The organism is Rheinheimera baltica, assembly GCF_030731985.1.
In the GTDB taxonomy this organism is placed as follows: Bacteria; Pseudomonadota; Gammaproteobacteria; order Enterobacterales; family Alteromonadaceae; genus Alishewanella; species Alishewanella baltica.
Map to the genome: position 1 here is coordinate 172,729 of NZ_JAPJDY010000010.1, position 42,688 is coordinate 215,416.

Below are 42,688 nucleotides of genomic sequence, written 5' to 3' on the forward strand. Positions count from 1 at the left end.
CATTGGCTTTTTTTCTTGGTATGTGTACTTTTATTGCCGTATCGAAAAAAATCACCACAGCGTTCGGTTTAGGTATTGCCGTTACTGTTGTATTGGGTATTTCTGTACCGGTAAATAATCTTGTCTATCAAAACTTATTAGCGCCAGGCGCTTTGGGTTGGGCAGGCTTTCCAGAGGCAGATTTGAGTTTCCTGGGGTTCTTGACCTATATCGGTGTTATTGCTGCACTGGTTCAGATCCTGGAAATGATTTTAGACAAGTTTTTCCCTGCGTTATACAACGCCTTGGGTATATTCTTGCCGTTAATTACCGTTAACTGTGCCATTTTTGGTGCGGTAGCCTTTATGGTTGAGCGTGATTACAACTTTGGTGAGAGTGTTGTGTTTGGCATAGGCAGTGGCATTGGCTGGATGTTGGCCATCACATTGCTGGCAGGTATTCGTGAGAAGTTAAAATATGCAGATATTCCACACGGTTTACGTGGTCTGGGTATAACGTTCTTAATGGTTGGCTTAATGGGGTTAGGCTTTATGTCTTTCTCTGGTGTTTCACTGTAAGGGGTAAAGGCACAGAAGATGGAAAATGTAGACATATTTCTTGGCGTTGGCATGTTTACCTTAATGGTTCTGGCGTTAGTTGTTATAATTTTGGCAGCTAAATCTAAGTTAGTAGCCTCAGGTGACATCACGATCAGTATCAATGGTGATCCAACTAAAGCAATTAAAACCAAAGCGGGTGGCAAGCTTTTGGGTGCATTGGCAGACAAAGGTATTTTCTTGTCGTCAGCCTGTGGTGGTGGTGGTTCTTGTGGCCAGTGCCGTGTGCATGTCAAAGCGGGTGGCGGTGAAATTCTGCCAACAGAGCTAGGACACATCACCAAAGGTGAGGCTCGCGAAGGTTGTCGTTTGTCTTGTCAGGTAAATGTAAAAACTGACATGGACATTGAAGTTGAAGATGAAATCTTCGGCATCAAGAAATGGGAATGTGACGTTATTTCTAACGATAACAAAGCGACTTTTATCAAGGAGCTTAAGTTGCAAATTCCTGACGGCGAGTCTGTGCCGTTCCGTGCCGGTGGATATATTCAAATTGAAGCACCAGCGCACCATGTGAAATACAAGGACTTTGACGTCCCAGAGCAATTCCGTGGTGATTGGGAACGCTTTAAGTTTTTCACTCTGGAGTCAAAAGTAGACGAAGAGACTATTCGTGCTTATTCAATGGCGAACTATCCGGAAGAAGAAGGCATTATTATGTTGAACGTGCGTATTGCTACGCCGCCACCTAATAATCTGACACTGCCATGCGGTAAGATGTCGTCATTTATCTGGAGCTTAAAGCAGGGTGATAAAGTAACGATTTCAGGTCCATTTGGTGAGTTCTTCGCTAAAGAAACTGAAGCGGAAATGGTATTTATCGGTGGCGGTGCGGGTATGGCCCCGATGCGTTCACATATTTTTGATCAGTTACGCCGGTTGAAGTCTACGCGTAAAATTTCATTCTGGTACGGTGCACGTTCTAAACGTGAAATGTTCTACGTCGAAGATTTTGATATGCTAGCAGCTGAGAATGAGAATTTTGAATGGCACGTTGCGCTATCAGACCCTCAACCAGAAGATAACTGGAGTGGTTATACCGGTTTTATTCATAATGTTATTTATGAAAATTACCTGAAAAATCACAAAGCACCGGAAGACTGCGAGTTTTATATGTGTGGTCCGCCGATGATGAACAAAGCTGTGATCAACATGCTTAAAGATCTAGGCGTTGAAGATGAAAACATATTGTTAGATGATTTTGGTGGCTAACAGTTAATGTAACACCGAAAGGGGCGTCCGCAAGGCTGCCCCTTCTGCTTTCTGGAAACTATATGCGCGCGTTTTCTTTGATAAAATTGAGTATGGTATTAATGGTTTTGGCCATTACTGCCGCTTGCAGTCCTACTACATCTACCAACGAGCAAGTTCAGCTTAACGGCAGTACTATGGGGACTTATTATGTTGTTAAGTTTTACCCCGAGACAAAAGTTGATGCCGTTGATTTGCAGCAACAGATAGATATCGAATTGGAGTTAGTGAATGATTTAATGTCGACATATCGACCTGAATCCGAATTAATGAGGTTTAACCGTCACGAAGCCAATACAGAATTTACGCTATCAACTCAAACGTATACTGTTATGTCTGAGGCGATAAGATTGGCCAAGCAAACAGGCGGTGTACTAGACGTTACGGTAGGGCCCTTGGTTGAGTTATGGGGCTTTGGTGCCCACGGTAGAATAGAACATGCCCCAGTACCAAGTGACATTGAGCAGGCAAGGACCGTTGTCGGGTTTGATAAGTTGACTTTAACCAATAACGGTTTGATTAAGTCTGTTGTCGGTTTGGCTGTCGATTTGTCTACCATAGCAAAAGGCTATGGCGTTGATCGTGTCGCCGAAATTCTTCAGCAAAATGGTATCAATAATTACCTTGTCGAAATTGGCGGTGAAATGCGCATCAAGGGCAGCAAGCCTGAGGCGCAGCCTTGGAAAATAGCCATCGAAAAGCCGGTTAGTGCAGAGCGTAATGTACAGCGTATTTTACAAACCGGAGATATGGGCGTTGCCACCTCAGGCGATTATCGCAACTATTTTGAAGAAGATGGTATTCGCTACTCGCATTTAATAGATCCCCGCAGTGGCAAGCCGATACAGCATCGGACCGTGTCTGCGACGGTACTTCATCCATCCTGTATGACGGCGGATGGTTATGCTACTGCAATAAATGTTATGTCATCTGAGGAAGCTATTGCCTTTGCAAACCAGTATAATATTGCAGCGTTGCTGGTAGTTAAAACGGATGACGGTTTTAAAGAGCTGGTGTCCGACGCTTTTAAACCTTTTTTAACCGAATAGCGGAGTAGCTATGACGATATTTTTACTCACTTTTGCTTTGTTTCTTCTGGTTGTCGTGGCAATGGCATTAGGCTATCTGGTGCAGCGAAAAACCATCGCCGGTAGCTGTGGTGGTTTGGGTGAAATTGGTATAGAAAAGGCCTGTGACTGTGATAAACCCTGCGAAAAGCGGCAAAAGCGCTTAGAAAAAGAAAAATTCTGGCAGCAAAATAAGATTATTTAATAGATGTATTGCTTGGTTGTGCATAAAGCTGGCATTTTGCCAGCTTTTTCTTTTTAAGCGATAGTCGTTTTTACAACACGCTGTGGCTGACTCATCAACACTAACTATTAGAATATTATGATGTTCACTCTCCAATCTAACGGCAACTGATATAGGCGGAAGTGATCCAGATTACGCTAGCTAGCGTTGTTAGCATGTTACTATCATTGGACATTCCGATTTCTGATGTAATGACATTGGCTGTGTTAGCAATGCTGTTATATACCTAATTGCACGCGGTGTGATATTTACTGCACTTAACATTTCGGTATTGGCATTGATAATGCGAAGCAAGATTATTTTGGGATAAATAACCATGAACTATTCGATTATAGCCGCTTGCGGATTGATATTAACGGTATTCTCGGCGCAGGCAGATCGATTTGCTGATGTACAAATTAAAGAAACTGCGTTAGGCAGCAATATATATATGCTGTCCGGTGCTGGCGGTAATATGGCGACATTCGTTGCTGGCGACGAAGTGCTGCTGATTGATTCGCAGTATGCAGAATTAGCAGAAAAAATTCGTTCCAAAGTGCTGCAACTAAGTGCAGGAAAACCGTTAAGCCGGCTGATCAATACTCATGTACATGGTGATCATGTTGGTAGCAATGCCGCCTTATCTGCCGGCGTTGACATTATTGCACATCAAAATGTACTGATCCGCTTACAGCAGGATGGCGCTTTTCCTACAGCTGGTCTGCCAACCACAACTTTTATCGAACAGCTTCGCCTGCGTATGAACGGCATGACTGTGCGGTTAGATGCGATGCCGGCAAGTCATACTGACGGTGACATTGTTGTTTGGTTTGAAGAAGCCAATATCGTGCATATGGGGGATTTATTGTTTGAAGGGCGCTTTCCTTTTATTGATACTAGTAAAGGTGGGTCAGTAAAAGGGTATATAAACAATACCCGGCAACTAATAAACATGTTGAATGACACGACAAAAGTGATACCCGGGCATGGCAACTTGACGGATAAAGCCGGGGTGCAACGTTCATTAGCAATGATGGAAGCCACGTTGGCCATAGTGAATGAGTTTAAAGCGCAAGGTATGACAGAGCAACAAGCTGTAGACAAAGGACTGGGCGAGCAGTGGAAAAAATGGCATTGGAATTTTATAACGGAAGAACGGTGGATAAAAACCTTATATCACGCTGATGTAAACTAGTACTTGTCGCGTCGACTCGGGCTGGTTATGCTGTGTTCCTATGCAAAATGCAGAGCCGGTATCGGCTGACACGTCAGGGCAAGGATGAAGTTACGTGAAACCCTAGTTGCTTATATGCTGCCATTGCTGGTTTTACCAGTGATGGCGTTCGGCTTTATGGCATATCAGTTTAGCAAACAGTACATGCAGCAAGAGGCTTTTTTCAATGCAGAAAGGGCCTTAACCCGTCAGCAAATGCGCCTTACCAGCTTTTTAGCGCACCAACAAACGCGTTTGGCAATGTTGGCAACCAATCCACAGGTATTGCAGCATATTCAATCGGCAACGGCTGAATCGAAGCAGGCGGTGGAACAGCAATTTAGTCAGCTAATAACAACAGACCGCCTCATCCAGTCGGTAAAGTTGCTAAACCTGAATGGTGATTATGAAGCACAGGTACCCATTAAAACAGAGTCCTCTATTGTCCCTAACCGGTTTCGCAATGAATATTTTTCTTCTTTACAGGCTCAGGTAGATAAAGCCGGTTATTTTCTAGCGGAAGATACTGACAGCAATAGCCTTAAATTGTTTTTTGCACATAAGCTTTATGTTCCTTCAGTAACAGAGTCAAGGAGGCTGTGGGGCTACTTAGTTATTGTACTAAACCTTGACGTATTTGCTGAGACAGTAAGTTATCAGCACACCCCCAACAGCGTCACGCTGTTAATTAATCGCGCTGCTACTATTACCTATGCCAGTAATCCAGCGCTTATAGGTAGCGCATTTGCCCCAACAAACTTTAGAGCGATTCAACACAGTATTGACGCCGATCAATTTGCTGATGTCATCCTGTTGGGGCAAAGCCGGTTACTATTGGGAAAAAGTCTGCCCGGTTCTTATCAGTTACTGTATGGCATAGACGAAGATGAACTGCTAAACACACAGCATACTTTGTCTTTGGTACTGGTACTGTTGATAATATTAGTCTGTTTAATCCTGCCACTATTGGCGTATTGGTTACTGATCCGCAATATTTTCGAGCCTATTAAGCAATTAACCGCCGCTAAAACTGCTGTAGGCCGAGGTGATTTATCAACGTTATTAGAGGTTAAAAAGCAAGATGAATTAGGCGATATGTTCGCAGCATTCAATGTTATGGTTAGGCAGCTACGCGTCTATCGAGAACGTGAGCGTGCTTATAAACAGCAATTAGAAGATAAAGTCCTCAGGCGTACACAAGATTTGGCGCGCGTGAACGATGACTTGGCTGCTGCTAACCAGGAACTGATTCTGGCTCGAGAAACGGCAGAGCAAGCCAATAGATTGAAAAGTGTATTTTTAGCCAATATGAGTCATGAAATTCGTACACCGTTAACCGCTATTATTGGTTTTTCTGAACAAGCACAGCATGAGAATGACAGCATTAAGTTACAAAACTATCTGCAACGCGTGCTAAAAAGCGGTGATCATTTACTAAACCTGATTAATGATATTTTGGATTTATCCAAGATTGAGGCTGAAAAACTAGAGCTGAATTATGAAACCTTTGATTGCCTGGCGGTGATTGATGATGTTTATCAGCTCACTCGCAGTCAAGCTGAAGCCAAAGGTTTAAACTGCATATTACAGTTAAACTATCCATTACCACGTTATTTGCACAATGATGTTTTAAGATTTCGGCAGGTGCTGTTAAATTTAACCAGTAATTCAGTAAAGTTTACCCAGAAGGGCAAGATTGTCATTAGTCTGTCGTTTGACGTCGTCAGCCAGCAATTATTTATTCAGGTTAAAGACAGTGGTATTGGCATGAGCGTTGAAGAACTCAGTCGGATTTTTAAACCGTTCGTGCAAGCTGATGCCACGGTAACCCGTCACTATGGTGGGACCGGATTAGGGCTGTGTATTTCGAAAAAACTCATGCTGCAAATGGGTGGCGATATTCATGTTGAAAGTGTCAAAGGTATAGGGAGCTGTTTCGAGTTACAGTTTGATTGTGTAGCACAGCAACCCGAGTTGGTGACAAGCTTTACTAAAACAACCGCTGAAACCGATGTGATTTTGGAGGCAGATGCAGGGCGAAAATTACACATATTGGTAGCTGAGGACAACGTTGATAATCAACTGTTGTTACAACTAATGTTAGCAAAATCTAATGCCAGTTGTGAGGTCGTTGCCAATGGACATAAAGCAGTAGAGCGTGCTTTGGCCGATGACTTTGATCTTATCTTCATGGATATGCAAATGCCGTTAATGGGCGGAGAAGAGGCGACGCGTTTGATTCGGCATGCAGGTATTGAAACACCCATAATAGCTGTTACGGCAAATGTGATGTCTGAAGATTTGGAACGATATCGTCGCTCTGGTTGCCAGGACCTAATGCCTAAACCCATAATGCAAGTCGATTTGATAGCTATACTGACTAAATATGGTAAAGCTTCATCGCCTACAATTGACATACTGGCGCAACAGTTGGCGTTAGACCCGCAAATGCAAGCATTGAAACAGCAGTTTGCTGAGCAATTGCCTGCACTGGTAAAAGAATTACAACAATATTGCGGTTCCTCTCAGTGGCCGCAATTATCTTATGCAGCGCATAGTTTGAAAGGCAGCGCCGGCAGTATGGGCTATCCTGATATTACAGCACTTGCGGGAGAGTTAGAGCTAAATGCCAATAATAAACAATGTGAAAGTTGCGAAGCGTTAATTAAACGCATGTGGCAGGTAATTGCCAGCTCATCGCAGCAAGAAGCCTAGTGTGGTTTAGCTAAGGAGATACTATGACAGCGCAACAACAATTGCTTCAGATTTTAAAGCATAAAATTCAACATGACGAATTGGTATTACCAACACTGCCAGATGTAGCGCTAAAAGTAAGACAACGCTCAGCAGAGCCTGATATCAGCCTCAACGAGATGGCGGATGTTATTGCGCAAGACCCCGCACTGGCTGCCAGAATGATCAAAGTCGCAAACAGCGCCTTTATGGGACGTTCAATTAAGGTTACAACACTAAACCAGGCAGTAACACGAATAGGCTTAAGCCAAATTAGAAATATTGCCATTGCAATGGCATTGGAACAAGTATTTGTATCTAAGCACAAACAAGTACAAAAACAATTAGACATGTTGTGGCAGAACAGCATTGAGGTAGCCAGCATCTCTGCAGCGTGCCTGGCATACTATAACAGCCAGGTTGGTCGCTCAGGACTAAATAAAGACGTTCTTACGCTAATGGCATTAGTCCATAACATCGGTGCACTGCCACTTATTACTGAAGCCGAACGCCAGCAAGACTTACTAGGAGATTCGCGGTTTTTGTTGTTTTTAACAACAAATTTAGCTACTCAGGTAAGTGTAAGAATTCTCAATGTGTGGGGGTTTGCTGATGAATTTCAACAGGTAGCGTTGAACTGGCAAACATTAGAACCTTGTAATCCGGGCCCAGATTATACTGACTTTATTCGTCTGGCAAATATTGCCCGGGATGGTTACAGTGATAAAGAACAAGAACAGCGCTTGTTAAAATACTACATGAACATGCATATGGCGCCGCAGGAAAACTTTATGCTACACCCTGATATACAAACGGTATATCAGGACGTACGAACAGTATTTAGTTAGTTAGGCTGGGGATTAGTCAGTAGCAGAAAGTTGCTGGCTAATACTTAGTAGCGCACTATTGAGTGCTGATGCCATCAGTAACAAATCGGCGTCTAACCTTACCGTTAAGTCATCCCACCCCAGTTCATCATTTTGTGCTGTAATCAAATCATGAAACTTAATCCGCTTGATAGCACCATCGTCGGTAATGGCCACTGATAGCCCTTCGTGTTGCTCCAGACTAATGCTAGTGACCAGCTTATCTTCCAGATGACTTTGTACTTCAGTGGTGGTGAGTAAATGATTACTGAACTTTACCTTGGCGCCTTCTTCGTCTGGCGCTTTTAGCTCAGCATCTGAACCCTGAACAAAACCTTGTGGAAGAGCTTTATTTTGTAACCACAACTGTAAATGAGCATTCAACTTGTGATTATCTAGCCAGGGCAATGCGGGTAGCGAACCTAATGCTTTGCGAAGCAACGCTAACACATCTTCAGCCTTACCTGCGCTGCCACTATTAATGACGAGCCATTGATTTTCAGCATCGTAATAGCCCTGAGTCAAGGTAGAACGGCTAAACGCACGGGGTAATAGACTTTGTTGCAGTTCTTCTTTTAGGCTTTGTTTTTCTTTACGGCTTAATGGACGCCCTTTCTCTTGTTCTAAAGCTTCTAGTTTTGGCTGCATTTCTTCGTTAATAACCGCCGCAGGCAAGATCTTTTCCTGACGTTTTACGGCAAAAAACAGCATGTGTTGGCAAGCATGGCAATACTGCTTAATACTGGCATGTAGTGGGAAGCTGAAACCTGATTTCACGGCGTCCTGTGCACTTAACGGTGTAAAGCGGAATTCAGTTAACGCTTGTTCCCACACAGCCATATCAGTGCTTAACGGTGCACTGAGCTTATAAACCCGAACGTTTTTAAACCACATAATCTACTCAATACAAAAAAACCGGTCCGCAGTATAACGTGTTACCGCGTTATATTTTCAGATTTTTCGGAAAACAAATGTGGTAGTGCAAGCCTTTACCCACTTCGCTGCTAACCTGAACACTACCACCTAGTGTCTGGCGAATTAAATTATAAGTAATGTGCGTGCCAAGCCCGCTGCCGCCTTGATCTCGTTTTGTGGTGAAAAACGGGTGAAACAGTTTCTCTAATTGCTCGGCAGGTAAGCCTTTGCCGTTATCACTGTATTTAATGTCTACATTCTCGCCTTCATCTAATACGGTGATACGCACTAACCCGTCTTGCATGTCTTCGAAACCATGGATCAGCGAGTTCATCAATAAATTGGTGAAAATCTGAGAAATTGCCCCTGCGGGGCAGCTCAGCATAATATTGTCCGGACAATTTACTTCAATGTTATGGCGGGTTTTTTTAAAGTTTGGCTGCAAAGATCGGATAACTTCATTCAGATAGTCAGCGAGGTTAATCGTTCGTACAGCTTCACTGGTTTGATCGACAGCAATTTGTTTAAAGCTGGCAATCAGTTCAGAAGCCCTGACCAAGTTCGACTGCAATAACTCAGTGCCTTGCGAAGCTTCTTCAATAAAGTGCTCCAGTGTTTTTGGTGTTAGTGTTTTATCTTTATAGGCTACATCAAGAGCTTGTAGTTTTTCTGCTAAAAAGCTGGTTGCGGTAACACCAATACCTACAGGTGTATTCACTTCATGTGTAATACCGGCAACGAGACCACCCAATGCCGCCATTTTTTCCGACTGTACAAGTCTATCTTGTGCCTGTTTAAGATCGTCAACAATTTTTTCTAACTCGGTTTGCTTGCCGCGCAAAGCATCTTCCGTATGACGACGGCGCTCTATTTCTTCGCGCAAGCTTTGCTGTTTTACTTCCAGTTCCTGCTTCTGCTGTTGTAAATCCATCATAGCCTGACTTAAACCCGAAGTTTTGCGTGCGACTTCCTGTTCTAACATCAAATTTTGCTGGTCAAGCTTTTCATTGGATAACATTAATTGCTTTTGCGTAGACTCTAGTTGGTTCTTATAATCTTCTACCCGACCAATTAAACGGTTAAAAGCGTCCGCCATCACGCTGAGTTCTGAGGTCTCTTCATGCTGTATCTCAACTTTTGCACCCTCAAGCTGGTCTAATTCCAAGTCTTCTATTTGTTGTGTCAGTTCAGTAAGCGGTAGCGTTAGTTGTTTTCGAAATGCCATTAAAAACAAAATGATAAGAAAAGTAGTTTTTAGCATCGCATTACCGACCAGAAAGTAAATGCCGACTTTAATACGATCAATAACCACAGCCCGGCTAGAAAACAACGTCACATCACCAACTTGGGTTGCACGGCCGGAAAATTCGAAAATAAGGGGAAAGGTATAGCCAAATATACCTGATTGTTGTTCAGTTAAGCGAATGCCTTCACGCACCAGCTGAGTGCTAAAGCGTTCTTGAATATTAATATAACGACCCAATTGAGTGATGACTGCACCACTGTCATCTCGAACTATGATGCCTTCGATTGCTGGGATTGCTAACAAGCCATCAGCAATAATCATTGCTTGTTGCGTGTTAAGTTCCCAAATGGCGCGGGTCAGACTTCCAGAAAAGGTTTGTTGTAAGGTTTCCAATTCACCATTGATATGATCTTTAGTGTTAAAGTACTCTGCGACAATCTGGCCCACCGTTACCACGAACGTCAGTATAAAATACACCGACAATACTTTGGTTAACAGCTTACGGGACAAGCTTTTATGCTGCATGGAGGTACCTTGTGTGGCGAGTAGATTGTTTTAATACTATCACTACCATAACGAATAACCGGCAGTTTGCAAATAGTCCATAGAGATCTGAGCTATTTATAGCTCAGATATTGCTTTATAGTGATGCAATGTATATATTTTTTAACCAGAATATGCCAATACCCACAATGATAATACAGGCTGCAGTTCATGGCTTTAACCGCGTTAATATGTGACGACTCTTTACTGGCACGTAATCAACTTAAAAAATCTTTGCCAGCCGACTTCGATGCAAGCATCACTACTGCTTCCAATGGCCTGGAAGCGTTGGCTGTTTTACGTTCGCAGGAAATTGGTATCGTGTTTCTTGATTTAACGATGCCAGAGCTTGACGGCGTTGGTGTTCTTGAAGCGATTAAAGCTGAAGCAATGGATTGTTTGGTGATTGTTGTTTCTGCCGATATTCAGCCCGAGATGCAAAAGCGGGTTATGGAGCTGGGAGCTCTAGCTTTTATTCAGAAACCAGCAAGTGCTGCTAAGCTTGCGGATGTTATGCATAAGTATGGTTTGATATGACTGAATTACGTTTCACGGAAGAGCAACGCGACTGCTTGCAAGAATTGATAAACGTAGCGATGGGGCTGGCGAGTGATAAACTGGCGCGTTACCTGAATACATTTGTCCATTTACAAGTGCCCGCGATACGGCTGGTCGACACTGAGCAACTACCAGAACACTTTGCCAGTCGCTATGAGCAGCAAAGCGTTACGATGATAAGCTTAGGTTTTTTTGGCGATCAAGGCTTGCGTGGTGAAACGATCATGTTGTATCAACTGGCAAACGTTGATGTTATTGCAAAATTGTTGGGCTACAGTAATGACGATAGCTCTGAAGCCGAAATGCTGACCGATATCAGCTCAGTGCTAACGACGACCTTTTTAAACGGCTTGGCGGAACAACTCGAAAACAGTTTTTCGTATGCTGCGCCACGTATTTTGTCGAGCAGAGATCAACATTTTGCCGATAAACTGGCATCTACGGCTGAGCAGTGGCAATTGGCATTGCAGGTTGATATTCGTTACCAGCTAACCGACTATAGTTTCAATTGCGATATGATTTTACTCATACCGGGCGAGGCGATGATGCGGCTTCGTCTTATATTGGATCAGTTCCTGGCCAGTTTTTGATGCAACTTGATTGGTTAGTTCAACCTCTACTTACACAGCTTAATACCGGAGTTCTGGTGTTAGATGCTGCGCATAACATAGTCTATTTCAATCAATTTATTGCAAGACGTGCAGATATCCAGCTCTCTGATGTCAGCGGGCGCTTGGTTTATGACATTTTTGCTGATGCCCCAAAAGCTTGGCTGCAGCGTAAGATTGACGGCGTACTGGCATTACAGTCACCAGCATTCAGTAGTTGGGAACAACGACAATATATTATTAAATTACCGCATTTGCGCCCGGTTAGCAGTGGTAGCCAACATATGGCTCAGAACTGCAGCATGTTGCCGTTTAAAGCTCCGAATAGTGCTGAGCAGTTTGTGTGTTTGCTGATTGAAGATGCGACTGATGCCTATGTCTACCAGCAGCAACTGCAACACAGCATGGCGCAGCTTGAACTTGCAAACCGAACTGATGGCTTAACCGGGGTGTTTAATCGAAGACACTGGCAACATGAGCTGGGGCAGGAAATACAGCGTGCCAAGCGTTACCAGCATCCTTTGTCATTACTGCTATTTGATCTTGATAAATTTAAACGGTTAAATGACCAATATGGCCATCAAGGCGGTGATGCAGTATTAATTGAGTTATCAGGCATTATAGCGGCGTTGTTACGCGATACTGATGTTCTCGGGCGTTATGGCGGAGAGGAGTTTGGTGTCATTTTGCCTGAAACCGATATGGCTGGTGCCTTACTGGTAGCTAATCGTATCTGTGCTGCTGCTGCTGGGCATCAAATGCTATTTAATGGCCATTATATCAACGCGACAGTAAGCATCGGTGTGTCAAGCTTCAGCGGACAAACGATTGATGAACTTATTCAACAATCTGATATTGCGTTGTATAACGCAAAACGGCAAGGGCGAAATCAGGCAGTAGCTTGGCAGCAACAACCTGAAACCTACCTTAAAAAGGTAAAATAACCTACGCGGTTAATTAGTCATTGACAGACGTCTATAAGTCTGTGCATAGTGAACACAATGAAAATAAAAACGACTGTACTCACCACCATTATTATTACCACCACCCGTTCGGGGTAGGGGGTCGGCGGTGTGTTGTCTAAAAAAGACCCGTGACCTCAACTGTCACGGGTCTTTTTTTTAGCTCTGCTTTCAGAGCTGTTACTGAATAAACAAGTGTCGCGATAACTGACAATAACAGTAATTAATGCGCAAGGAGTTTTACATGAGGGTGCTCAAATTTGGCGGGTCGTCGTTAGCGTCGGTACAGCGTTTTGCTGAGGTTGCACAAATAGTGCGGCAACTGACATCGATAGATCGTATTTGCCTGGTGCTATCTGCACCACAAGGCGTCACCAATACGCTGGTTGAGCTGACTGACATCGCTTACCTGGGCTCGGACTTTAGCCCGTTATTGCAACAGTTACACCAACGTTACCAACAGTTGACAGAGGATGCGGCACAATGCTTTCCTGCTGCCCAGCTGGATCAGGCGCGCTTGGTCATTGCTCATCAATTGACGCAATTGCAAGCACAGTTGACGGGCGTACAACTGCTGCGTCACTGTCCGGATCATATTAAGGCACAGATCCTTGGTTTAGGAGAGCAGTTTAGTGTCGCGTTGATGACGGCTTTGTTAAACGCTAACCAGGTACAGACTGTCGCGCTAGATGCCGTAACCTTGGTTAAAAGCAGTGGCGACTACTTAAATGCGACTGCAGATGTAGCCGCATCAGAGCAAACTCTATCCCAGGCTATTACCGGTCAAAGTGCTCAGGTATATGTTATTGCGGGTTTTGTCTCAAGTAATGCCCAGGGCGAAACCTGTTTGCTGGGACGAAATGGTTCTGATTATTCTGGCGCTATTGTTGCCGCTAGTATCCGCGCTTCGGCGTGTGAGATATGGACTGACGTGGATGGGGTTTACAGTGCTGATCCGCGCCAGGTTAAAAATGCCAAGCTAATCGATAAGTTGTCATACGATGAAGCCATGGAGTTGTCGTATTTTGGTGCCAAAGTACTGCATCCCAAAACTATTGGGCCTTTAGCCCGCTACAATATCCCCTGCTTTATCAAAAATACGCTTAACCCTGCAGCGCCAGGTACCTGTATTGATAACAATGGTGAAGGTGATGCATTAGTTAAAGGTATTTCGAGTCTGGAACATCTTAGTTTGATCACTGTCTCAGGTCCTGGCTTAAAAGGTGTGGTTGGCATGGCGAGCAGAGTGTTTGCTTCTATGGCTCGCTCGCAAATATCAGTAAGCTTAATCACGCAGTCGTCGTCAGAATTTAGTATTAGTTTTTGTGTACCGCAGTTGCATTTAACCGCCGCTAAAAAAGCACTACAACAAGAATTTGAACTGGAATTGCAAACTGGCTTACTGCGGCCTTTTAGCATATTGTCAGATATGGCGATTGTAAGCCTGGTAGGCGATGGCATGCGTCAGCATCGGGGCGTTGCAGCAAAGTTTTTTGCTTCATTAGCCCAAGCGCGGGTGAATGTGGTTGCTATTGCTCAAGATAGCAGTGAGCGGTCTATTTCCGCAGTTATTGAGCAAACCGCTTGCAAGAATGCAGTTAAGGTGTGCCATGAGAATTTCTTTAGCCACATTCCCAGTATTGATGTGTTTTTGGTTGGTTGCGGCGTGGTAGGTAGTGAGCTTTTAGCCCAAATCCAGCGCCAACAAGCGTTTTTACACAGCCGTCAGGTTAAAGTGACCGTATATGGTATTGCCAATAGTAAGGTCGTACTGCTCAATAATGATGGTATTGACTTACAACATTGGCAACAACAACTTAGCAGTAGCTCACAAGCGTTCTCGCTGGCAACGTTAAATCAATTTGCGCAGCAACAGCATCTTACTAATCCTGTGTTAGTGGATTGTACCAGCTCAGAGCAGGTAGCGTCGCAGTATGCTGATTTCCTGGCGGCAGGTTTCCACGTTGTTACGCCAAACAAAAAAGCCAATACCGCGTCATTTGCCTACTACCAAAAGTTACGTCTGTTAGCGCAGCAGCACCGCCGCCGTTTCTTGTACGAAACGACAGTGGGTGCTGGGTTGCCGGTCATTGATACCTTGCAAGGCTTATTAAATGCTGGCGATGAACTGCTGGCGTTTGAAGGGATTTTATCTGGCTCTTTGTCTTATATATTTGGTGAACTGGAAGCGGGCGTATCGTTATCCGATGTTACACAAAAAGCCAAAGCACTGGGTTTTACCGAGCCAGATCCTCGTGACGATTTATCTGGGATGGATGTTGCCCGCAAGTTGCTGATTTTGGCACGTGAAGCCGGCATGACGCTGGAACTTAGCGATGTAGAAGTGGAATCGGTGTTACCAGCCGGGTTTGCTGCTGACGTTAGTATCAGCGATTTTATGGCTAAATTACCGCAATTAGATGCCGCCTTTTCACAACGTATAAGTGCAACTAAAGCAGAAGGAAAGGTGCTGCGTTATATTGGCGAAATTGTCGATGGTAAGTGTAAAGTGGCGATTAAAGCGCTCGCCGCAGATCATCCACTGGCCAAAGTGAAAGACGGTGAAAATGCCCTGGCCATCCACACGCGCTATTATCAGCCAATCCCATTTGTATTGCGCGGTTATGGTGCAGGTGCTGCAGTAACATCGGCTGGGGTATTCAGTGACATTATGCGCACGCTTAGCTGGCAGCAACAGGTGTAATAACAATGCAAATATCTTTAGAAGTAAGTTCCGAACGGTTTTTAAAGCGTTATTACGCGCCGGCATCAACCGGTAATTTTTCGGTAGGCTTTGACCTGCTTGGCGCTGCGTTTGAACCGGTTGATGGTGCGTTGTTTGGTGACGTATTGGATATTTGCGCCGAGCAAGCTGACATGACGTTAGACATTGTCGGCCGTTATGTTCATCAGCTACCAGCCGATCATACAGATAATCTGGTGCTAAGTTGTTTCTATGCATTTGAACAAAAGGTTGGCCGCACATTGCCGCGCTTGTCGTTGCGTCTGCATAAAAATCTGCCTGTAGGCAGTGGTCTGGGCTCCAGTGCCTGTTCCATTGTAGTGGCCTGTTACGCTTTTAATGACTATTTTGGTAACCCTTTAACGCAATCTGAGTTGTTGCAACTTATGGCGGAAGCGGAAGGCGGTGTTAGCGGCAGCATACATTTTGATAATGTCGCGCCATCTTACTTTGGTGGTTTGCAGTTGATGTTGCCGCAAAGTGCACAAATCTGCCGCGGCTTACCCTGGTTTGACCATTGGCGTGTGGTGCTTAGTTATCCCGGGACTGTGCTGTCAACGAAAGCCGCACGTGCGGTGTTGCCGCAGCAATTAGCGCTGAGCCACAGTATTGCTTTTGCCGGAATGCTGGCTCGGTTTGTCAGCGCACTCTACGAAAAAGATGAAGCTGACGCCGTAGCGGCTTTGCAAGATCTTGTTGCTGAACCGGCCCGCGCACCTTTAATACCCGAATTACCGCAGTTGCGTGCTGCACTGACAGAGCTGGGCATTTTACATTTGGGAATTTCCGGTGCAGGTCCCACCTTGTTTGCCCTGTGTCGCGATGAGCAACAAGCGCAACTTGCGGCTGAATATTTATCACGGCATTATGAGAAAAATCAGGACGCGACGACACAAATTTGTCGTTTGTCATTAGCCGGCGCCAGGGCGCTGTAGGAATAAGACATGCAGTTAACCAATATCAAAGTACCTGCTGAGCAGGTAAGTTTTTTACAAGCAGTTCGTCAGGGGTTAGGTCAGCAGCAAGGACTGTTTTTCCCCACCAGCTGGCCTAAGCTAGACATCGACAGTCTGTTGTCAATGTCCTTAGTTGAACGCAGCAGTGTCATATTGCAAGCGCTAATTGGTGATGAGTTAAGCGCTAGTGATATTAGTAACATGGTTGCGAACGCCTTTACGTTTCCGGCACCGCTGGTTGAAGTTACCGCCGATGTAGGCTGCCTGGAGCTATTTCACGGTCCAACGTTAGCGTTTAAAGACTTTGGCGGTCGCTTTATGGCGCAGGCTCTAGCCAAAGCACAGGCGGGTAAAAAAACGACCATTGTCACTGCAACCTCTGGTGATACGGGCGCAGCTGTTGCCCATGCTTTTTACCAGCAAGCAGGCGTACAAGTGGTTATTTTGTTTCCTAAAGGCAAAATCAGCCCTTTGCAGGAAAAGCTATTTACCACCTTGGGTGAGAATATCAAAACATTGGCAGTGGCAGGCGATTTTGATCAGTGTCAGGCGTTGGTTAAGCAAGTATTTGATCACAAAGCTTTGGTAGACAAGCTGAGTATAAACTCCGCTAATTCAATCAATATTAGTCGGTTACTTGCACAGGTTTGTTACTATTTTGAAGCTATGGCGCAAGTGCCTGCTGCGCAACGTGATCAGGTTGTCTTCGCGGTACCTAGTGGTAACTTTGGTAATTTAACCGCAGGTTTAATTGCTAAAGCATTAGGCTTGCCGATAAAACGTATGGTCGCCGCAACAAATGCTAATGACACCGTGCCGCGCTATTGGCGCAGTGGCGAATGGCAACCCAAAACGACCGTTGCGACACTGTCTAATGCTATGGATGTAGCTGCACCGAATAATTGGCCTAGAGTGGAAGCCTTGTTGGCACAAGGCGTTATTTCGCGTGACGATATTGAAGCGGTGATGGTCGATGAAGATGATACCGTTATAGGTGTACGTCAGCTGTCGCAACAAGGTTATCTGAGTGAGCCTCATGCTGCTGTTGCGTATAAAGCCCTAAAACGTAGTCTATTGCCAGGGGAGTACGGTATTTTTCTTGGTACTGCGCATCCGGCTAAGTTTAAAGAGCAGGTAGAAAATATTCTTGGTACACCGATAGCGTTGCCAGATGTATTAGCACGCTGTGCGGCAGAGCAGGGACTGAGTATTGATATACCGGCCGACTTTAATGTGTTGCAACAGGAGCTGCTTAAACTGGAGCAAGTGTAATGACATGGCAACAGTTACTCGGTGAAGAAAAACAACAGCCTTACTTTACTGACACCCTGGCTAATATTGAGCAGTCCAGACTAGCCGGACAAGTAATTTATCCACCACAGAGTGATGTGTTTAACGCGTTTAAACTTACCGAGCTGGACAAGTTGAAAGTGGTGATTTTGGGACAAGACCCTTACCATGGGCCTAATCAGGCGCATGGTCTGGCGTTTTCTGTACGCCATGGTGTGCGGGTGCCTCCTTCACTGCAAAATATGTACAAAGAGTTGTTGTTAGAATATCCGGACTTTCAGATCCCCGCGCATGGTTGTCTGGATGACTGGGCTAAACAAGGTGTGTTGCTATTAAATACGGTGCTAACAGTAGAGGCAACTAAGCCAAACTCTCACCGGCATTTAGGTTGGGAGAAGTTTACCGATAAGGTTGTCGCGCAAATAAACGATCAATGCCAGGGCATTGTATTTTTGCTTTGGGGCGCACACGCGCAGAAAAAAGGCCGGTTTATCGACAGGCAACGGCATGTTGTGCTGGAAGCGCCGCATCCGTCACCTTTATCTGCGCATCGAGGCTTTCTGGGTTGTGGCCATTTTAAACTGGCCAATGAGCTACTGGTTAAGCAGGGGAAGCCCCCGATTAACTGGCAACTCTAGTTCGGCCAAAAAGCAAAACGCCCGCAGCTAACTGCGGGCGTTTTTACAATTCGATATCGGCCAACTCTGGTTCTATGGTCCAGTCGATGTCGTTTAGCTCCTTCTTCAGTCGCTGCCGCTCTTTCAACTGTTCTATTTCGCGCCATTTACGCTTTACCGCACGAGGTTTGGCGGCAGGGCGTTCCAACATATTCAGTAAGTCTTCGAAGCTTTCCATCGTGTGGCCTCTCTGATAGTTGTTGTTGTTATTTTCAACAAATTATTTATCACACTTTGTGTGAAAATAAAACAACTAAGTGACAATACGATTACAGCAACGCCAATATCCTGATCATTTTTGTGCGAGAAAAGCCGCTATTAATTGTTGGGTTGAGCTATCCAACGTATCTGTTGGTGCTCCCGCCAGGGCTTGATAAATTGGGCCTGACAGCTGCTTACCCAGTTCAACGCCCCATTGGTCAAAGGAGTTGAGATCCCATAATACGCCCTGACAAAACACCTTATGCTCATACATCGCAATTAATGCACCAAGATAGTAAGGCGATAACTCTGGCAACAGTAGGGTATTGCTGGGCTTATTGCCTGGCGAGACTTTATGTGGTGCCAGCGCAGCGGCTTCTTCAGCAGACATGCCTGCTGCCAGACATTCAGCAGTGGCCTCTTCCCGTGTTTTGCCTTGCATTAATGCCTGAGTTTGCGCAAAACAATGTGCTGCCAAACGTTGATGATGATCAGTAAGCACATGAGCCGGTTTAAGTGGCAATATAAAATCGGCTGGGACGGCTAAGCGGCTTTGATGCAATAATTGATGATAAGCATGCTGGCCATTAGTGCCAGCATCACCCCATATTACCGGTGCAGTCGCTGCGGTAAGTGCATGGCCATTTACATTAACGCTTTTGCCGTTTGACTCCATATCAAGCTGCTGCACATAGGATGGTAATAACCGCAGATAGTGACTGTAGGGTAATAGTGCTTGTGCCTGACAATCATGGCCATTGATATACCAAATGCCAAGCAGCGCTAAAATAACCGGTATGTTTTGGCTAAACGATGTTTCGATAAAATGTTGGTCCATGGCTTCAGCGCCACAGAGCAATTGGCTAAAATGCTCTGAACCAATCATCAGCGCAACCGGAAAACCAATAGCAGACCACAATGAATATCGTCCGCCAACCCAGTCCCACATAGGGAGAATGTTTTGCTCGACAATCCCAAATTCTGCGGCGGCAGCCACATTTGATGACGTCGCCCAAAAATGTTGGGCGATGGCAGCACTATCAGCACCACTGTCTTTAAACCATTGCCGTATTGCTAGCGCATTTTGCTTGGTTTCTTCGGTGCCAAAAGACTTTGATGCAACAAAAACCAGTGTAGTGGCAGGGTCTAGCTTTTTGACGATATCTGAGACGACAGCGCCGTCTATATTACCGGCAAAGTGCAGTTTAACCGGGCTGCAGTGATAAGGCGTTAGCGCTTCTAACGCCATTTGTGGCCCCAACAATGAACCGCCGATACCAACCCAAATTACATCGGTAATAGGGGTGCCGGTATAGCCAAGATATTCTTGCTGGTGCAGCTGTTTTACCAGCGCTGTCATTCTGCTGCGGCAATTGGAAATTGCAGCCCCGATGTCTTCACCATCTAGCTTAAGGCCGTCAACATCGGCTTTGCGCAGCATCATATGCCAGACGCTACGCTGTTCTGTGTTATTAATTTTGTCGCCTGCCAGCATTGCGTTCAGTACTGGCTTAATCTGGCTTTGTTCTGCCAACTGTTGCAGTGCTTGCCAATTGTCTGTGTTTATGAGGTTTTTAGAGTAGTCCAGCGTAATACCCATGGCACTAGCCTTGAAACGCTCTGCCCGTGAGGGATCATCAGCAAATGCCTGACGTAACGAGCCTTGTTGCGATGCCAGTGCTTTAAGCGCTGGCCATGGTAAAACAGACATACTCTACTCCCTTATAAAATAAAGATTAAAGTGCTTGCTGGATAACGTGTTCCAGTTTGCGCTGATCAATTGCAAATTTACGAATGCCTTCAGCCAATTTTTCTGTTGCCATGGCATCTTCATTTAATGCCCAGCGGAACTCTGCTTCTGTTAGTGGCACCGGTGCTGGTGTTGTTGCGCCATCATCTTTTAGATGCACGGCCAAGTTACCTTGCTGTTGGCTTAATTCAGCCAATAATGCCGGGCTAATGGTTAACCTGTCACAGCCGGCAAGCGCTAATACTTCACCGGTGTTTCGGAAGCTGGCGCCCATCACAACCGTGTTAAAGCCGTGTTGTTTGTAAAAACGATAAATGTCGCGCACCGATACTACGCCCGGATCTGTTTCTGCGGTGTAATCTTGTCCTGTACTGGCTTTATACCAATCTAAAATACGACCGACAAAAGGCGAGATAAGGTACACACCGGCCTCAGCGCATGCTCGAGCTTGTGCCATATGAAACAGTAGGGTGAGGTTACACTGGATGTTTTGCTGCTCCAGGATCCTTGCTGCCTGAATACCTTCCCAGGTGGAGGCCACTTTAATTAAAATGCGATCGGTATCTATGCCATTTTCTTTATACAAAGCAACTAGTTGTAAGGCTTTTGCCACTGTAGCATCCGTGTCAAATGATAAGCGGGCATCGACTTCTGTTGAGACGCGTCCCGGTACCAGTTTACTAATAGCAGTGCCAACATCGACCGCAAATTTGTCACAGGCCAGGCTTAACTGCTCTGCTGAATCCGTTGCGTTTCGTTTAGCGTAATCAACAGCACCGGTTAACATTGGCTTGGCAAACGCTAACTGGCTGGCATTTAGCAATAGGCTAGGGTTAGTTGTCGCATCCACCGGACGAAATTGTTCAATGGCAGTTAAATCGCCGCTATCTACCACAACAGTGGTAACGGCTTTAAGTTGGCTAAGTAAGTCGTTCATATAGTTTTATTACCGTATTTTTGATCACATTCTAGTGATTCAGCATTTAATAAGCAATTAATGTAGGAATATTACTACATTAATCGCGTGTCAAAGACGATTCAGCATAATAGCGTTGTAGGGTAAAAGTAAGTTACTATATTGCCAGATTTTACCGAACCTAGTTTCGTATTTTGTTGTTGGATTAACTTAGCACAGGAACTGAATGATCTCCCAAGCTAGCTTCTATAAAAGCAAGAGACTGTTGTTAGTCGAAGACTGCGAACCGGTGCGTGCTTCCATTAAAGGTATGTTGCAGCAAATAGGTTTCGAAGATATTACGGCGGTTGCTGATGCAACCCAGGCAATGCCATGGGTTAAAAAAGACAGTTTTGATTTTATTCTGGCTGATTTTGATCTTGGTAGTGGTAAGGACGCTTCACAGTTTTTTGCCGAACTCAGTCAACAGGGATTAATGCACGTTAACTGCTGTTTCCTGATGTTTAGCGCTGAGCCAAGACGAATGCCGGTGCTTGGAGTACTGCATGGCTCGCCAGATGGATTTATCTTAAAGCCTTTTTCCTATGTAGAATTGGAAAAACGTTTGACGAAAGCTTGGAGCAGCCGTGCCAAACTTCTCAAAGTGTATTCAGCGTTGCAGCGTAAAGATTACGAGGCGGCTAAATTAGCGCTGGATAAAATTATCAACGCAGTAAATTCATCTTCTTTGCAGGCACTTAGGTTAATGGCTGAAGTACTGCTGGCAGAAGGTAATTTTAGCGCTGCGGGTAAATTATATGAGCAAGTGACACAACAACGTGATTTCAGCTGGGCAAGGTTAGGACAGGCTGTAACGATGTTGCAGCTAGGGGAATACCAGGACGCCGAAACCTTACTCATCACATTGTCAGACTTAGATGATATTCGCCCAGAAGCTTTGGAATGGCTAGCATGCCTTTACCTGCGCCAAGGGCAGGCCGAGCAAACGGAAAAACAGCTGGCAGAGCTGCTGCGAATGCAAAACAGCCACATTTCAGCACACCTAGCCACAGCTTGCAGCTTGCAGATACATGACAAAATTGATGCGTGCAGCAAATATTGGCAAAAATTAATTCAGCAATATCGGTTTTCTGCTTTCGACAGGTCAGACTATTATTTTGCGTTTGCAAGGTTGCAATTGGAGCAAGCACTGCTCGCAAAGCCAGCCGACTTTAGCGCACTCTTGAAAAAATCAGCAGATGCTTTGGCTATGCTACCGCAAAAATTAACCACGGAGCATGCTGAACCCGTAATTGCTGTGCTGCGCGCCAGAATAAGCTTGTTGCAGGGGAATATTGCCGACGCGAGGCAACAGTTTTCTCTGCTTGAGTCTGAAGCTGCTGCAACAGAGCCCGCTGCAATACACGACCGAGCAAGGTTGGCTTTTGCACTGGGAGACATAAAGGCTGCCGACAACTACATGGCGCAGTTAAAGGAGTTTGTGCCAATAACCGCTAATTTGACTGGTGAATGTCAGCGTTTAACCGCGCAGTACCTATATCGGCAAGAACAGCAACGACGAGCACAGATCCGTCAGTGGAGTCAGGCTGGAATAGACCATGATGCTGAGCAGTCCTTGTCTATGCTGCGACAGGCCTTTGTTTTTATGCCTTGTAACGCAACCCTCGTGCTGAATTTGCTGCAAACATTGAGTCAGTTGCCCGTAAGCAAGCCTTTGCTATCCTTAGCCAAATTTGCCATGACTGCATTGGAGTTTAGTCATAAAACGGCTTCACATCAGGAACGTCTGGCTCAATTGTTAACGCAATTACCAGACGCCTATCTCGAATAATTACTTCGCTAACGTTGGATTTTTTATGTTACTGCTTGTATCGCCTGCCAAAGATCTCGATTTTGAACCATTGACTAAAACGCTGCCGTTAACCCAACCGCAAATGCTAGAGCCAATTCAACAATTGGCCGAAGTGTGCAAATTGTTAACACCAGCTGATTTATCATCACTGATGCATATTAGCGACAAGCTAGCAGGGTTAAACGCGGCTCGGTTTGCCCAGTGGCAATTACCCTTTACTGAACAGAACGCAAAAGCCGCGTTATTTGCTTTTAACGGGGATGTCTATCAGGGGTTGGATGCAGCTAGTTTAACCGATGATGATATTCACTTTTCCCAACAGCATCTGCGTATTTTAAGTGGTTTGTATGGCGTGCTTAGGCCGCTGGATTTAATGCAGCCATATCGACTGGAGATGGGCACTAAGCTGGCTAATCCGGCTGGCAAAGATTTGTATGCTTTTTGGCAGGGTCGTATCACCGCATGTTTAAATGAACAGCTTAGCAATATTGCCTCTGATGTGGTCGTTAATTTAGCCTCGCAAGAGTATTTTAAAGCAGTCAAAACAAAACAGCTTAATGCGCGCCTTATAACGCCAGTATTTAAAGATTATAAAAACGGTCAGTATAAAATCATTAGCTTTTTTGCTAAAAAAGCGCGGGGATTGATGGCGCGTTATATTATTCAACAGCGTTTAAGTAAGCCTGAGCAGTTAAAAGCCTTTGATTTAGCAGGTTATGCTTATAGTGCTGAGCAGTCGACCGCCAATGAGCTGGTGTTTTTACGCCAGAATACAGAATAGTTCCTGGCTAGGTGCCTGCAGAACCGACTCTGCTGATTGATTCAACATTACGTCCGTCCGAATTTTTGTTACAATGCCGCTCTTTGCCGGTAGCGGCTTAAACCTGGTATGACAGATGAAATTTCCCGGCCTGCGTAAAATTAAACATTATTTCCCGGTATCCCAGCCTAAACCTCAATTGCCAAGTTTTGAAGTAAGGCCCGAGCTGGATACTTATATCGTTGGTTTGGATCAAACTATTGTCGATGTTGTGGCCAGCGTAAGTGATGATTTTCTGCAAAAGTATAGTATCCGCAAAGGGCTATCCAACCTGGTTGAGCATGGCAAAGCCAATTTAATCTATCAGGAACTGGTGGCGCAGCTGGCCATTTCTGATCACTTTGCCGGTGGTACTATCGGCAATACTATTCATAATTATTCTGTGTTGGCGGATGATAAATCGGTGCTGTTAGGTGTGATGTCAGCCAATATCGCCTTAGGTTCCCCAGCGTATCACTACGTTTGCCACACTAGCTCCAAAGTTGACATGAACCATCTGCAAGGCGTTGCGGGTGATATTGGCCGTGGTATTACCATGATTACGCCAGATGGTGAGCGTACTTTTGTTATTGACCCCAGCGATATGGACGAACTAAGCCCGGAATATATTCCAACCGACATCATTGCTGGTGCCGCCGCCTTTGTTGTTAGTGCATACCCACTTCGTGCAGTGGATAAGCCTATTCAGCAGGCGATGTTAAAAGCACTTCAAGATGCCAAAGCACACAATGTGCCGGTGGTGATGAGTTTAGGTACCCGCCACTTGGTAGAAGAAAATCGAGAGCAAATTCTTAAAACCATTAATGACTACGTTAATGTGTTAGCGATGAATGAACTTGAAGCAGAAGCGTTAACCGGCTTTACGGATCCGCTTAAAGCGGCTGAAGCGATTTTAAACCATACCGACATGGTGCTTATCACCGCAGGCCCGGAAGGGTTATATCTGTGTGGCCACACGGATGAAAATGTAAAACGCGAAAGCAGCAATCCAATAAAGTCGGCCAGCCTGGCAGATTTTAATCAATATGAATTTAGTCGCCCTATGCTGCGAAACTGCTGCGATGAGCCATTAAAAGTGTATTCGCATATCGACCCTTATCTGGGTGGGCCAGAGCGCATTATGAACACCAACGGCGCCGGTGATGGCGCGCTGTCAGCAATATTGCATGATATGGCGGCAAACCATTTTCATAAGCAAGTACAGCCGTTATCAGGTAAACACGAACAGCCGTATTTAGCCTATTCCTCGTTCGCGCAAATTTGTAAGTATGCCAACCGGGTAAGTTATGAAATTCTGGTGCAAAACGCACCGCGTTTATCCAAGGGCTTACCCGAGCGGGAAGACAGCCTGGAAGAGGCTTACTGGGAGAGATAATCACTCAGGCATGATGAAGTGGTGGCGCTGCGCAACGCGCTAAGCTGGTGTCTCGATAGCGCAGCCACAGAGTGTCTGAGTAAGCCATGGATGGCTTACGACAAATTCTTAGGGAAAGAATTTGAACAGCGTTAGCTGGCCCGAAGGGTGATGGGCAGGATTGCCCATCATAGTTGCTGTGGCGAGCATAGCGGGATTTCCAGCTTAGACGTTCAGTAGTAAGAGGATCCGCATTACTCACACCGACACGCCGTAAATACTTCCCTGTAGGCTCGATTATAAACTTCATCCATGAAGTTTATCCTGCGGACCAGCACAGCTGTTCAAATTCGCTCCCGGCGAATTTGTCAGCATCCTGGCCTGCAACGGTCGGTTTAGAATAATCCGAATCCTCTACTGGTTAGCATTAACTCTGAAACACGCTTTCCAGCAACCGGAAAGTTCCGGCATCGGCATCCAGCTCTACGCGGCCACCTACCGGCACAATAAATTGCTGTTTAATATGACCAATCATAGCGCCCCGGTAAGCAGGAATATTTAGCGGCTTAATATGGTCGTCAAAAATTTGATCCATGGTAAGCCAGCCATAACCGCCGCCTGGACTACAATCGGTACATTCACCGAAGATAAAGCCCGCAATTTTATCCAATGCGCCCATCAGTTTTAATGTGCTTAACATGCGATCTACCCGATAGGGAGCTTCTTCAACATCTTCAATAAATAAAATTTTGCCGCTAAAATCGGGTAAATAGGGTGAGCCTGCCAGGGCGGTTAACACCGTTAAATTGCCGCCAATTAGCTCACCTTGCACCTTACCGCCGGTAATGGTTATGGTGCGGTTTTGTCTTGGCGCCAGTTCATCTTTGGCATCAATTACATTTTGGTACTGCATTAGTTCACGTTCGAAAAATACCCGCCGGAACTGGTCGGCATTAAAACTGTTCCAGCTACCGGTACCATTAGGCCCGTGAAACGTTACCAAGCCAGTTTGCGCATGAATCGCATTATGCAGCGCGGTAATGTCAGAATAACCGAGCAAAATTTTGGGATTGTTGCGGATCAGCTCGTAATCTAATAGCGGCAGTAAGCGCGCGGCGCCTGAGCCTCCGCGCAGACAAATAATGGCTTTGACATCTTTGTCGGCAAACATGGCATTAATATCGCCAGCGCGTTCTGCATCGGTACCTGCCAAATGGCCACGGCGGGCCGTTAAGTGCGGGGCCGTTTTCACGTTTAATCCCAGAGCGGCCATAACTTCTTCTGCAATTTGTACGTCAATTTTATGGTCAGTGGCTTTTGATGGGCTTACCAAAGCAACAGTGTCGCCCGGATTTAATGCTACTGGTAATAGCCGTGACGCAGTGCGTCCGGCAGGAGCTGCAATCACATTGGCGCAACTAACCAGCGGGACTAAGGTGGCTGCCAAAGCGCAGCTTTTTATAAATTGACGTTTATCCATAGCACTATCCATCGTTGATAAATAATTTATTCAACATATCAATAGCAGCTTTACTAATTAATTCCAACCGGTGTGGGTGAAAATGCGATAACCGCCCGATTTTTACCGGCGGCGGTTATCGTTGGACAAGGTTACTTTTTGGTTTTCTTTGCTGCTTTTTTAGCCGCAGCTTTGGTGGGCTTTTTCTTTTTCACCGGTACTTTAGCTTCTTTATTATTTGGCCGCAGACTATCGACAATACGGCGTTTTAGTTTTTGCTCGTGGTAGCGCTCAACCTTGGACAATATGGCCATGTCATGTGCTTCAACTAATGAGATAGCGGTGCCTTTTTTACCGGCCCGGCCGGTACGGCCAATGCGGTGTACGTAAACGTCGGCGGTACGCGGCATGTCAAAGTTAATTACATGGCTAATATCGTCGATGTCCAAACCACGAGCGGCAATATCAGTAGCGAGCAAAATATTTACCCGGCCAGAACTAAAACGCTCCACGGCTTGCATCCGTTTGTCTTGTGGCATTTCACCTTGCAGCCAGCCACAGCGTAAACCAGCGGTTTCCAGCTGACCGGTTAAGCTAGCCAGGCGCTCACGGGTTTTAATAAACACAATGGCTTTGGTTACATCAGGTTGTTTCAGTAAATGGATCAGCAATGCCAGCTTATGCTGCGCATCGTCGGCTAAATGCACCCATTGCAGTATTTTAGCTTTTTCTTTGCGAGAGGGGATGGCTTCCAATCGTTCCGGCTCTTTTAGCGCATTGCTGGCAAAGCGCTCAAGGTTATTGCCCTCAAGTGTGGCTGAAAATAAGAAGGTTTGGCGTCGACGCCGTGCTTCAAGCACAATGCGATTCATTTCACCAATAAAGCCCATATCCAACATGCGGTCGGCTTCATCGAGAATAAGCACTTCTACTTCATCGGCCTGAAAGCTTTCTTCATCTAAATATTCAGTTAACCGGCCCGGTGTTGCGACAAGGATATCGTTGTTTTTTTCTAAGGTATCTTTGTGGCTGCCATAGTTAATACCGCCGGTTATCACACCGACATTTAAGCTGGTGTACTGGGTAAAATGTTTAAATTCGTCATACACCTGATAGGCCAGTTCTCGGGTAGGGGTCATTACCAGCACCCTGGCAAACCCGGGATCTTTGCGGCCAAAATCGAGCAAATATTGAATAGCAGGCAAGACAAACGCCAGGGTTTTACCGGTGCCGGTAGGTGCACTGGCTAAAATATCTTTACCGTCCAGCGCTAATGGGATCGCCATTTCCTGGATCAGCGTTGGCTGGTCAAAACCACGGTCACTAATGGCTCGGGTAATGTCGTCGTCCAGTTGAAAATCTGCGAATGTTGTCATCTTGTCCTCAGCATTATTGCCTGCCCGGTGACAGTGCGCCTTCTTCGCCGTAAACTGGCGGTCGGAGGTGCTGATGTCAGCCGGTTTTCAATGTAAAAAATTCTATATAGCCCATGATCAGTGTGCGATGAAAGTCGGCACTGACGGTTTATTACTTGGTGCCTGGGCGCCATTACCAGCACCAGGGTACGATATACTTGATATCGGTGCCGGTTCTGGCTTGATAAGTCTGATGTTAGCGCAGCGTACCGCGGGCGCCAATCCTATTGATGCAATAGAGTTGGACGACGTCGCAGCCCAACAAGCGGCAGACAACGTGGCAAATAGCCCCTGGCCAGCGGCAGTGCGGCTAATAAAGGGCGACATTCTAACCTATCAGAGCAATAAACGTTACCGCTTAATTGTGTCTAACCCGCCGTTTTTTCATCAGTCACTACCATCAGCAGATACCAAGCGAAAACTAGCGCGCCATACTGATAGCTTGCCTTATTCAGCATTGCTAGACAAAGCCGCTATGCTACTGGAAACCGAAGGCTGTTTCGTCGTTATTTTGCCTGCAGACTACAGCGCATTTTTTGTAGCATTATCACAGCAACAAGGCTGGTCTGTCTCACAGCGTTGCGAGGTGTATTCTAAAGCGGGTAAGGTGGCAATTCGCACATTACTGGTATTGGTTAGGGCTGCGGTGGCAACACAAAACACAACGTTAACTATACATGCAGACAATGGGCAGTACAGTGCAGAGTACATTGCGCTATTAAAGGCGTTTTATCTGAAGTTTTAACCATCGGGTATTATAGCTTTGCAGCAATTTCCTGCAGGATTTGGCTTACCCAGTCATTTAACCGCGCGTCGGTTAAGTCATACTGGTTTTCATCGTCCAGGGCCAGGCCGTAAAACAATTCTCCATCCTCGGTTAAGGCTTTAGAGGCAATAAAGTCATAACCTGCGGCTGGCCAATAACCAATACGCACAGCAGGCTGTGGCGCAATAGCGTCGTGCAGCATACCAACGGCATCAATAAACCATTCGGCATAACCCAGTTGATCACCCATACCGTAAATGGCGATAATTTTTCCGCTGAGGTCAACACCGCTAATGTCATCCCAATGTGCTTCCCAGTCTTCTTGAATTTCACCAAAGTCCCAGGTTGATAAGCCCAGGATCAAAATGTCGTACTGGGCCATCTGGCTTAGGGGAACCTGCTTAATATTATTTAGCTCTACGGTATCAGCACCAATTAATGCCTGAATTTTTTCCGCAACCATTTCGGTATAACAGGTGGTTGAACCATAAAACAAACCAATTTTCATGCTGGTCTCGCAACAACGTGGGGCAACAAAGATGCGCTAGTGTAGCAGAATCGACTTGTTTACTAAATGCTGGCTTTGCCGCGTAAGCCGCGTGCGGTAATATAGCCTGAATTTATCAGGTAGGCCGCCATGACAGAAAACGCAGCGCAGCCACAGGCTGAAGATGTTGCTCTTATCAGCCAGTTTCTCGATCAGCTTTGGTTGGACAAAGGTGTAAGCGAGCATACACTTAGCGCCTATGGTACAGACTTAAAAAAGTTTGCCGGTTTTATTGCCTCAAAGCAGTACAATTTATTAAATGTAGACAGCGTGTTGGTTAACAGCTACCTGGCGCTGCGCGTAGACCAGCAATTTAGCCCCCGCAGCACATCCCGGGCGTTAAGTAGTTTACGCCAGTTTTATGCTTACGCGCATCAAAGCGGTAAAGTAGTAGCGAACCCGTTAAATCAACTACTTAACCCAAAGGTGGGGCGCAGTTTACCCAAAACCTTGTCCGAGCAGGATGTTGAGGCGCTGCTAATGGCCCCCGACATTACTGACCCCATACAGTTTCGTGATAAAGCTATGCTCGAACTGTTGTATGCCAGTGGTTTAAGGGTATCTGAATTAGTTGGCTTGTCGATGCAACAGATTAACCTGCAGCACGGTCTGGTAAGAGTAGTAGGTAAAGGTAGCAAAGAGCGTTTAGTGCCAATGGGCGAAGAAGCTGCGCATTGGTTAACGCGCTATTTACGTGAAGGGCGAGGCGATTTATTAGCGGGTCAATTACTGGATGTAGTGTTCCCCAGTAGTCGGGCGCAACAAATGACACGGCAAACGTTCTGGCACCGAATTAAATTTTATGCCAAAGTAGCGCACATTCAGGCAGAGCTGTCACCGCATACATTGCGCCATGCTTTTGCCACACATTTACTGAACCATGGCGCAGATTTGCGTGTCGTACAAATGCTACTGGGTCACAGCGATTTATCGACAACACAAATTTATACCCATGTCGCGCAGGCAAGATTACAAAGCCTGCATCAGCAACATCACCCGCGCCCATGAGCGTTGAACAGGAAACAGTATGAAGAAGTTTGTAATAGCCTTATGTAGTCTTGGATTAATCGCCTCAGCGCAGGCGCAGCAAAAACCAGACGGGGCACAGTATGAAAAAGTGCATCAGCTATTTAGCCAGCTGAACCTGTCTGTGAATGCCGTAGCCGACGCCCCTATTGATGGCATAGTGCAAGTATTTACCAACAGAGGGTTATTTTTTGCCTCGCAAGATGGCCAGTATTTTATTGAAGGCAAAATACTGGATATGAGTAAGCGTGAGTTGTTGAATGACTCACAAATGCGGCCTTATATTCAGCAACAGTTAGCGGATAGCAAAAATGACGTTATCGAATATAAAGCGAAAGACGAGAAATATGTCGTCAACGTATTTACCGATCCGTCTTGTGGCTATTGCCGCAAACTGCACAATGACATGCAGGGCTACAACGACAACGGTATCACCGTGCGCTATTTGGCATTTCCGCGTGGTGGCTTAGGTTCAGATACCTATCTGCAAATGCAAAATATTTGGTGTACCAAAGACAGCCGTGGTGCGCTGGATGCTGCTAAAGAGGGTAAAAAAGTGGCTGCAGCAATGTGTGAAAACCCGGTAAAAAGCCAGTATGAGATGGGGCAATCGTTTGGTATCAGCGGTACACCTGCAATTATATTGCCTAATGGCCGTTTAATTCCTGGCTACCAGCCGCCTAAACAATTGTTGTCGCAATTAGAATCAGGTTCTTAATGCGTTATGTCTGAAATCAGTCGTACCATTCAACGCCGGGCTTTGCCCGGCGTTTTTACTGCATTATCAGCACTTCATCCTGTATTGCAGCAACTTTACGCCAGTCGCGGCATCAGTTCGCTTGAGCAGCTCGATAGAGGCGCAGCCGCTTTGCTGCCTTTTACTGAGTTAAAAGGCATTGATACTGCGGTAGCGCTGCTTATTATGGCGTTAAAGCAGCAGCAACGCATTGTTATTGTGGGCGACTTTGATGCCGACGGTGCCACCAGTACGGCAGTATTGCTAAGCGGATTAACCGCGTTGGGCTTTAAATACATTGAATATCTGGTACCCAATCGGTTTGAATATGGCTATGGCTTAACGCCTGAAATGGCCGAGCTCGCCGTGGCACAAGGCGCTGAACTGATTATTACTGTCGATAACGGTATTTCTGCTATTGACGGTGTTGCCCTTGCCAAAAGCGCCGGGGTAAAAGTGTTGGTTACTGACCACCACTTAGCGGGGCACGAATTGCCAGACGCTGATGCGATAGTAAACCCTAACCAACCGGGCTGTAGCTTTCCCAGTAAGGCACTGGCAGGGGTTGGTGTAGCCTTTTACGTGTTATTAGCCCTGCGAGCGGCGTTACGTCAGCAACAGTATTTCTCTGAACAACAGATATCAGAGCCGAATTTAGCCGAGCTACTAGATCTGGTGGCGCTGGGCACAGTGGCCGATGTGGTGCCGCTGGACACTAACAATCGCATTTTAGTGCATCAGGGCCTAATGCGTATTCGCAGTGGCAAGTGTCGGCCAGGTATTCAGGCGCTAATGGATGTGGCTAATCGCAGCGCGGCAAAATTGACCGCCAGCGATTTTGGTTTTGCTTTAGCGCCACGCTTAAATGCAGCAGGCCGGTTGGACGATATGTCGTTGGGCATAAGCTGCCTGTTAGCAAAAGATTTAGGCTTAGCGCGCCAGTATGCGGCTGAGCTAGACAGCTTAAATGTAGAGCGCCGTGCCATAGAACAAAGTATGCAAGTTGAAGCGCAAGCGTTTTTAAGCCAGTTGTCGTTTGACGGTGCTGAATTGCCTGAGTGTCTCTGCCTGTACCGGCATGACTGGCATCAGGGCGTTATTGGTATTTTAGCCGGGCGTATTAAAGAGCAATTTCACCGGCCAACTATTGTATTTGCTCAAGGCGACGAGGGTGAACTAAAAGGCTCTGCCCGGTCTATTAGTGGCTTACATATTCGTGATCTACTGGAAGAAATTTCTACTCAGTACCCAGGATTAATTAAAAAATTTGGTGGCCATGCCATGGCGGCAGGATTAACCATAAGCGCAGAGCGGCTGGATACCTTTAAGGTAGCGCTGAGTTTAACGGCGAAAAAACATCTTACAGCGGAGCAGCTAACGGCGGTGATCTACACCGACGGTGAATTGCCTGCAGCTTGTTTTGATATTGGTTTTGCCCAGCTCCTGCAAAATGCCGGGCCTTGGGGGCAAGCGTTTCCCGAACCGGTATTTGATGGTGAATTTACATTAATAAGCCAAAAAATGCTGGCTGACCGGCATTTGAAAATGATGCTGCAAACGTCAGACGGTAAGCTGGTTGATGCCATTTGGTTTAATGCCGACAACAAAGCCTGGCCTAATGTAAACATACAAAAAGTGCAGTTGGCGTATCAACTGGATATTAACGAGTATCGCGATAAACAAAGCCTGCAGCTGATCGTGCGTTATATGTCTGCGAGTTGACATTCGAGCCAGCCAGCCCTAAAGGTCATAGTGTTCAGTCTGCGTTAGGCAGGCTGAACCAAAAGATACTGCCGCCATTGTCAGAAACGCGGTAACCGACGTTACCACCCAGGCGTTCAATAATCCGTTTAACAATAGACAAACCCAACCCATGGCCGTCAGCACTTTTTGGCGAGAAACGCTGGAAAGGGCTGAATAAAGCGGCTTGTTGTTCGGTATTTAGCGGTTGTCCATTATCCTCCACCAGGAACATAACCTTGCCGTTGTCTAGCGTTTGGGAACTGATAATAATGTGTGGTGGCCGGCCACCATATTTGATTGCATTTGACAGGTAATTAATCCAGACCTCTTCTATCCACATCGGATAACCGACGACTTTAGGCCAGTCGTTACTGCTGTTAATACTCACGTTATATTGTTGAATAACACCGGCTAACCGCTCTTTGGCATTGGAAATAATCTCCATCATATCAAGTGGCTGTAGCGGTATCTGTGTTTTTTCACGTGTACTGGCCAGCAGTAGTAAGGCGTTGATAATATCGTTCATTTTATTTGCGCTTTTATCAATACTGGTTAGCGCAGCGTGCTTTTGTTCTGATGACAACTCCAGGTATGTCGCATTAAGTAAACGGCTCATGCCCAACACGCTGGTTAATGGGTGTTTAAGGTCGTGGGCTACGGTATGTGCATAAGCATCAAGCTCTTCATTTTGGCTGGCAAGTTCAGAAGACTGTTGTTTTAACGTATTATTTTTGAGCTGTAAGTCAGCGGTTCGCAGCGTAACCTGTTGTTCCAATTGCATGGCATTGTTGTTAAGTTGTTGTTCTACCTCGTTGCGTCTTGCCAGTTCATGTTTAATGCGTTGCTGCAGGCGATTAATGGCATCGACAACCTGGTCCAGTTCATCGTGGCGAGTTTGGCGTTTAAGTTTTAGCGGTTGTGCTAATCGATTAAGGTCAAGCTTGCTGGCGAACTCTGCCATGGCATGCAGATGTCGGCTGACGGCAAAGCGGAAAATCAGTAGCATCAAAATGGCGCAAAACAGTAACGCACTTACTGTAACCAAAGCAATATTGCGACTTTGGCGCCACAGACGCTGTTCAATATCGTCTGCAATTAACCCTATGTGTAACTGTCCAACTGAATATTGTTCGTTATCAATCCGATACTGCAGCATATATTTTTTGCTGGCAAAAAATTTGTCAAACGTTGAATGTTGGCGGCTAAACTGTTGGTTCAACTCATCGGTAAGGCGGACACTGCCCACGTCTTCTAGCTGAGCAATGCCATCTAGTAAGGTATTAATACGCGCGGTATCTGCTTCCCATAAACCTGCCTCCAGGCTTGGTATGTAACTATGCTCTATATTAGCAAACTGGCGTTCGGCCTCGGTTAATTCATGGCGATAAAGGCTGTAGCTTAGGGCTGCGGTTAATAATATTGACCACAACAAAGCGGATACCATAATAATCACGACAACCCGAGTGGCTAAATTGCGATGAGGGGATTGAGAACTCGAGCGGAAAAGCATCAGTAGCCAACCTCCGGGTTAAACCACAAACGGCTATCTTGAAGCGGTGTTGCCTCCGGTAACAAAGGATTCTCAAGTCGGATGATATGTCGATTACTAAGCTTGGCAGCGCTTATCGCAGTGGCAAAATGCTGCATAAATAATTGCTGCATACTGCCGTCCGCAATCGCCCGCTGTAAACCTTGTTCTATGGCTTGTGCCAACGCAGGCTTATCCGGTCGGACAAAATAGTACAATGGTGCCGGATAATATAAAGCCAGGCTATCAGCTATCGCCAGTTGCTCTGTGGTATGGTTATTCAGTTCTGCGTAAACCTCAGACAACGCCCGCGGAAAGTAATCAACCCGACCCAGCTGTAGCATGACAAACATACCGTTATAAAAAGTGCTGGGTATCACATTAAATTGATTATGCTGCAATATAGTTAAATCTGGCCAGTCGTGCCCTTGCACTGCGCGTAACTTGCGCAGTGACTCTGCGCTGTTGATCTCCGCAAAACGCGCAGTATCTTGCTGCCTAATTAATAACAGCCGCCAGCCTAATAGCCCTCGGTCAATAGGAATGCGCACAGGTAGCTGCTTTTGTTCACGCTCAATTGACGTCATGGTCCATACCACATCCACACCTTGACCAATTTCAAGTTGACGTAAGTTGCGCCATTGAACTTGGTCACGGTTACTTGGAAGAAGCAGGTAATCGCTATCTGATTTTTCCAGAGCTAACTGCAATAGTGCGATAGGGTAATGACCACGTGGATCGCTTTTGTTAGAGGCCGGCCAATTATATACCACGGGTTCAGCTATGCTTGGCAAAGCAAAAAGCATTAGTAAATAAAACATAGGGTTGTGCGCGGTAAGAAACAAATTAGGCATACAAATCGCCGAGCTCACATTTGGTATCAATCATAGCGGTTGAATACTTAGGCAGGCAAGTTAACCGGACAAAAAATCGCCCATTGCCAAGAGTAGTTAAAAATCCACTACAGATGGCTGCACGTCCTGCGATAAATTTGCTACAATCGCCGCCTATTTTTCGTCTTATATTTCAAGGTTACAGACAACAGCATGTTTGAAGTCAATCCGGTGTACAACAGCATTAAAGATTTAACTGAACGCACTAACGTGCTTCGGGGGTATCTTTGACTATGATGGCAAAAAAGAACGCTTAGAAGAAGTTTCGCGCGAACTGGAAGATTCCGCTATTTGGAATACGCCAGACAAAGCGCAGGCTTTAGGTAAAGAACGTTCTGCACTGGAGCAAATTGTTGGCACTATCGACAAGCTGGACCGCGGTCTGGAAGACGTTGATGGCTTGCTGGAGCTGGCGGTTGAAGCTGAAGATGAAGACACCTTTGAAGAAGCCAAAGCGGAACTGGCCGACTTAGACAAACAGCTAAGCCTGTTAGAGTTTCGCCGCATGTTCTCCGGCAAAAATGACGAAAACCATTGCTACCTGGATATTCAGTCTGGCTCCGGCGGTACTGAAGCACAGGACTGGGCCAGCATTTTAATGCGCATGTACCTGCGTTGGGGTGAAGATAAAGGCTTCAAGCCAGAACTTTACGAAGTTACCGACGGCGACGTTGCCGGTATTAAAGGCTGTACCATTAAATTTAGCGGCGAATATGCTTATGGCTGGCTGCGCACTGAAACCGGCGTACACCGCTTAGTGCGTAAAAGCCCGTTTGATAGCGGCAACCGCCGCCATACCTCGTTTGCCTCGGTGTTTGTCTCGCCAGAAATTGACGACGATATTGAAATTGATATCAACCCGGCCGATTTACGTATCGACACTTACCGCGCCTCGGGTGCTGGTGGTCAGCACGTAAACCGTACCGATTCTGCCGTGCGTATTACTCACTTACCGACCAATATCGTCGTGCAGTGTCAGAACGACCGCTCGCAGCATAAAAACCGTGACAACGCCTACAAGCAATTGCGCGCCAAGCTGTATGAGTTTGAGCTGCAAAAGCAAAATGCCGAGAAACAAGCGCTGGAAGATACCAAGTCGGATATCGGCTGGGGCAGCCAAATTCGCTCTTATGTATTGGACGACTCGCGCATTAAAGATTTACGAACCGGTATCGAAACCCGCAACACCCAGGCGGTGTTAGACGGTGATTTGGATAAATTTATTGAAGCCAGCTTAAAAGCCGGGCTGTAATTGTTACTTAACTAAAACTTCGACCTCAATCAGGAAACGCACTATGTCTGACCAACAGCAACCACAAGAAGAAATTCAGGACGTAAACAAACTGATTGCGGAACGAAAACATAAGCTGGCGGCACTGCGTGAAGATGGCTTTATGTTTCCGAATGACTTTCGCCGTGACAGCATATCTTCAGATGTTATTGCTAAGTACGATCACTTAACTAAAGAAGAACTGGAAGCGCAAAAAATCACCGTAAGCCTGGGCGGCCGTATTATGACGCGCCGTATTATGGGCAAGGCCAGCTTTACCACTATTTCCGATATGGGCGGTAAAATTCAGCTGTATGTCGCGCGTGACAGCCTGGCTGAAGGCGTATACAACGACCAGTTTAAAAAGTGGGATTTAGGCGACATTATCGGCGCCACCGGCCATTTATTTAAAACGCAAACTGGCGAGTTAACGGTATGGTTAAGCGATATTCGCTTATTAACCAAAGCACTGCGCCCACTGCCAGATAAATTCCATGGCTTAACCGATAACGAAGCGCGTTACCGCCAGCGTTATCTGGACCTTATTTCTAACGAGCAATCGCGCCATACCTTTTTAGTGCGTAGCAAAACCGTGGCCTATATTCGCCGTTTCTTTAACGACGAAGGCTTCTTAGAAGTTGAAACGCCGATGCTGCAAGCCATTCCGGGAGGTGCTTCAGCACGGCCGTTTGAAACCCACCACAACGCACTGGATATGCAGATGTTTTTGCGTATCGCGCCAGAGCTGTATTTAAAGCGTTTGGTGGTTGGCGGCTTTGAAAAAGTGTTCGAGCTTAACCGTAACTTCCGTAACGAAGGCGTGTCTACCCGCCACAACCCGGAATTTACCATGCTGGAGTTTTACTGGGCCTATGCCGATTACAACGACCTGATGGACTTAACTGAAAAGTTATTCCGTGGTTTAGCCGAGCATGTACTGGGTAGCACCGAAGTGCCGTACCAGGGTGAAGTGTTCGACTTTGGCAAGCCTTTTGCGCGCATGTCGGTAACCGAGTCTATTTTGCACTACAACCCAACGGTAACTAAAGAACAACTGGCCACGCGTGAAGCAGTAGCAGAGCTGGCCAAATCACTGGGTATTCAGGTTAAAGATAACTATGGCCATGGCCGTATTTTAATGGAAGTGTTTGACGAGCTGGTAGAAACCAAGCTGCGCCACCCAACCTTTATTACCGAATACCCGGCAGAAGTATCGCCATTGGCACGCCGTAACGACCATAACCCGGAAATTACCGACCGCTTTGAATTCTTTATCGGCGGCCGCGAGCTGGGCAACGGCTTTAGCGAGTTAAACGATGCCGAAGATCAGGCCGAGCGTTTCCGTGAGCAGGTAGCACAAAAAGACGCCGGCGACGACGAAGCCATGTTCTACGACGACGACTTCGTTACCGCGTTAGAGCACGGCTTACCGCCAACCGCAGGGCAGGGTATCGGTATCGACCGTTTGGTTATGCTACTGGCCGACGCCGCCTCAATTCGCGACGTAATCCTGTTCCCGCATATGCGTGTACAGCACGATAAGTAAGTTCTTACTTACCTAAAAAGCCAGACTGTGTGTCTGGCTTTTTTGTTTCAGGCTATGGCTGCCAGCGTCTTCTGCATTGGCTTGCCAACACGGCAACGTTATAGCTAACAAAGGCCGGTATCCTGACCATTTTTATTAATGCGGCCAATATTACTTTCTATCAAAAATCATTTGGCGCTGCTGCGCCCTTTTTAGAGTAACTGCGATAGTGGGCTTTTTACGCCTGCCGCACCGCGGTTTAGTACATGGGTATATATTTGTGTAGTACGCACGTCAGTATGGCCTAATTGCTCTTGCACGGTACGGATATCGGCGCCGGCTTCCAGCAAGTGAGTAGCACAAATTCATCTGGAATGAATTTGAACATCCGCAGGATGGCCCGACGGGGAAAATGTATGGACACATTTTATAAAAGAATGGCGCAGCGTATGGCAGGTCACGTTTTTAGTGATACCCGCTTTTTTTGCAGCAATTTTAATTTCGCGCCTAACACAGCTCTCATCCAGATGGTGGCGGCGCAGAAGCTTACTCTCTGGATCGACACTTAGCTGCATGGACGGAAATAAATATTGCCACCCCAGCTCTTTAGGTGCTGTGGGATATTTACGTGCTAACGCATAAGGTAACCAGACACCGGCATAATCAGGGTTAGCCAAATCGGCCTCAAAATATTGCATTACAAACTGGCTCTGTTGCTTAAGTGTTGTAACTAATTCTGGTGCCAGCGTGGTACGTCGGTTTTTATTGCCTTTACCTTGCCATACCATAACAGACAAATAGTCATAATCTATTGCATGCACCCGCAACCTAACGGCTTCCATCAGCCGTAAACCACTACCATACATCAGCTGAGCCAGCAGTTTATAGCGCGGATCAATAACCCTTAACAGCGCCGTTATCTCGGTGCGGGTTAATACCACTGGCAGCTTAGGCGCAAGCTGCGAGCGATTAAAATTAAGGTTTAACGACAGCGGTTTTTGCAGTACCGCTTTATACAAAAAGCTCAGGGCATTCAATGCCGACGCCTGCGTGCGCGGCGCCACATTACGCTGATTAGTTAAATAAGTTAAAAAGCGCTCGACATCCTGCTCAGTTAACTTTGCCGGATGCTGTTTTTTGTGAAACAAGATATACGCCTTTATTCAGTACACATAAGCATCAACCGTTCGTTTGGCATAACGGCGGGCATACATAAACTCAGCGATATATTGCAAAAATGGCGATGCCATAACTTTCACCCACAAATAAAGAAAGCTGTATTAATATACAGTAGCGGGTGAATTTATTGTTAGCAAGTAGATCGCAAGGTTTCACCCCGCTTTCTACAAGTAGAGATAATCACAACGTTAAAAATCTGTTGATTTAAAGGAGCTTATTAGATATTTTGCTGTCATTTATTAAAGATAGAAGGCAATATCCCGCGTTTTATAGAAGGGGCTTTGCAAACTATTAAGCTGTTAGGAGTACGAGTGAATCTAGAGCAGCTTCTTGAGAAGGCGAGCGAGTACGAATTAGATTACGGAGTGGTCGTAGATTTCGCTAGTTCACAGAAATTGTCGCTTGTTGATTTTGTAAACTCTTTTGCTCTAGCTCTAGCAAAGGGCTACCAAGATAAACGCTACGACTTTGAATTTAGTGACGGAGCCGCGAATTGGTTGTTTGGCTTCATGACTGATGAGGTGTTTCTGAACTCAAACAACAATACATTGCCGTCGCCCGCATATGATGTCTATCTAGCTTTCGACGAAGGCGAGTACCATCACAAAGGCGACGCTGAAGACGTAGTAGCTGAAGAAAAATATACAAAACCGAGAATCAATGAAATATTGTCAGGTGGAAACTCCTAACAATGCAAGTCACGGCGACGGTTACTGCATTGCGGCTTCGCCTCCATTCCGCAACCGCGCGTGCTTCGCGGCGTTATGTGTAATTAACGATGCAGAGATTAACAAAAGAAGAAGTATTCGCATTAGTAGACTCTCTAGATTTTGAGGTCATTGAGTTTGAAAGAGTGCGTCCACACAATAAAAGTGAAATACGCAGGAAAGATTCTATGCAACGTGCCGCTTTCAAACAGATGGTGGCTGATGCATTTGAAGACTCTCATCAACCAGGTGGTGATATTGAGTTACGTATTCCTTCTTCAAACAAAATTTTAGTAGGGCATCACGATGGCATCTATTGGTTGGCTTGAAACACATAACAAGGCGCATCACTCGTGGCCTGCGGCCACTGGGACGTCAAACGCTGTCGCGTTTTTCCGCCCGTGTGCTTTGCGTTAGTGATCACAAGGAATTATCATGGATCATACTGTAATCGTCTCTTCAGCTTCTGACATATCTGAACGGTGTGTGGCATGTGGGTCGATTATGACCTTTTCAGGTTTTCTCGCTATCATTTTCTCGTTCTCGCTGCTTTTTATCGCTGCGGCGATGCTTTATAAAGCAAAAAAAACGCCGGGGTCATTAATGATCTTGATTTCACTGACACTATTAGCGGTAATCAATTTGTTTACTTTGTTTTTCCTTGTTCCAAATTATGGAAGCGTATATTCGTCGCAATTCGTTTTTATAATGCGCATGACGGAAAATATTTCGTTCGTTTTGGTTTGCTTGGGCGTATTCCGGGCGTTTCGTTTTTTCGTGCGTAATGAGCATCACTAACAAGGCGCTGTTGTCGCCACTGTCGTGGCTGGGACGGCTTACGCTGCGCTCCAGCCGCCCCAAAGCTTTGCGTTAGCAGGTGTTCGGGGTTTTAAGGGTTTTAGTCAGTAGTTTTGTTCCGGCCTTGCTCGCGTTTCGTTTTCTTAGCTGCAGCGCCAAAAGTTTAAGTTCGCCAGTTTGCGGGTTTGCTTTAAACGGTAATGGCGGTAGCGTTGTTCTTCGTGGCTTCGCTTAAACAGTTTTTACAGGTTCTGGTTGGCTCGCCGTATCGCAGCTGGCCGGTGTAGTCTTAAATTTGCACAGTGGTGCACTTGTTCAGCTTCGCCAGTGCGGCAGTGCCGCGTGGGTTTTATTCAAGCTGCTAACAAGCCGCATCACTCGCGGCCTGCGGCCGCTGGGATGCCAACCGCTACGCGGTCGTCACCCGTGTGCTTTGCGTTAGCAGGTGTTCGGGGTTTTAACGGTTTCAGTCAGTAGTTTTATTCCGGCATTGCTCGCGTTTGGTATTTTTAGCGGCAGCGCCAAAAGTTAAAGGTCGCCAGTTTGCGGGTTTGTTGCAAACGGTGGTGGCGGTAGCGTTGTTCTTCTTGGCTTCGCTCAGTAGTTTTACAGGTTCCGGTTGGCTCGCCGTATCGCAGCTGGCCGGTGTAGTTTTAAATTTGCACAGTGGTGCACTTGTTCAGCTTCGCCAGTGCGGCAGTGCCGCGCGGGTTTTAATTCAAGCTGCTAACAAGGCGCATCACTCGCGGCCTGCGGCCGCTGGGATGCCAACCGCTACGCGGTCGTCACCCGTGTGCTTTGCGTTAGGCATTTATGTTCAGTGCAATGAATAAGCATAAGTATCTCGATATGATTGAGATACAAGAAACCTATAAAGATTGCCTCAGGATTGTAATCGCTGAGGCAGGTGTGTCTGATGTCGTCCCGGAAATATCATCAGTAGAAGAGCCAGTTGAGGCACTAAGAGAGATATTGAGGGAAAGCAAACCCATAGCAGTAACCGACAACAGCGCCCGCTATGAAATAGTCTTCGATGACTACATAGCATATGCAGTAACGAATGAAAGTTATGCTGGAGGCATTGAAGAAAAGTTCGAGGGTAGGCTTGCACGGGTTTATTCGAAGTCAGCATTTTTAAACTATATTGGCCAAGGTACGTTCGCTACAGAAGATTATCCTGGTCCGTTTGTACACTATGGCTTTTGTTGCTTAAACCAAATAATAGATGTTGTTTCTGAAAAGCCACCTATTGTGAAATTAATCAATGCCTAACAAACCGCTCAAATACGTTCCGGCCACAAAAAACGTGGCCTCCACCGGACTCGCTAAAGCTCGCCGTTTAGCGAGGCCTTATAGCGCTTTGGCCTTACAAATTATTGGTTAGTATTGGCAGTAAATTTTAGGCTCAAAAGTTTGTGGTTGGCTAGTGCATTTTTCGGTATTCGCTCATTCAATTTTCAGTCAAACAACCCATTAAACTTCCAACAGTTTTATCAGCATTAGTTCAACCTAACATGCAATTTTCGTTGCAGTTTTAATCAAGGTTGTTTTACAGTGTGGGTAATAATTTTAATCATGTTGTTGTGCAAACAGGGCAGGCGGCAAGCCGCGATAGTTCATTAGGTTGACGCAATAACAAGCAAAGGCATCGGACGCAAAAAGCCGCGCCGTTGCTTTGAGCGTTGGTATGACTCCCCACGTCAAGCAGATTGAGTAAAATCCTGCTCATTTAAGAACCGTTGTTTTGCTGGTAAAG

The 42,688-nt window shown here is 46.0% G+C and carries 37 protein-coding genes and 1 pseudogene (1 of these 38 cut by a window edge); 27 read left to right on the plus strand and 11 right to left on the minus strand.

Features of this window, described 5'->3' with window-relative positions:
- The 7 genes from nqrE to ORJ00_RS16805 all read left to right on the plus strand — a co-directional run.
- Positions 1-557 carry the 3' portion of an NADH:ubiquinone reductase (Na(+)-transporting) subunit E gene (gene nqrE / locus ORJ00_RS16775; protein WP_027670344.1) on the plus strand. 52 nt of this gene lie to the left of the window's left edge, so only the last 557 of its 609 coding nucleotides appear in the window; its start codon lies off the left edge, out of view; its stop codon occupies positions 555-557.
- A gap of 18 nt (positions 558-575) precedes the next feature.
- Positions 576-1,808, plus strand: coding sequence for an NADH:ubiquinone reductase (Na(+)-transporting) subunit F (nqrF, locus tag ORJ00_RS16780; protein ID WP_027670345.1), 1,233 nt, complete (start codon positions 576-578; stop codon positions 1,806-1,808).
- Positions 1,809-1,870: 62 nt separating this feature from the next.
- Positions 1,871-2,896 (plus strand): FAD:protein FMN transferase, encoded by a 1,026-nt coding sequence (locus tag ORJ00_RS16785; protein WP_306140393.1) that lies wholly within the window; start codon positions 1,871-1,873, stop codon positions 2,894-2,896.
- A gap of 10 nt (positions 2,897-2,906) precedes the next feature.
- On the plus strand, positions 2,907-3,119 hold the full coding sequence (gene nqrM / locus ORJ00_RS16790) for a (Na+)-NQR maturation NqrM (protein WP_027670347.1): 213 nt from the start codon (positions 2,907-2,909) through the stop codon (positions 3,117-3,119).
- A gap of 355 nt (positions 3,120-3,474) precedes the next feature.
- The gene (locus ORJ00_RS16795) at positions 3,475-4,332 is read left to right on the plus strand and encodes an MBL fold metallo-hydrolase (RefSeq protein ID WP_306140394.1); all 858 of its coding nucleotides are present in this window, start codon (positions 3,475-3,477) and stop codon (positions 4,330-4,332) included.
- 84 nt (positions 4,333-4,416) lie between these two features.
- Positions 4,417-7,065, plus strand: a complete 2,649-nt coding sequence (locus tag ORJ00_RS16800) for a hybrid sensor histidine kinase/response regulator (RefSeq protein WP_306140395.1) — start codon at positions 4,417-4,419, stop codon at positions 7,063-7,065.
- A gap of 23 nt (positions 7,066-7,088) precedes the next feature.
- Entirely contained in the window at positions 7,089-7,931 is an 843-nt protein-coding gene (locus ORJ00_RS16805; protein WP_027672613.1) for an HDOD domain-containing protein, read from the plus strand.
- A gap of 12 nt (positions 7,932-7,943) precedes the next feature.
- Here the strand turns inward: ORJ00_RS16805 and ORJ00_RS16810 are convergent, their stop codons facing one another.
- Together ORJ00_RS16810 and ORJ00_RS16815 are read right to left on the minus strand one after the other, a co-directional pair.
- A complete protein-coding gene (locus ORJ00_RS16810) occupies positions 7,944-8,843 on the minus strand; it encodes a recombination-associated protein RdgC (RefSeq protein ID WP_027671941.1) in 900 nt (299 codons plus the stop codon).
- 49 nt (positions 8,844-8,892) lie between these two features.
- Complete coding sequence (locus ORJ00_RS16815) at positions 8,893-10,635, minus strand: sensor histidine kinase (protein WP_027671942.1); 1,743 nt, start codon at positions 10,633-10,635, stop codon at positions 8,893-8,895.
- Between the two features lie 189 nt (positions 10,636-10,824).
- Between ORJ00_RS16815 and ORJ00_RS16820 the strand changes: the two genes are divergently transcribed.
- The 7 genes from ORJ00_RS16820 to ung all read left to right on the plus strand — a co-directional run bounded on the left by ORJ00_RS16820 (position 10,825) and on the right by ung (position 18,408).
- Positions 10,825-11,190 (plus strand): response regulator, encoded by a 366-nt coding sequence (locus ORJ00_RS16820; RefSeq protein ID WP_027671943.1) that lies wholly within the window; start codon positions 10,825-10,827, stop codon positions 11,188-11,190.
- The gene (locus ORJ00_RS16825; RefSeq protein ID WP_027671944.1) at positions 11,187-11,801 is read left to right on the plus strand and encodes a hypothetical protein; all 615 of its coding nucleotides are present in this window, start codon (positions 11,187-11,189) and stop codon (positions 11,799-11,801) included. Before ORJ00_RS16820 ends, ORJ00_RS16825 begins: the two co-directional genes overlap by 4 nt.
- Positions 11,801-12,763: a sensor domain-containing diguanylate cyclase gene (locus tag ORJ00_RS16830; protein ID WP_306140406.1), complete on the plus strand. Its 963-nt coding sequence runs from the start codon at positions 11,801-11,803 to the stop codon at positions 12,761-12,763. The genes ORJ00_RS16825 and ORJ00_RS16830 overlap by 1 nt, the downstream gene beginning before the upstream one ends.
- A 262-nt stretch (positions 12,764-13,025) precedes the next feature.
- Positions 13,026-15,485, plus strand: coding sequence for a bifunctional aspartate kinase/homoserine dehydrogenase I (gene thrA / locus ORJ00_RS16835; RefSeq protein WP_027671946.1), 2,460 nt, complete (start codon positions 13,026-13,028; stop codon positions 15,483-15,485).
- A gap of 5 nt (positions 15,486-15,490) precedes the next feature.
- Entirely contained in the window at positions 15,491-16,459 is a 969-nt protein-coding gene (thrB, locus tag ORJ00_RS16840) for a homoserine kinase (RefSeq protein ID WP_305975839.1), read from the plus strand.
- A gap of 9 nt (positions 16,460-16,468) precedes the next feature.
- Positions 16,469-17,752: a threonine synthase gene (gene thrC, locus ORJ00_RS16845; protein WP_305975841.1), complete on the plus strand. Its 1,284-nt coding sequence runs from the start codon at positions 16,469-16,471 to the stop codon at positions 17,750-17,752.
- Positions 17,752-18,408, plus strand: coding sequence for a uracil-DNA glycosylase (ung, locus tag ORJ00_RS16850; protein WP_306140396.1), 657 nt, complete (start codon positions 17,752-17,754; stop codon positions 18,406-18,408). Before thrC ends, ung begins: the two co-directional genes overlap by 1 nt.
- A gap of 43 nt (positions 18,409-18,451) precedes the next feature.
- Here the strand turns inward: ung and ORJ00_RS16855 are convergent, their stop codons facing one another.
- The 3 genes from ORJ00_RS16855 to tal form a co-directional block, all read right to left on the minus strand.
- Positions 18,452-18,625: a DUF3545 family protein gene (locus tag ORJ00_RS16855; RefSeq protein ID WP_084153613.1), complete on the minus strand. Its 174-nt coding sequence runs from the start codon at positions 18,623-18,625 to the stop codon at positions 18,452-18,454.
- A gap of 114 nt (positions 18,626-18,739) precedes the next feature.
- A complete protein-coding gene (gene pgi / locus ORJ00_RS16860) occupies positions 18,740-20,359 on the minus strand; it encodes a glucose-6-phosphate isomerase (protein WP_306140397.1) in 1,620 nt (539 codons plus the stop codon).
- A gap of 25 nt (positions 20,360-20,384) precedes the next feature.
- Positions 20,385-21,335 carry a transaldolase gene (gene tal / locus ORJ00_RS16865; protein ID WP_027671951.1) on the minus strand — a complete coding sequence of 317 codons (951 nt, stop codon included), beginning with the start codon at positions 21,333-21,335 and terminating at the stop codon, positions 20,385-20,387.
- Positions 21,336-21,540: 205 nt separating this feature from the next.
- On the opposite strand from tal, the gene ORJ00_RS16870 reads away from it, so the two are divergent.
- The 3 genes from ORJ00_RS16870 (at position 21,541) to ORJ00_RS16880 (ending at position 25,361) form a co-directional block, all read left to right on the plus strand.
- Positions 21,541-23,145: a response regulator gene (locus tag ORJ00_RS16870; protein WP_306140398.1), complete on the plus strand. Its 1,605-nt coding sequence runs from the start codon at positions 21,541-21,543 to the stop codon at positions 23,143-23,145.
- 25 nt (positions 23,146-23,170) lie between these two features.
- Positions 23,171-23,947 carry a peroxide stress protein YaaA gene (gene yaaA, locus ORJ00_RS16875; protein WP_306136701.1) on the plus strand — a complete coding sequence of 259 codons (777 nt, stop codon included), beginning with the start codon at positions 23,171-23,173 and terminating at the stop codon, positions 23,945-23,947.
- A 115-nt stretch (positions 23,948-24,062) separates the two neighbouring features.
- Positions 24,063-25,361 carry an inosine/guanosine kinase gene (locus tag ORJ00_RS16880; protein ID WP_027671954.1) on the plus strand — a complete coding sequence of 433 codons (1,299 nt, stop codon included), beginning with the start codon at positions 24,063-24,065 and terminating at the stop codon, positions 25,359-25,361.
- A 406-nt stretch (positions 25,362-25,767) separates the two neighbouring features.
- Here ORJ00_RS16880 and ORJ00_RS16885 read toward each other — a convergent pair whose 3' ends face one another.
- Complete coding sequence (locus ORJ00_RS16885) at positions 25,768-26,820, minus strand: S66 peptidase family protein (protein ID WP_306136700.1); 1,053 nt, start codon at positions 26,818-26,820, stop codon at positions 25,768-25,770.
- Between the two features lie 131 nt (positions 26,821-26,951).
- The gene (srmB, locus tag ORJ00_RS16890) at positions 26,952-28,175 is read right to left on the minus strand and encodes an ATP-dependent RNA helicase SrmB (protein ID WP_027671956.1); all 1,224 of its coding nucleotides are present in this window, start codon (positions 28,173-28,175) and stop codon (positions 26,952-26,954) included.
- 73 nt (positions 28,176-28,248) lie between these two features.
- On the opposite strand from srmB, the gene ORJ00_RS16895 reads away from it, so the two are divergent.
- A complete protein-coding gene (locus ORJ00_RS16895; RefSeq protein WP_306126986.1) occupies positions 28,249-28,959 on the plus strand; it encodes a tRNA1(Val) (adenine(37)-N6)-methyltransferase in 711 nt (236 codons plus the stop codon).
- A 10-nt stretch (positions 28,960-28,969) separates the two neighbouring features.
- Here ORJ00_RS16895 and fldB read toward each other — a convergent pair whose 3' ends face one another.
- The gene (fldB, locus tag ORJ00_RS16900) at positions 28,970-29,488 is read right to left on the minus strand and encodes a flavodoxin FldB (protein WP_306136699.1); all 519 of its coding nucleotides are present in this window, start codon (positions 29,486-29,488) and stop codon (positions 28,970-28,972) included.
- Between the two features lie 129 nt (positions 29,489-29,617).
- Here fldB and xerD point away from each other — a divergent pair, with 129 nt between their 5' ends.
- From xerD to recJ, 3 genes are read left to right on the plus strand one after another with little or no spacing between them, the layout of a single operon-like run.
- Positions 29,618-30,535 carry a site-specific tyrosine recombinase XerD gene (gene xerD, locus ORJ00_RS16905; RefSeq protein WP_306126985.1) on the plus strand — a complete coding sequence of 306 codons (918 nt, stop codon included), beginning with the start codon at positions 29,618-29,620 and terminating at the stop codon, positions 30,533-30,535.
- A 19-nt stretch (positions 30,536-30,554) separates the two neighbouring features.
- Entirely contained in the window at positions 30,555-31,271 is a 717-nt protein-coding gene (gene dsbC / locus ORJ00_RS16910; RefSeq protein WP_306126984.1) for a bifunctional protein-disulfide isomerase/oxidoreductase DsbC, read from the plus strand.
- 6 nt (positions 31,272-31,277) lie between these two features.
- Entirely contained in the window at positions 31,278-33,011 is a 1,734-nt protein-coding gene (recJ, locus tag ORJ00_RS16915) for a single-stranded-DNA-specific exonuclease RecJ (RefSeq protein ID WP_306140399.1), read from the plus strand.
- 34 nt (positions 33,012-33,045) lie between these two features.
- Here the strand turns inward: recJ and ORJ00_RS16920 are convergent, their stop codons facing one another.
- Together ORJ00_RS16920 and ORJ00_RS16925 are read right to left on the minus strand one after the other, a co-directional pair.
- Positions 33,046-34,464, minus strand: coding sequence for a sensor histidine kinase (locus ORJ00_RS16920; RefSeq protein ID WP_306126982.1), 1,419 nt, complete (start codon positions 34,462-34,464; stop codon positions 33,046-33,048).
- A 77-nt stretch (positions 34,465-34,541) separates the two neighbouring features.
- On the minus strand, positions 34,542-35,414 hold the full coding sequence (locus ORJ00_RS16925; protein WP_305975872.1) for a substrate-binding periplasmic protein: 873 nt from the start codon (positions 35,412-35,414) through the stop codon (positions 34,542-34,544).
- A 192-nt stretch (positions 35,415-35,606) separates the two neighbouring features.
- On the opposite strand from ORJ00_RS16925, the gene prfB reads away from it, so the two are divergent.
- Positions 35,607-36,705 (plus strand): peptide chain release factor 2 gene (gene prfB, locus ORJ00_RS16930; protein WP_169338560.1). Its coding sequence is split into 2 segments (ribosomal slippage): positions 35,607-35,681 and positions 35,683-36,705, totalling 1,098 coding nucleotides; the frame shifts between segments, so codons are not numbered across the junction.
- Positions 36,706-36,748: 43 nt separating this feature from the next.
- On the plus strand, positions 36,749-38,269 hold the full coding sequence (gene lysS, locus ORJ00_RS16935) for a lysine--tRNA ligase (protein ID WP_306140400.1): 1,521 nt from the start codon (positions 36,749-36,751) through the stop codon (positions 38,267-38,269).
- Positions 38,270-38,460: 191 nt separating this feature from the next.
- Here lysS and ORJ00_RS16945 read toward each other — a convergent pair.
- Positions 38,461-39,411: pseudogene (locus ORJ00_RS16945) on the minus strand (integron integrase).
- A 327-nt stretch (positions 39,412-39,738) separates the two neighbouring features.
- Between ORJ00_RS16945 and ORJ00_RS16950 the strand changes: the two are divergent.
- The 4 genes from ORJ00_RS16950 (at position 39,739) to ORJ00_RS16965 (ending at position 42,204) form a co-directional block, all read left to right on the plus strand.
- Positions 39,739-40,116: a hypothetical protein gene (locus tag ORJ00_RS16950; protein WP_306140401.1), complete on the plus strand. Its 378-nt coding sequence runs from the start codon at positions 39,739-39,741 to the stop codon at positions 40,114-40,116.
- A gap of 89 nt (positions 40,117-40,205) precedes the next feature.
- Positions 40,206-40,463, plus strand: coding sequence for a hypothetical protein (locus tag ORJ00_RS16955; protein ID WP_306140402.1), 258 nt, complete (start codon positions 40,206-40,208; stop codon positions 40,461-40,463).
- Between the two features lie 106 nt (positions 40,464-40,569).
- Positions 40,570-40,932, plus strand: coding sequence for a hypothetical protein (locus ORJ00_RS16960; protein WP_306140403.1), 363 nt, complete (start codon positions 40,570-40,572; stop codon positions 40,930-40,932).
- Positions 40,933-41,781: 849 nt separating this feature from the next.
- The gene (locus tag ORJ00_RS16965; protein ID WP_306140404.1) at positions 41,782-42,204 is read left to right on the plus strand and encodes a hypothetical protein; all 423 of its coding nucleotides are present in this window, start codon (positions 41,782-41,784) and stop codon (positions 42,202-42,204) included.
- Positions 42,205-42,688 lie beyond the last annotated feature (484 nt).

What these genes read in the sequence shown, in the direction of transcription:
- ORJ00_RS16815 (WP_027671942.1), bottom strand. Translation starts at nt 10,635, where the DNA reads ATGCAGCATAAAAGCTTGTCCCGTAAGCTGTTAACCAAAGTATTGTCG.
- tal (WP_027671951.1), bottom strand. Translation starts at nt 21,335, where the DNA reads ATGAACGACTTACTTAGCCAACTTAAAGCCGTTACCACTGTTGTGGTA.
- fldB (WP_306136699.1), bottom strand. Translation starts at nt 29,488, where the DNA reads ATGAAAATTGGTTTGTTTTATGGTTCAACCACCTGTTATACCGAAATG.
- ORJ00_RS16895 (WP_306126986.1), top strand. Translation starts at nt 28,249, where the DNA reads ATGTCAGCCGGTTTTCAATGTAAAAAATTCTATATAGCCCATGATCAG.
- nqrF (WP_027670345.1), top strand. Translation starts at nt 576, where the DNA reads ATGGAAAATGTAGACATATTTCTTGGCGTTGGCATGTTTACCTTAATG.
- ORJ00_RS16785 (WP_306140393.1), top strand. Translation starts at nt 1,871, where the DNA reads ATGCGCGCGTTTTCTTTGATAAAATTGAGTATGGTATTAATGGTTTTG.
- ung (WP_306140396.1), top strand. Translation starts at nt 17,752, where the DNA reads ATGACATGGCAACAGTTACTCGGTGAAGAAAAACAACAGCCTTACTTT.
- ORJ00_RS16955 (WP_306140402.1), top strand. Translation starts at nt 40,206, where the DNA reads ATGCAGAGATTAACAAAAGAAGAAGTATTCGCATTAGTAGACTCTCTA.
- thrA (WP_027671946.1), top strand. Translation starts at nt 13,026, where the DNA reads ATGAGGGTGCTCAAATTTGGCGGGTCGTCGTTAGCGTCGGTACAGCGT.
- dsbC (WP_306126984.1), top strand. Translation starts at nt 30,555, where the DNA reads ATGAAGAAGTTTGTAATAGCCTTATGTAGTCTTGGATTAATCGCCTCA.
- ORJ00_RS16925 (WP_305975872.1), bottom strand. Translation starts at nt 35,414, where the DNA reads ATGCCTAATTTGTTTCTTACCGCGCACAACCCTATGTTTTATTTACTA.
- ORJ00_RS16820 (WP_027671943.1), top strand. Translation starts at nt 10,825, where the DNA reads ATGGCTTTAACCGCGTTAATATGTGACGACTCTTTACTGGCACGTAAT.
- recJ (WP_306140399.1), top strand. Translation starts at nt 31,278, where the DNA reads ATGTCTGAAATCAGTCGTACCATTCAACGCCGGGCTTTGCCCGGCGTT.
- ORJ00_RS16795 (WP_306140394.1), top strand. Translation starts at nt 3,475, where the DNA reads ATGAACTATTCGATTATAGCCGCTTGCGGATTGATATTAACGGTATTC.
- thrB (WP_305975839.1), top strand. Translation starts at nt 15,491, where the DNA reads ATGCAAATATCTTTAGAAGTAAGTTCCGAACGGTTTTTAAAGCGTTAT.
- ORJ00_RS16805 (WP_027672613.1), top strand. Translation starts at nt 7,089, where the DNA reads ATGACAGCGCAACAACAATTGCTTCAGATTTTAAAGCATAAAATTCAA.
- ORJ00_RS16885 (WP_306136700.1), bottom strand. Translation starts at nt 26,820, where the DNA reads ATGGATAAACGTCAATTTATAAAAAGCTGCGCTTTGGCAGCCACCTTA.
- yaaA (WP_306136701.1), top strand. Translation starts at nt 23,171, where the DNA reads ATGTTACTGCTTGTATCGCCTGCCAAAGATCTCGATTTTGAACCATTG.
- ORJ00_RS16965 (WP_306140404.1), top strand. Translation starts at nt 41,782, where the DNA reads ATGATTGAGATACAAGAAACCTATAAAGATTGCCTCAGGATTGTAATC.
- ORJ00_RS16880 (WP_027671954.1), top strand. Translation starts at nt 24,063, where the DNA reads ATGAAATTTCCCGGCCTGCGTAAAATTAAACATTATTTCCCGGTATCC.
- ORJ00_RS16825 (WP_027671944.1), top strand. Translation starts at nt 11,187, where the DNA reads ATGACTGAATTACGTTTCACGGAAGAGCAACGCGACTGCTTGCAAGAA.
- ORJ00_RS16810 (WP_027671941.1), bottom strand. Translation starts at nt 8,843, where the DNA reads ATGTGGTTTAAAAACGTTCGGGTTTATAAGCTCAGTGCACCGTTAAGC.
- thrC (WP_305975841.1), top strand. Translation starts at nt 16,469, where the DNA reads ATGCAGTTAACCAATATCAAAGTACCTGCTGAGCAGGTAAGTTTTTTA.
- nqrM (WP_027670347.1), top strand. Translation starts at nt 2,907, where the DNA reads ATGACGATATTTTTACTCACTTTTGCTTTGTTTCTTCTGGTTGTCGTG.
- ORJ00_RS16855 (WP_084153613.1), bottom strand. Translation starts at nt 18,625, where the DNA reads ATGGAAAGCTTCGAAGACTTACTGAATATGTTGGAACGCCCTGCCGCC.
- ORJ00_RS16870 (WP_306140398.1), top strand. Translation starts at nt 21,541, where the DNA reads ATGATCTCCCAAGCTAGCTTCTATAAAAGCAAGAGACTGTTGTTAGTC.
- ORJ00_RS16960 (WP_306140403.1), top strand. Translation starts at nt 40,570, where the DNA reads ATGGATCATACTGTAATCGTCTCTTCAGCTTCTGACATATCTGAACGG.
- srmB (WP_027671956.1), bottom strand. Translation starts at nt 28,175, where the DNA reads ATGACAACATTCGCAGATTTTCAACTGGACGACGACATTACCCGAGCC.
- pgi (WP_306140397.1), bottom strand. Translation starts at nt 20,359, where the DNA reads ATGTCTGTTTTACCATGGCCAGCGCTTAAAGCACTGGCATCGCAACAA.
- xerD (WP_306126985.1), top strand. Translation starts at nt 29,618, where the DNA reads ATGACAGAAAACGCAGCGCAGCCACAGGCTGAAGATGTTGCTCTTATC.
- ORJ00_RS16830 (WP_306140406.1), top strand. Translation starts at nt 11,801, where the DNA reads ATGCAACTTGATTGGTTAGTTCAACCTCTACTTACACAGCTTAATACC.
- ORJ00_RS16800 (WP_306140395.1), top strand. Translation starts at nt 4,417, where the DNA reads ATGAAGTTACGTGAAACCCTAGTTGCTTATATGCTGCCATTGCTGGTT.
- lysS (WP_306140400.1), top strand. Translation starts at nt 36,749, where the DNA reads ATGTCTGACCAACAGCAACCACAAGAAGAAATTCAGGACGTAAACAAA.